We start from the raw sequence: 42685 nt of genomic DNA on the forward strand, positions 1-42685 counted from the left end.
GGTGATCTCGACCTTCATGTTCTTCGATTTCTTCTGGATCAGCGTCTGGGTGGCCAGCACGTGTTCGACCTCGGAGGTGCCGATGCCATGCGCCAGCGCGCCAAAGGCGCCGTGGGTCGCGGTGTGGCTGTCGCCGCAGACCACCGTCATGCCCGGCAGGGTCCAGCCGTTTTCCGGGCCGACGATGTGCACGATGCCCTGACGGACATCGGTGACCGGGTAATAGTTCACGCCGAAGTCGCGGGCGTTCTTGTCGAGCGCGTCGACCTGAATACGCGATTCCTCGTTTTCGATGTGAGTCTCGCGGCCTTCGGTGGTGGGCACGTTATGGTCGGGCACGGCGATGGTGCGCTCGGGCGCGCGTACCTTGCGGCCACTCAGGCGCAGACCTTCGAAGGCCTGCGGGCTGGTCACTTCGTGTACGAGGTGACGGTCGATATACAGAAGGCAGGTGCCGTTTTCGTCTTCGCTGACAACGTGGGCATCCCAGATCTTGTCGTAGAGCGTCTTGGGGGACATGGGTCCTCTCCCTGGATGAAGATTGAACAAAGTCTGAGGGGCGGATGGCCCGGCCTTATAGGCTGGCGCGCGCGGTGCGTCGGGCACCGTGGAAACGCCACGGCAGGCGGGCGCGGTCGTCCATGTCGAAGATGCGTTTCATGGTCGGATCAGATACAGCGCAAGCGCGTCTCGTGCAAGGGCCGGACAATCAACGGGCCGCCCTGCCCTGTTGTGGCGACGGCGCATCGGCCACGCAAGGCCGGGCGATTGCGCCCGATGCTCTGCTGCGGCCTCGCCCGCTCCGCTCTGCCCCCTTGCCCCGCGCCATGCAGGGTGCAAATCTGGCCTTCTTCAAGGAGGCCGCATGAACCAGCCCGAGGCGACGCAGCAAAGCCCCTTCCACGCCCTGCTCGCAACCTTGCAGGATCTGCTAACGCTGGCAGAAGGGTTTCTGGCCACCTTCCTGCGGCCTTGGAATTTCTACCAGCTTGGCATCGCGGTGGCGGTGTTCGTGCTGGCACATCTGCTGGCGCATTGGTTCACCCCGGCGCTGCGCGACTGGATGCGCAGCCGCGAAGGCTGGCCCACATGGCGGATGCGGCTGCTGATCATGGTGCAGCGGCGCCTGCGGATGATGCTGTTCGTGGTGCTGATCTGGATTGTGGTCAACGTGATGAAAGAGGTGACATGGCCGTCGCGCTCGTATCTTCTGGCGATCATCGCCGAGCTTGCCAGCGCCTGGCTGCTGATCGCCTTTGCCACCCGGCTGATTGTCAACCCGGGGGCGCGCTCGCTGATGCGCTACGCGGCCTGGACCTGGGTGACCATCTCGATTGTCGGGCTGGCCGACGAAACCCAGAACCTGCTGGAGAGCGTCGCCATCCAGATCGGCGACTCGCGCCTGTCGCTCTGGCTTGCGGTACAGGCGGTCGTGCTGCTGGTGGCGCTGGTGGCGCTGGCGCGATTCCTTGCGGGCACCGGGGCCGCGAGCATCCGGCGCAACGACAGCATCAGCCCGTCAATGCAGGTTCTGGCAGTGAAGTTCCTGCAGGTCTGCCTGTATGGCGCGGCGTTCTTCATGGCGCTGAAGCTGGTCGGCGTCGACCTGACCGGCCTTGCGGTGCTGTCGGGGGCGATCGGCGTCGGGCTCGGCTTCGGCCTGCAAAAGGTGGTGTCCAACCTCGTTTCGGGGGTGATCATCCTGCTCGACAAGTCGATCAAACCCGGCGACGTCATCAGCCTTGGCGAAACCTTCGGCTGGATCAACTCGCTGGGCGCGCGCTATGTCTCGATCACCACGCGCGACGGCAAGGAATACCTGATCCCGAACGAGGATCTGATCACCGGACAGGTGGTCAACTGGTCTCATTCAAACGATTTCGTGCGGCTCGATATCTTCTTCGGCACGTCCTATGGCGACGATCCGCATCTGGTGCGACAGGTCGCGATCGACGCGGCCGCTGGCGTGGGTCGGGTGCTGACAGATCGTCAACCGGTCTGCCATATCGTTGGCTTCGGGGACAGTTCCGTCGACTATATCCTGCGCTTCTGGATCTCGGACCCGTCCGCAGGGCTGACCAACATCAGGGGCAACGTCTATCTTGCGCTGTGGGATGCCTTCAAGGCGAACGACATCAGCATTCCCTTCCCGCAACGCGAGGTTCGCGTGGTGAACGAAACCTTGCCAGCGATCCGCGACTGAGCGGCGCAGTTCACCTCTCATCAACCCCAAACGTGCAGACTGCGGCAGATGACAGAGCATTCACGCTACCAGCCGCCGCCTGCCGCGCCTCAGCGATACAAGACCATCGGGCCGCATGTGCCCAGTCGCGGCGCGCCGCCCCGGGCGGTGCTGCCGCGCTGGTTGCGACGGCTACGCGTGCTGCTGCGCCGCAGGCCAAGAGTCCCGCCCGCGCGGCCAAGGTCTTTGCGCCAGTGACGGGACGTCGCGGCTGACATCCTTTCCGCGCGCGGTCATCCTCGGCGTGACAGCCGTGGACCGGCCATCCGGGAAGGAGACCTCATGACCCTCACCTCTGACGACATCGTCATTCTTGACGGTGCCCGCACTGCCATCGGGACCTTCGGGGGCAGCCTGTCGAGCGTCGCGCCAACCACCCTTGCAACCATCGCCGCCCGCGCCGCGCTCGCGCGCTCCGGGGTTGCGGGCGACCAGCTGGGGCACGTAGTGTTCGGCCATGTCATCAACACCGAACCGCGCGACATGTACCTGTCGCGCGTGGCCGCCATGGATGCGGGCGCGCCCGAGACCGTGCCCGCGATGAACGTCAACCGGCTTTGCGGATCGGGGGCGCAGGCGATCGTCTCGGCGACGCAATCGCTGATGCTGGGGGATGCGGATTTCGCCTTGGCCGGCGGGGCAGAGTGTATGTCGCGCGCGCCCCACATCGTTCAGGATCAGCGCTTTGGCCGCAAGATGGGCGACATCACCAGCGTCGACATGATGATCGGCGCGCTCAGCTGTCCGTTTGGCACCGGGCATATGGGCATCACGGCGGAAAACGTCGCGGATGCGGGCGGCATCAGCCGCGAGGATCAGGATGCCTTTGCGCTGGAAAGCCAGGAACGGGCGGCGGCGGCAATCCGGGCGGGGCGCTTTGCGTCGCAGATCGTGCCGGTCGAGGTGTCGTCGCGTCGCGGCGTGGCGTTGGTCGACACCGACGAGCATCCCAAGCCCACCACCGCCGAAGCGCTCGCGGCGCTGCGCCCGGCCTTTCGCAAGGGCGGCTCGGTGACGGCGGGCAATGCCAGCGGCATCAACGACGGGGCGGCGGCGCTGGTGCTGGCGCGGGCAGATGCGGCGAAGGCCGCCGGGCTGACTCCCCGCGCCCGCGTGCTGGGCTATGCCCATTCCGGGGTTCGCCCCGAGGTCATGGGCCTTGGGCCGATCCCGGCGGTCGAGTCGCTATGCGCCCGCACCGGGCTGGCCATCGGCGATTTCGACGTGATCGAATCGAACGAGGCCTTTGCCGCACAGGCGCTGGCGGTGAACCGCGCGCTGGATCTCGATCCAGATCTGGTGAACCCCAACGGCGGAGCCATCGCGCTGGGGCATCCGGTGGGGGCCACCGGTGCGATCCTGACGGTCAAGGCGCTGTATGAGCTTGAGCGCATCGACGGGCAGCGGGCGCTGATCACCATGTGCATCGGCGGCGGTCAGGGCATCGCGCTGGCGATCGAGCGGCTCTAGCGCAGTTCGATCGACACCCGGCCCGTCCGACCCGCCGCGTCGATCACCGACAAGGTGGTGAACCCCGGCCCGCGCGGCGGCACGGTCAGCAGCGGGCCGCGCTGCTGCGTGGCGACGACCTCGCCATCGGCCAGCACGGTAAAGGGCGGCTGTCCGCCGCGCAGCTTCAGCGCAATGCCCACGCCGTCTTGCAGCAGCCGGGCTCCGCTGGGCGGAAAGATCACCTCGAGCGGCGCGGCGCGGGTCTCGCCGCCAAAGCGGCGCAGGTTGACGGGCAGATCGGCGTTGCTCACCAGCAGCGTCTCGGGCGGCGGCGCGGGCAGCGGAACCGGCTTGGGGCGCACCCGGCCCAGCGCCTCGAACAGCAGCGGCGCGGCAAGATCGCCGCCAAAGGCCCCCGGCACCGGGGTGCCATCGGGCCGCCCGATCCACACCGCCACGACATAGCGCCCGTCCCAGCCCAGCGCCCATGCGTCGCGGTGGCCATAGGATGTGCCGGTCTTCCACGCCACCTGCCCCGGCGGCCCCGACGCGGCGGGCGGCGCCAGACCTGCAAGCACATGCCCGACCTGCCACGCCGCCCTGCGGCTGAGGATGCGCTGCGGCGCGGTTGCAGCGGCCTCCATATCCCAGCGCAGCGGGCGGGCCTCGCCGCCCTGCGCCAGCGCGGCGTAAAGCCTCAGCATCTCCAGCGACGTCACCCCAACCCCGCCAAGGCTGACAGCCAGCCCGGCACGCCCTCCCGGCAGCTGCGGGTCCATCCCGGCGGCGCGCATCGCCGCCATCAGATGCGCCGGGCCCATCGCCTCGGTCAGCCGCACCACGGGAATGTTCAGCGACAATTGCAGCGCGCGGGCGACGCGCAGCTCTCCGCGAAACACCCCGTCGAAATTCTGCGGTGCATAGCCGGCGAACATCACGGGCGTGTCGGCGATCAGCGTTTCGGGATGCGCCAGCCCCCGATCGAAGGCCAGCCCGTAGACCAGCGGCTTCAGCGTCGAGCCGGGCGAGCGCAGCGCATGGCTCATATCGACGAACCCCTGCCCGCGCCCTGACGCATAGCCGCCAGAGCCGACCGAGGCGAGCAGCTCGCCGCTTTGATGATCCGCCACCAGCAGCGCCACCGACAGGCGCGCATCGCGGCCGGTCATGTAGGCGCGCGCCAGCGTCTCGAGCCGTTGCTGAAGCTCGCCATCCAGCGTGACCCGCCGAACGCCTTGCGCCAGCGCCCGGTCGGCCAGATGCGGCGCAAGCATCGGCATGGCGCGCCGCGCCCCCGGCAGGGCAGCCCGCATTGCAACCTGCGCCGTATCGCTGTCGAGCACGCCCGCCCGCGCCATCCGGGCCAGCACCCGATTGCGGGCGGCGCGCGCCTGTTCGGGGTGGCGATCCGGGCGGCGGGTTTCGGGCGACTGCGGCAAGGCGACCAGCAGTGCCGCCTCGGCAGGGGTCAGGCGGCGCGGCTCTTTACCGAGCCATGTCAGCGACGCTGCGCGCAGGCCTTCGATATTGCCGCCATAGGGGGCCAGCTCCATGTATAGTTGCAGGATCTGCGCCTTGCTCAGCCGCCGTTCCAGCGCCAGCGCCACGCGGGCCTGCCGCAGCTTGCCCTGCCAGTTGCCGGTCGGCCCATCCTCGAGCAATCGCGCCACCTGCATCGTCAGCGTCGAGGCCCCCGACACCACACCGCCCGACACCACCACCTGCCAGCCCGCCCGCAGCGCCGCCCACGGATCGACGCCGCCATGCGACAGGAACCGTCGGTCCTCATAGGCGATCAGCATCTTTGTCAGCGCGGGATCGATGGCATCGGCGCTGATGGCCATGCGCCACAGACCGTTTTCCACGGTATAGGCCCGCAGCATCGCCCCGTCCCTGTCGCGGATCTCGGGCGAGGTGGCGTGCACCAGCACCGGCAGGTCGGTGCGCGCGATCCAGTCGTCGGCCCGGTCACGGGCAAACCCCGCCCCCCAAAGCAGGGCGACAAGAACGAATAGCCTAGCCATCCGCCTCCCACAGTCCCGGATAGGTCATGACGAAGCCGTCTGGCCCGACCACAAGCTGCTGGCAGGTGCCGGTTTCCTCGGCCTTGTAGGCGACAAGCTGGCCGCGCTCGCGCGTGTAGCTCTGGCTTAGCGTCACCACCATAGATCCGGGCGGTCCGGGGCAGCGCAGCCATGCGGCCTGCGTTGTCAATCGCCCGACATCGGGCAGACGGCGCAGCGGCATCAGGTTGGTCGCCGGGGTAAAGGCGAAATCCACATCCTCGCAGCCATAAAGCTGTGGCTGCGCAGTGCCATTCAGCGTCCAGTCCGCGCCGCTGCGCACCAGCTTTACCGCAACATCATCGCCGCCGTGGCGGCCGGTGACATCGGCGGACAGCGTCTTCCAGTCGGCCCCGATGCGCACCACGTAATCCAGCGCCGCCCAGCCCGCGCCGTCGCGAAACCGCGCATGGCCGATCAGCATGTAGCCATCGCCAAGCTGCGCAAGCCGGCACTTGTCCTCGCCGTCGCGGTCGAGCGCCCGCCAGCGGATGGTCGTAAGGGTCTCTGTCATCTGATCTCCAAGTCTCCCGACGCGGTGGTGGCGCGGTATTCGGGGTGGTACATATCCTGCACAAGCGCCGCCGGGTGGTGGAACATCCCCGGAGACACCGCCCGCACGACATAGGCGAGGCGCATGGGCTCGCCCCCCTCCTGCGTCAGGGCGGCAAGGAAGCGTTCGGCGCGAAACTCGGTGTGCTCTGGCTCGGCGGTGTCGAGCCAATCCAGCGCCCGGATGTCACCGGCCCGCAGGATCGCAGGGTTGTCGATTTCAAACCCGGCGGGCAGCGCGTCGTCGATCATCAGCCTTGCGCGGCGATCCTCGGCGGGGCGGATGGTCAGCACGGCAACAAGGCGCTCCCCCTGCTGCGCCGGGAAGGACGCCGGTGTGCCGTCGAGCCTGTAGAAATCCCGCTGCAGGCTGTAGCCATAGCCACTGGGCGCCGTGTCACCCTCCGGCACGCCAAGCGTGGTGAGGGTCAGCGGCACCGGGCCGGGGCCGGTGTTGGCGATCTCTGTCCGGTCAAGCGCATCGCCGGGGATACGCCGGATCAGCGGGCCATCAACCGCAAGACCGTCGATGGCCAGCCCCGCGCCCGCGTCCCCGGTCAGGGCATGGACCGCCAGAAGCGACCATGCCTGTTCCTGCGTCGACAGCGGGCGGTCCACTGCGGAAATGCGGGTGATCAGCGCCTCGCGGTCGATCACGTCAGAGCGGGCCGTCGCCGCCAGCGACAGCACCCCCGCCGCATCGCGCAGCTCCGATCCGTAATCGTCGCGCCAGCCGGTCCCGGCCTCGCGCGACAGCGCGGCGGCAGCGCGCAGGAACATCGCGTCGCTGCGCTGCTGGTCGCCGTAGCTGGCCAGCGCCGCGCCAAGCTGGGCGCGGGCAAGCGGCGTGGCGAAGGCCTCGCCGCGCGCGTCACTGTAATAGCGCAGATCGCCGACGGCGGCGCGCCCCTCGCGGGCAAGCACCATCAGCGCATAGGCGATATCCTCGCCGCCATCTTCGAAATCGGGCGCGTATGAAATCCGGTTGGCAAGGTTGTCGAGCGCCGCCTGCATCGCCTGCGCGGGCACATCCTGCCCCGCCGCCTGCGCCCGCGACAGGAAGTCGGTGACATAGGCGTCGAGCCAGAAATCCCCCGACCCGGCCTGCCACAGACCAAAGGCGCCGTTGGCGTTCTGCCGGGTCAGCACCACCGTCACCGCCTCGGCAATGCGCTGCGCGATGCGGGCATCATCGCCAAGGCCCAGCGCCTGTGCCGCATCCGACAGGTACAACAGCGGCAAGGCCTGCGAGGTCACCTGTTCGGTGCAGCCATAGGGATAGCGGCTGAGCGAGGCCAGCAGCCCCGGCACATCGAGCCGCGCCAGCGGCCCCGCCGACAGCAGCAGTTCAGAGCCCTCGCGGTGCAGCCCTTCCAGCAGGGTGCCATCGAGCACAAGGCTCTGCCCCGGTCCCAGCACCAACCGCCGGGTGCGCCCCACCGGCGGATCGGTGGCGCGTACGCCGACGCTCAGACGCTTTTCCAACCGCTTGCCGTCGGGCGTGGTCAGCGCCACCGTGATGCTGTGATCGCCCACCTCCCCCGCCAGCAGCGGCAAGGCGATGCGCTGCGTGCCGCCTTGCTCGAGCACCACCTGCGGAGCGTCGCCAAGCGTCAGCCCCTTGGCGCTGATCTGCAGCGGCATCTCGCCCGCCGGGCCAGAGGCATGGGTCAGCTCCAGCAGCAGCCGCGTCTGATCGCCCGGCGACAGGAAACGCGGCAGCGCGGCGCTTATCACCACCGGGTCGCGCACCAGCACATCTGCTTCGGCCTGCCCGACGCCCGCATCGGACCATGCGATCGCCATCAGCCGCAGGGTGCCGTTGAAATCGGGCAGATCGAAGCTGAACTCGGCCCGCCCGTCGACCACCGCCACCGGGCCCGAAAACCGCGCCACCAACTCTTCGGTCGGCGGCGGCGCTTGCATCCGCATCGACGCGCCAGCATCGCCGCCCGAGCGAATCTTCCCCATCGCGCCGTTCATCCCGTCGATCAGGCGACCGTAGATGTCGCGGATCTCGACCCCGAGCCGCTGCTGGCCGAAGTAATGCGCCGACGGAGCGGGGCTTTGATAGCCCGTCAGGTTAAGGATCCCGACATCCACAGCCGCGACGGTGACCCAATCGGCGCCCTCGGCGGTCAGGCTGACGTTCAACGGCGCGCGCGGGGCGCTTTGATCGGGCGCATCGAACGCGACCGTCAGCGCCTTGCCCTCGGGGTCAAGCGCCGCATGGGCCAGCCCAAGGCTACGCGCCGGGTTTTGCCCCGCCGCCACATCCATCGGGCGCACAAGCTGTACCGTGACATAGGCGCCGGAGCCCCAATCGTCGCTTACTTCAAGGGCGATGGTGTTCTCGCCCTCGGCCAGCGTCACCGACTGCATCGAGATCACCCGGTCGGCCAGCACCGTCACCAGCGCCTCGCCTGCCGCGCGCGGCACCACGCGCAGCTGCGCGGTATCCCCCGCGCGATAGCGTTCCCGATCCAGCGACAGCTCGAGCGTGTCAGGGCTGGCAAGCGCCCCGGCGGGCGCATACCAGCCCGCCTCGAACCCGACGGACGAGGCAAGATACTGGCCGCCCTCGCGCGCCACCACCAGCTCGTAATCGCCCCAGTCGATGTCTGCGGTGATCCGCAGCGGATCGTCGCCCAGCATCGCCGCGCCCGAGGCAACGGTTTCGCGCGTGGTGATCGGCTCCCAGTTCCAGTTGCCGTAAAGCTGGTACCATTGATAGCGCGTGCTCACCCGGTTGACCTGCCATGTCACTGGCATTTCCCCGCCCACCGCCTGCAACAGGAACGACGCTTCGGCACCTTCGGGCAGGGTGCCGTCGAACTCGGGGCGAATGCCGATCATCGGGCCGATGGGGGGAATCGCGGCGGTGATCTCGCGCTCGACCGGACGGCCCGAACCTTCGGAAGCCCGCAGCGTCACACGGAGGCTGGCAGGGCGGCCAGAAGGCGCCTCCGGCAGCGCCAGCGGGATGCGCACAAATCCCGACGCATCGGTGCGCAGATCGCCGGGCAGCGCCTGCGTCTGCGGCGCGGCGTCATCGTCGTGGCGGCCAAAGCGATAGCCCGGCCATGCCTCCAGCGTGGTTTGCGGCAGCACCGCGACCTCACCTTCCAGCGCCAGATCACCACCGGGCGCGCCGAACAGATAGCGCGCCGTAACCTCGAGCGCGCGCAGCGGCTGCGGCAGCGCCAAAGTGACGTCGATGCGCTCGGGGGTGAAATCCTCGACCAGCAGCGTCGAGGCGGCCAGCGCCGGGGCGGCAGGATCGGCGAACAGCTCCAGCCGCCATGTGCCGCGCGGCACGGCGCTGGACAGCGGCAGATCAAAGACATGGCCGCCCGCGCGCCCCTCGGCCGAGACGAGGCGCGCCTGTTCCACCCCATCGGGGCGGGTCAGCACGGCAGTCAGCGGCACGCCCGCCACCGCCTGCGCATTTGCATCGCGCAGCAGGGCGGTGGCATGGATCGTCTCACCCGCGCGATAGGCCCCCCGGTCGGTGGCAAGGAACGCATCGAGCGGCCCGGCAGGCGCACGCCCTTCGACGCCCCGATCCGACAGATCGAAGGCGGGATCGCTCAGCGACAGGAAGGCGATGTCATCCTCGCCCCGCGCCGCGGTGATCAGCGCCGGCGCCCCCGCCCCGGTGCCGCGTGTCAGCCCGGCGGCAAAGCGCGCCACGCCTTGCGCATCGCTCACCGCCCGGCCCAGCACCGCGTTGGCCCGCGACACCAGCGCCACGTCCAGCCCAGCCAGCGGCGCGGCATCCCTCAGCCCGCGCGCGATCACGGTCAGCCCATCGCTGCCGTCAAAGCTGGTCAGCCCGATATCCGACAGCACGAACCATTGCGTCGCCGCCGCGCTGTCCCATGGGTCTGCGCCGGGCACCGAGGCGGCCAGCGCGTAGATCCCGGCGGGTTGCCCCGCGATGGCCTCGGCCATCGGCAGCCGCGTCAGCATGTCGGCGTTGAGCTGATTGCCGGTCTCGCCGGTGCCGGTCCAGACCTGCTCGGCCAGCTGCTCGGAGAACTGCTGCAACTGCCAGTGCGACATCGGCGCGGCGAAAGACCCGTCCTGCATCGCCCGCACCAGATTTCGGTCGGACAGGCGGTACAGGGTCAGCGCCACCGAGCTGAGGTTCACAGTCTCGACCGGCAGCCCCGCATCGGCGCTGCGAGGCAGCACATAGGCGCGGCCCGGAAAGCGGACCGAGGGCGTTCGGTCGCGAACATAGGCGGTGATCTCGACATCGCGGGCCAGCGTTTCACCATCGGCGGCGGGCAGCCCGGCACGAAAGGTCAGCCGGTAACGCGCGCCGTGCTCGATGCCGGTGACACACAGGCGGCGGTCTTCGGCGACCACCGCCAGCTTTGCATCGGGCAGCCGGACATAGTGGGCATAGTCTTGCCCGGCACGGATCAGCGGATCGGAGAATTCGGCGCAGATGCGCGGCGCGGCGCTGTCGGCCTCGACCACGTGGTCGGTGATGCGAAAGCCGAACTGCGCCACGGCGCGATCCAGCGCGGCGGTAAAGCGATCGGACGGTGCCACCTGCGCCGCCAGCCGCAGCGCGGGCACTGACAGGCGCGGCGCGGCGGTGGCCTCGAGCGTTTCGGCCAGCAACAGCATCGCCTCGGCCTGCGCCGGGGCTTCGCCGAGCCGCAGCCAAGCGTTGATCGCCGCCAGCTTGGCGCGCTGTTGCAGGCTGTCGGCCGAGCTGTCGCGACGGGTGCTGGCAAGGCGCATCTCGAGTTGACCATAGGCCAGCCAATCGGCGCCGGAATCGCTTTGCGCCAGCGCGGCGCCGGTCCAGTTCATCGCCTCCGCAAGCTTGCCTTTCGCCTGCGCGGCGCGGGCGGCCTCTCGCAAGTCTGCCAATGTCGATGCGCCGCCGCCATGGCGCAGCCCGAGGGCGGCAGCCTCGCCGCGCGCCGCCTCCAGCGCCCCAAGAAACGCCAGATCCTGCGCCCGCATCGCGGCGCGGGCACGAACCGCCGGATCGGTCGCGATCACAACCGCAGATGTGGCCCCCTCATAAGGCACGCGCCGGGTCACGCCGACCTTGGGGAAACAGGCGTTCGAACGGGCATTGAAGGTGAAAGCCTGACAGGACGGGTTGCCAAGACAGGCCTGTTCGCAGCTCGCCAAGGTGCTGTCGAACAGCGGTTGCAGATCGCCACCATGGAAATCTGTATCGCGGCTGACCACGATGCGCCGCTCTAGCAGCGGCTCCTGCGCCATGGCGGCCCCTGCAAGGCACAACATCGCAAGGGCACCCAGCAAACGCAGCATGTTCAACTCCCCTCCCAAGGAACCTGCCACCATGGTGGGCCTGCCCTGCTTGAAACGCAACGATTCCCCGCCGTTTTGCCGCGGTGGGCTTAATCCGATCTTCACCAAGGCCGGTCAATCCTGCTCGCAGTTGCAGAGGACAGCAGGCACATGAATCTCACGGCACGGCTGGCAGAAGAGCGCCGCGCACGTCTGGCGGCGGAACGCCTGCTTGAGCTCAAGCAGGCCGAGCTGTTTGCCGCCAATCGCAAACTCGACAAACATGCCCGCGCCCTGTCGAGCCAGATCCACGAGACCCGCGCCGAGATCACGCAGACCCGCGCCCAGATCACCGAGGTGCGGACCGAAAACCAGCTGGTCAAATCGCAGCTCGGCCTTGCCAACGAAAAGATCGAACTGGTCGAGGGGCAGCTGTGGAAGGCGCTTCAGACCATGCGCGACGGCTTTGCGATGTTCAACGCCGACAGGGTGATGGAACTGGCGAACCCGGCCTATCTTGCGCCTTTCGAAAATCTAGACAGCGTCGGGGCGGGCGCAAGCTATGGCCACGTGCTGGGCATGATGATCGAGGAAGGCATCATCGACCTTCAGGGCGAGGCCCCGCGCGCCTGGTGGGACCGGATGATGGGGCGCTGGAGCCACGATCCCATTCCCCCGGTCACGCTGCGACTATGGGACGGGCGGTTTCTCAAGATTCAGGATCGGCACATGGCCGACGGCGGTGTGGTCTCGCTGTGCGTCGACATCACCGACCTGATGCGCATGTGGTCCGCGGTCGAGGAACTGCCCGACGGGTTTGCCATCTACGACGCCGAGGACCGGCTGCTGATGTGCAACGAGCCCTACCGCGACATCTATCGCAGCAGCGCCCCCGCCATCGAGCTGGGCAACAGCTTCGAAGAGATCCTGCGCTACGGGCTCGAGCATGGCCAGTACAGGGATGCCATCGGCCGCGAGGAAGACTGGCTCGAAGAACGTCTGTACGCCCATCGCACCGCAATCACCGAGACGGAACAGCAGCTTGACGACGATCGCTGGCTGCGCATTTACGAACGCCCGCTGCGCGACGGCGGGCGGGTCGGCCTGTGTTTCGACATCAGCGCGATCAAGCAGACCCAGCAGGAACTGCAAGAGGCCAAGCTGCGCGCCGAAATGGCCAGCCGGGCGAAATCAGCGTTCCTCGCCAACATGAGCCACGAGATCCGCACCCCGATGAACGGCGTTGTCGGCATGGCGGGCCTGCTGCGCACCTCCGATCTTTCGGATGAGCAGAAGCTGTATGTCGACACCATCCGCAGTTCCGGCGAGGCGCTGCTGGTGATCATCAACGACATTCTCGACTATTCCAAGATCGAGGCCGACAAGCTGCAACTCAAGCCCGAGCTGTTCGACCTTGAACGCACGGTCCATGACATTCTGCTGCTGCTGCAACCCGCGGCGCGGCAGAAGGGACTCGAGCTGCTGCTCGATTACGACATGTTGCTGCCGACCCACGTGGTGGCCGACCCCGGTCGCATCCGGCAGATCCTCACCAACCTCGTCGGCAACGCCGTCAAGTTCACCGCCGATGGTCATGTTCTGGTGCGGCTGAGCGGAGAGACCGGGCAGGACGGCAGCGCCGCGATCCACATCACGGTCGAGGATACCGGCATCGGCATCGCCTCGGACAAGCTTGAACATGTGTTCGGCGAATTCAATCAGGCCGACGACGAGCGCAACCGCCAGTTCGAGGGCACCGGGCTGGGCCTCGCCATCACCCGCAAGCTGGTCTTGATGATGGGAGGCGAGGTCTGGGTGGAATCCGAGCTTGGCAAGGGGTCGTGCTTTGGCCTTCGGATGCCGCTGAGCATCGACGCCGCGCCGGGCGATCCCGCACCGGTTCTGCCAACGGCCCTGCGCAACGTGCTGTTGGTCGACGATCACAAGATGACCCGCGCGATCCTCGGCGCCCAGCTTGAGCAGCTTGGGCTCCGGGTCACCAGCTGCAAGACCGGAGAAGACGCGCTCGACCGGATGAGCGAGCCGCCGGATCTGGTGATCGCAGAGCAGGATCTTGCCGAAATTCCCGGGGCAGAACTGGCGCAGCAGCTCGGGCGGCTGGTGCCGGGGCTGCCAGTGATCCTGCTGACCTCGGACGCGCAGGCGCTCTCCGAAGAGGCACGCCCCGCCGGGGTTCACGCAGTGCTGCCAAAGCCGGTGCAACGCCAGCTTCTGATCGCCGCCCTGTGCGGGCTGTATCCCGCGCAGCCCGAAGCCGCGCCGGAACCACTGCCCGCGCCAGCCCCGGTGCAGCCTTCCGCCGGCCTCCCGACGTTCCGGCATCGCGACATGAACGCAGGGTTTTCTTCGGTTCGCAACGCCCCGGAGCCGCCGCCCGAACCCGTCGCCGCGATGCCGCTCGACATCCTGCTGGCCGAGGACAACCCGACCAACCAGCTAGTGTTCCGCAAGATGATCCAGAAGCTTGATATTCCTCTGAAGCTGCGCTTGGCCGGCAATGGCATCGAGGCGGTTCAGGCCTATCGCGATCAGCGGCCCGACATCATCTTCATGGATATCTCGATGCCCAGAATGGACGGCAAGGAAGCCACGCGCGAGATCCGCAAGATCGAAGGGAATGGCCCCCGCGTGCCGATTGTCGCGGTGACCGCCCATGCCATGGCCGGCGACAAGGACGGCATTCTCGACGCCGGGCTGGACGATTACCTCACCAAGCCGCTGCGCCGCACCGAACTGGCGCATCTTGTCGACAAATGGACAGGGCCGGATGCGCCGGGCGCTCAGGCGGCGCGGATGAACACCGGCTTGTCAGGCTCTGACAGGCTGGCCGACCAAGCATAGCCGCCGCTGTCGAAGGCGGTCAGGCTGTCCGGATCGGTCAGGCGGCGCTGCACGATATACCGCGCCATCGCCCCCCGCGCGCGCTTGGCGTAAAAGCTGACGATCTTTGGCTCGCCGCCCTTGTCTTCCATGAATTGCGGCGTGATCACCCGCAGCCCCAGCGCCTGCGTATCCACCGCGCCGAAATATTCCTGACTGGCGCAGTTCACCAGAACCTGTGCGTTCACCGCCTTGGCATCGTCCTGCAAGGCCTTGGCAATCCGGTCGCCCCACCAGTCATACAGGTTCTTGCCGCGCGGCGTCTTCAGCCGCGAGCCCATTTCAAGCCGGTATTGCTGAAGGCCATCGAGCGGGCGCAGCACGCCATACAGCCCCGACAAAATGCGCAGATGCCCCTGCGCAAACGCCATCTCGTCAGCGTCAAGCGAGCTCGCTTCGAGCCCCTGATAGGTATCGCCCGCAAAGCCAAGCACCGCCGGGCGCAGCACCTCGGCCGAGGGCGTGGCGGAGAAATCGCGAAACCGCTCGTGGTTGAGCTTTGCCAGATCGTCCGACAGGTGCATCAGCGTCTTCAGCTCGGCCTGTGTCAGCTTGCGGGCAATCGCCGCAAGGCGCGCTGCCTCATCCGCAAAGCGCGGCTCTGTCATCGTCTCGTTTCGTTCGGACCAGTCCAGCTTCTTCGCCGGGGACACCACAACCAGCATCGTCTTCCTCTTGTCTCGTCGCATTCCCGGAACGGAATGCAAAGGCGGACCTAGTCCGGCTGGGCGAGCAGGTCCAGAAAAACCTGACCGAAACGATCAATCTTTTGTTCCCCCATACCGGCGATCCGCGCCAGTTCCGACAGGGTCGCGGGGCGGCGTTCGGCGATCTGGCGCAGCGTGGCATTGGAGCAGCTGAGCGGTTTGCCGGTGCCGTCCTCGCCGCGCGCCAGTTCCAGCTGCGCCTCTTGCAGCCGGTCGAACAGCGCGCCAGCGTCCTGCCCGGCCAGCTTGCGCCGTGCCGGGTGCATATCTTCCTGCGCGGCGCCGGTGATCACCGACAGGAATTGCGCGCCGTAGCTTTGCAGCTTCTTGGCACCGACGCCGTTGATATTCGCCATGTCGTCAAAGCTTTGCGGGCGCTTTTCGGCCATCTCGATCAGCGTGCGGTCGGGGAAGATCATGTAGGGCGGTAAGCTGGCCTCGCGCGCTAGCGACGTGCGCATCGCCTTGAGCGCAGACATCAGCGGCGCGTCCTCGTCGGACACCAGCGTCTTGACCTGCGGGCGCCGATCGGCGGCACGGTCCATCACGTCCTGCCGCAGCTGGATCGTTTCCTGCCCCTTGAGGATCGGCAGCGCCGCATCGGTCATCACCAGCGCGCCGTGCCGGTCGGCATCGGGGCGTACCAGATCAAAGCCCATCATCTGTCGGAACACCGCCTGCCACTGGCCCTTCTTCAGATCGCGCCCGACGCCAAAGGTCGGCAGGCTGTCATGCCCGCGCTGGCGCACCTTGTCGGTCTCGTTGCCCATCAGGATGTCGACCAGATGCCCCATGCCAAAGCTCTCGCCGGTGCGCAGCGCGGCGGACAGTGCCTTGCGCACCACCTCGGTGCCGTCGAACACCTTGGGCGGCGCATCGCACAGATCGCAATTGCAGCAAGGCTCGGAGCTTTCGCCGAAATATTTCAACAACTTCTGACGACGGCAGCCCAGCGCCTCGGCCAGACCCAGCAGCGCATTCAGTCGCCCATGATCGGCGGTGCGCCGGTCAGCCGGGGCGTTGCCCTCGTCGATCTGCGAGCGGCGCAGGCGAATGTCATCAGCGCCATAAAGCGTCATGGTTTCGGCCGGGGCACCATCGCGCCCGGCGCGGCCGATTTCCTGATAATAGGCTTCGATGCTCTTGGGCAGATCGGCATGTGCGACCCAGCGGATATCGGGCTTGTCGACCCCCATGCCGAAGGCAACGGTGGCAACCACGATCAGCCCATCCTCGACGGCAAAGCGTTCCTCGACCGCGCGGCGGTCTTCGGGGAACATGCCGCCGTGGTAGTGACAGGCGACATGCCCGTCGTCGCTCAGTGCCTTGGCGATGGCTTCGGTCTTGTTGCGGGTGCCACAATAGACGATGCCCGAACGCCCCTTGCGCGCGGCGGCAAAGCGCAGGATCTGGCTGCGCGGGTTGTCCTTGGGCAAGAAGGCAAGGTGGATGTTGGGACGGTCGAAGCCGCGCAGGAAGGTGCTGGGCGTCTCGCCATCGAACAGGCGGCGGACGATTTCCTCTTGGGTTTCCTGATCGGCGGTGGCGGTAAAGGCCGCCAGCGGCACGCCAAGCGCGCGGCGCAGCTCGCCGATGCGCAGGTAATCGGGGCGGAAATCATGGCCCCATTGGCTGACGCAATGCGCCTCGTCGACGGCGATCATGCTGACCCCCGCTTCGGCCAGCATCCGCTGGGTGCCGCCATTGGCCAGCCGTTCGGGCGCAAGATACAGCAGCTTCAGCCGCCCCTCGCGCAGCATGTCCCAGACCGCGTCGGTTTCCTCGGGGGTGTTGCCCGAGGTCAGCGCCCCGGCGCAGACCCCCGCCTCGCGCAGGCCGCGCACCTGATCGCGCATCAGGGCAATCAGCGGAGAGATCACCACCGTGACCCCGTTCCGCATCAGCGCGGGCAGCTGGAAACACAGCGATTTGCCGCCGCCCGTGGGCATGATCGCCAGCACATTGTCGCCGCGGGCGACAGAGTCGACGATCTCGCCCTGACCGGGGCGGAAGGCATCGAAGCCAAAGACCTGCTTGAGCAACGCCTCGCCCGAGGCGTCATGATCTGCGTCGCGGGGCATCACCGGTGATCCTGCCATTACTAGCTATATCTGCGTCAGTCGGCAGGGTCGCATACTAAGATTTGCGGAACAAGGCCGGGGCCGCGTCAGAACAGCAGGCTCGGCAGGATGTAATCGCGCAGCGAGATGATGATGATGAACACCACCAGCGGCGCAAGATCCAGCGGCCGCGTATCCGGCAGAATGCGGCGGATCGGGTTGTACAGCGGTTCCAGCAGGCGGTTCAGGCCGGTCCAGATCTGGCCGACGATCGGCTGGCGCAGGTTGAGGATGTTGAAATTGATCAGCCAGCTCATGATGATATGCACGATCATGATGAAGAAGACCGCATCAAGGATCAGTTTCAGCGGTCCGTAAATTGCCATCATGTGCCGGGTGTCCCTTTCGTTCCATTGTTTGCCGGGGTTATTTAGGCACCGGGGCGCTTAGGGACAAGAGTGCCGTGAGGTCGCGGTTGACGCGATGGCGCAGCGCGGCAGTCTCGCCACAAATCAAGGAGCGCCGCATGTATCCCTTCATCCGCATGGCCAAGGAAATCCGCAAGTTCCGCAAGGCCGATCCGCTTGGGCTCGATGGCATCCATGTGTCGCACCACACCTGCTGGCCGTGGGACATCGACCTGTGGAAGGAATTGAACAACGGCCGTACCCTGACGCTGTACGATCTGGGGCGCATTCCGCTGGCGCAGCGGGCCGGGCTGCTGGGCACGCTCAAGCGCGAAGGCTGGGGGCTGACGATCGCCGGGGCCTGCGTGCGCTATCGCCGCCGCATCCGGGTGTTCGAAACCATCGAGATGCGCTCGCGCATGGTCGGCTGGGATGCGCGGTTTCTCTACCTGGAACAATCCATGTGGAGAAAGGACGGCGAGTGCGCCAATCACGCGGTCTATCGCAGCGCGGTGACCGGGCCGGGCGGCATCGTGCCTCCCGCTCAGGTGCTAACCGCGATGGGGCATGAGCCGCACTCACCGCCCCTGCCCGCCTTCGTGCAAAAGTGGATCGAGGCCGAAGACCTGCGCCCATGGCCGCCGCAGTGCTGAAGTTTTCACACAGGCGGCACGGTTTGCCGCTTGCCTGACCTTGCGCCGGGCTGGTCTAACGCCCTCGCGGGCACGGAGGGCGGCATGGCACAGGTTTCAAAAAAGCGCATCTGGGGCTGGATGATGTTCGACTGGGCGCAGCAGCCCTACGCGACGCTTGGCCTGACCTTCATCTTCGCGCCCTATTTCGCCGCCGTCGCCGCCGATCACTTCGCGGCAGAGGGCATGGCCGTCGATGCCGCCAAGGCGCAGGCGCAGGGGCTGTGGTCGTCGGCGCAGACGGTATCGGGGCTGTTCATCGCGCTGTCGGCGCCGCTGCTCGGGGCGTGGGCCGATGCGTCGGGGCGCAAGATGCCGTGGCTGGCGGGCTTCACCGCGCTGGCGGTGATCTGCGCGGCAAGCCTGTGGGGGCTGTTGCCAGATGGCACCGGGCTGATGATGGCGCTTGTGGCGTTCTGGGCCGGGTACACCGCATCGGAATGCGCCTTCAACCTCAACAACGCCACGCTGCCGCAGCTGGGCACGCCGCAGCAGGTTGGGCGGATCTCGGGCAGCGCCTCGGCCTTTGGCTATTGGGGCGGGGTTGTCTCGCTCTTCGCCATGTTGCTGCTCTTCGCGGAAAACGAGACAGGCACCACCCTGATCGGCACCGCGCCTGTTCTGGGGCTGGACCCTGCCGCGCGCGAAGGCACCCGCTTTGTCGGCCCATTCATCGCGATCTGGTTCGCGCTGTTCATGGTGCCGTTCTTCCTGTGGAACCGCGACCCGGCGCCCAGCCCGCGCGGGCGCGCCCGGGCCGGGACGATCATCGCAGAGCTGCGCGCCGCGCTGCGCGATCTGGCAGAGCGCCCATCCTATCGCAGCTTTCTGCTGTCTTCGATGCTGTACCGCGATTCGCTGGCGGCGCTTTATGCCTATGGCGGCATCTATGCCCGGCTGGTGCTGGGATGGGAAATCACCCAGATCGGCGTTTTCGGCATCATCGCAGCGATTTCCGCCGCCATTCTCAGCTGGGCGGGCGGGCATGCCGACCAGCGCTTCGGGCCAAAGCCGGTCATCCTGTCCTGTGTCTGGCTGCTGATCGCGGTCAGCACCATCATCATCGGCATGTCACGCGACCATCTGTTTGCGCTGCCCCTGACCGAAGGTTCGCCCCTGCCCGATATCCTGTTCTACATCTGCGGCGCCATCATCGGCGGCGCGGGCGGGGCGCTGTATTCCGCCTCGCGCTCGATGATGGTGCGCCACACCGATCCGGCCCGCGCTGCCGAAGCCTTTGGCCTGTTCGCGCTGAGCGGCAAGGCCACTGCCTTTCTCGCCCCGGCGCTAATCACCTTCTTCACACTGTGGACCCAATCCAATCAACTCGGCTTTCTTCCGGTGATCTTCCTTTTCCTTGGCGGCCTCACTCTGCTACGTTGGGTACAACCTGACGGAGACCGAGCAGAATGATCCGCACCCTGACCGCCCTTCTTGCTGCCACGGCAATCCTGACCGGTTGCGGCGAAAAGCGCCCTGCCACGCAGGCCGACCTTCCGCGCGTGACAGGCGTGCTGTCGACGCAAAGCGCCAAGGCGGCGTTTGGCACGCTGTCTTTCGCCTCACAGCAATCGCCCGCCCCCTTCGGCAGCTACGCCAAGGGCTGCGCCGCGGGCAACGTGCAACTGCCCGAAACCGGCGCGACGTGGCAGGCAATGCGCCTGTCCCGCAACCGCAACTGGGGCCAGCCGGTGATGATCGACTACCTTCAGGATCTGTCGCGCAAGGCCGCGCAGCTGCCCGGCTGGAACGGTCTTTATATCGGCGATATCGCGCAGCCGCGCGGCGGCCCGATGCTGTCGGGCCATGCCAGCCACCAGCTCGGGCTCGATGCCGATATCTGGATGCTGTCCGCAACCGATCTGACCCTCAGCCGCGCCGCGCGTGAGAGTATCTCGTCGATCTCGACGCGCCGCGCCTCGGGAGCCTACACCAACGACAACTGGACCCGCGCCCATCACGAGTTGCTCAAAGCGGCGGCGAGCGATCCGCGCGTAGCACGGATCTTTGTGTTTCCCGGCGCCAAGGTGCAGATGTGCAACGATGAAACCGGCGATCGCAGCTGGCTGCGCAAGATCCGCCCGTGGTACGGGCACCACTATCATTTCCACGTGCGGCTGAGCTGCCCGCCGGGCGCTGTCGGCTGCATCAATCAGGATCCGCCCCCCGCCGGAGACGGCTGCGCCGATGCGCAGGCTTGGGTGAACAACATCCTCAACCCGCCGCCCCCCGATCCCAACGCGCCGGCCCCCAAACCCAAGCGTGAACTCACCCTCGGAGATTTGCCGGCACAATGCGCTTCAGTCCTCGCGGCGCAATGATTGCGCTCGCCGCGCTCTGCCTCGCCCTGTCAGCCGGCGCCGGCGACAGCACCGCAGGGTTTGTCGGCAGCTTCCGCTGGACGATGGACGATGACGCCTTCGGCGGTCTGTCGGCGATCGAAATGTCCGACGATGGCAGCCAGATCACCGTGATCGGCGATCGTTCCGCCTATCTGACCGCCCGGATCACCCGCAAGAACGGGCGTATCGTCGGGGTCGAGGCCACCCGCCCCGCCCTGCTGCGCGCCCCCAATGGCAAGCGCGCTGCTGGCGACAGCGAGGGCCTCGCCATCAGGGGCGACCGGCTTTACGTCTCGTTCGAAGGCCCGGCCCGCGTCATGTCCATTGACAGCGAACTGCGCGCGCATCCGCTGCCCAGCGTTCCGGCCTTTGCCACATATCCGGGCAACAGCGGCTTCGAGGCGCTTGCCATCGACGCCAAGGGCCGCCTGCTGACCCTGCCCGAGCGTTCCGGCGCGCTGCTGCGCGCGTTCCCGGTCTGGCGCTTCGATGGGCAGCGCTGGACGCAACCTTACGAGATCCCGCGCCGGGGCGGCTTTCTGGTTGTCGGGGCCGATGTCGGCCCGGACGGGCGGCTGTACCTGCTGGAACGTGAATTCACCGGCTTCGGCTTTCTGTCGCGGGTGCGCCGGTTCGACATGACCGACGATGCGCTCAGCAATGAAACCGAGCTGCTCAGCTCGTCGGTCTTCCAGTTCGACAACCTCGAAGGCATCGCCGTGTGGCGCGACGACACCGGCGAAATCCGACTGACCATGGTGTCGGATGACAATTTCAACCCGCTGCAAAAGACCGAGCTGGTGGAATTTCGCGTGCCCGAAACGCTTGCGTCACGGGGCGAAACGCCCTAACAGACCGCGTCCGGGCGCATTCCGGAACAAGTTCCCCGCAACCTTGTAAAAACGGGTCACCTCATGACACGCAAACATCTTCCCGGCATTCTTGCCATGGCCGCCATCGTGCTCGCCTCGAATATTCTGGTGCAATTCCTGTTCGGCCAGTGGCTGACCTGGGGCGCCTTTACCTACCCTCTGGCCTTTCTGGTCACCGATGTGATGAACCGCCTGTACGGTGCGCCCGCCGCGCGCCGGGTGGTTTTTGCCGGGTTTGTCGTGGGCGTGATCTGCTCGCTGATCGGCACACAGATCATGCTGACCGGCGACGGCTACACCTACCCCGCCGTGACGCTGCGCATCGCCATTGGCTCAGGCCTTGCCTTCCTGACAGCGCAACTGATGGATGTGGCGATCTTTGATCGCTTGCGCGATGGCGCATGGTGGCGCGCACCGCTTGCATCGACTTTGGTCGGATCGGCGCTCGACACCGCTCTTTTCTTCGGCATCGCGTTTTCCGGCGCCTTCGGCTTTGTCGAGCCGGGAAATGACGTCAGCTGGGCGCAAGAAACCCTGCCTTTGCTGGGGGTTGGCCCGATCGTGCCGCTTTGGGTGTCGCTGGGAACGGCGGACTGGCTGGTCAAACTGGCGCTGGCGGTGATTGCCCTCGTGCCCTTCCGGATGATCGTTTCGAAGGCACTTTCACGAAACGCTTACGTTTGATCTGCTAAAAACGCTTTGCGGGTTCGCTATTCCATGGCAACCTGAACTTGCGTTTTTCAACAGCTGAAAGGAGGTGATCCAGTGTCTAGAGTCACATTGGAGAGAGGTGTCGGAACAGCCCGGAGGATGACCTGCTAGGGCAGCCCCTGGCAGCGAGTCCCCTCAGGGTTGGCATAGCCTAACCGGCCCGCCTCCTTGACGTCTCGAATGGGTCACCCCACAGGCAGGGTGGCCCATTTCAGTTTTTCAGCGCTTGCCCGGATCGCCTTCCGGCAAGCATTCAGGGGCCGCTTCGGGAAACCGTGGCGGCCCTTGCGTTTCATGCTATGTGATGCCCCATGCTCAGGATCAACGACCGCATATCCATCGAAGACTGGGAGATCACCGAACAGTTCGTCCGGGCCTCGGGGCCGGGCGGGCAGAACGTGAACAAGGTCTCCAGCGCAGTCGAGCTGCGATTCGAAGCCGAGCGTTCGCCGAATCTGCCGCAGCCCGTGAAGACGCGGCTGCGCACGCTGGCCGGGCGGCGCTGGACCAAAGAGGGCGCGCTGGTGCTTCAGGTCGACGAGACCCGCAGCCAGGTGCGCAACCGAGAGATCGCCCGCGAACGTTTGATCGACCTGATCGTAAAGGCCTGCGAAAGGCCCAAGCGGCGCGTCGCCACCCGGCCGACGCTTGGCTCTAAACGGCGGCGGCTCGAGTCGAAAAAGCAACGCGGAGAGGTGAAATCCCTGCGCGGCAAGATCGATCCCTCCTCCTGAATCTTGCCATGCCCCGGTGGCAAACGAGCGCCGCCATATTTGTCGCCCGTCGGATGAGGCCACCTGCGCCTTCATCGCCGATGCGCGGCGCCGTTGTCAGGCGTGCTGGCCGCCATTCACATCGATCACCGCGCCGTTGACATAGCTCGCCTGCGCCGAACACAGGAACAGCACCACCCGCGCCACCTCGTCGGGTTTGCCGAGCCGACGCAGCGGAATCACCTGCGTCATGTTTTCGGTGCCCGGGGACAGGATCTCGGTCTCGATCTCGCCCGGCGTCACCATGTTGACGCGCACGCCGCGCGGCCCAAGCTCTGCCGCCGCCTCGCGGGTCAGCGCCTCGAGCGCCGCCTTGGAACAGGCATAGGCAACCCCGGCAAAGGGATGCACCCGCCGCCCGACGATCGAGCCGACATTGACCACCGCGCCCTTGGCCTCGCTCAGCTCGGGCAGCAGATCACGCATCAGCGCCGCCGGTCCGACCAGATTGACGTTGAGCACATGTTTCCACACCGCGTCAGAGCTGCCCTCGATGCCAAGCCGCGCGCCGCCCTCGCCCTTGGGCGAGATGCCGGCGTTGTTGACGATGGCGTGCAGACCGCTGCCGCCTAGCGCCTCGCGCACCCGCGCGGCCATCTCGGCCCGCGCCACCGGGTCGGCAAGATCGCCCTGAATATGGTCGGTGCCGCCAGCGTGCCACGGGCAGCGCGAATCGAACGCGGTGCGCGAGACGGTCAGCACCCGCCAACCCGCCGCCTGAAACACCTTGACGGTGGCGTGGCCGATGCCCCGGCTGGCGCCGGTCAGCAGCAATGTTTTCTGGTCCGTCATCGCGGCCTCCTGTGAGTGCGTCTAGATGTGGAACGCAACGCCGCGCGCCGCAAGCCCCCCGGCACGCGCCGACACGGATCCGTCAGCGCGCCAGCCGGCGCAACGCAAATGGCGTTCACAAAGCGCATTTTACGCGTGGCGGATGCGCCACGCCCTGCGACCCGGACGCAGCGGCCTTGCGGCAGGTAAACATCATTCCGGAAGGGCATCCACCGTAACCGTGCGATCCTTGAGCCCGACACCCGAAAGCCTCAGTTTGAACGCCTCGCGCACCAGCCACGCGGCGCGATGCGCCGCATCGGGCGCGGCCAGCCCGCCGGGGCGGATGTTCGAGATGCAGTTGCGGTCGGCATCGCTGCGCCCGAGCCGTGGCCCGAAGGTCAGATACAGCCCAAGGCTGTCGGCTGCCGACAGGCCGGGGCGCTCTCCGATCAGCACCACCACCATCCTTGCGCCAAGAATTGCGCCGATCTCGTCGCCGATCGCCACGCGCGCCTGCGTTGCGGCAACCAGCGGCGCAACGCTGAGCCCATCGAGCATTGGCAGGAAGGCCGCCAGAAATCCCGGCGCCTGATCCTGCGTCGCCAGAGACGACAGGCCATCGGCCAGCACGATGGCAATGTCGGCGCCTTTGGGCTGCGCTTCGAGCGCCTGCGCCGAGGCGTCATCCAGCCGCCGCCCCCAGTCGGGGCGCTGAAGATAGGCGGCGCGGTCCGGCGCGCGCGAGGCCGTGCGGATCAGCGGGCCGGTCTGTTGTTCCAGCAGGTCCAGATCCAGCACGGAATGCACCGCCGTGCGCGCCTGCGCATGGGCGATCTGAAATTCAAGGTTACGCGCAGTGCTGAGCGACACGCCGGTGCGCCCGAGCGCAATCCGCGCCGAGGTGTGGCGGCGCAGCCGCGCCCAGGGGTCTTGGTTGCGTTGATCGGGCAGGTCAGCCATTCACCCGGCCTCCAGCAGCGACAGGCGCTGCGAGAGCACCGCGGGGGGGCGCGCCGCCGGGGTGAAACCACCGTCCTTGGCCATCAGGCCGCTGCGGTCGAGCCAGTCCTCGAATTCCGGTGCGGGGCGCAGCCCGAGCACCCGGCGGGCATAAAGCGCGTCGTGAAAAGAGGTGGTCTGGTAGTTCAGCATCACGTCATCCGACCCCGGAATGCCCATGATGAAATTGATCCCTGCCGTGCCAAGCAGGGTCAGCAGCATGTCCATGTCGTTCTGATCGGCCTCGGCGTGGTTGGTGTAGCAGATGTCGCAGCCCATCGGCACGCCCAGCAGCTTGCCGCAGAAATGATCCTCGAGGCCCGCGCGGATGATCTGCTTGCCATCATACAGGTATTCCGGCCCGATGAACCCCACCACGGTGTTCACCAAGAGCGGGCGATAGCGCCGTGCCACGGCATAGGCGCGCGATTCCAGCGTTTGCTGATCGACGCCGTGATGCGCATCGGCCGACAGGCAAGACCCCTGCCCCGTCTCGAAATACATCACGTTGTCGCCCACCGTGCCGCGCCCTAGCGACAGCGTCGCCTCATGCGCCTCGGCCAGCAAAGCCAGCGAGATGCCGAAGCTCTCGTTGGCCTTTTGCGTGCCCGCGATGGATTGAAAGGTCAGATCGACCGGCGCGCCCTCTTCGATGGCGGCCATGGTGTTGGTGACATGACTGAGCACGCAGCTTTGCGTCGGGATGCCGTGCTCGTGGATGATCTCGTCCAGCAGATGCAGCAGTTGCACCGTGGCGTGCAGGTTGTCGGTGGCCGGGTTGATGCCGATCACCGCATCGCCCGAGCCATACATCAGCCCGTCAAGGATGCTGGCCGCGATGCCGCGCAGATCATCGGTCGGGTGGTTCGGCTGAAGCCGCGTCGACAGATGCCCCGGCAGGCCCACCGTATCGCGAAACCCTGTCACCACGTGGCATTTCTTGGCGATCAGGATCAGATCCTGTATCCGGCACAGCTTGGACACGGCGGCGGCCATCTCGGGCGTGAGCCCCGGCGCCAGCGCCGCCAGCGCCGCGCTGTCGGCGCTGTCCGACAGCAGCCAGTCGCGCAGATCGCCCACCGTCATCGACGACACCGGCGCAAAGGCCGTCGCATCATGCGTATCGATGATCAGCCGTGTGACCTCGTCGGTCTCATAGGGCACCACGGCCTCGGTCAGGAAGGTCTTTAGCGGCAGCTCCGCCAGTGCCACCTGCGCCGCCACCCGTTCGACATCGCTCAGGGCCGCGACTCCGGCAAGCTGGTCGCCAGAGCGCAGCGGCGTAGCCTTTGCCATCAGCGATTTCAGGTCCGCAAAGCGGTAGGTTTCCCCGCCAAGGCTGGTGCCATACATGGCGCGCTCTCCTGTATCGTCTTTGCGAAAACAGTTAAGGGGCCGCGCGAACGAGGTCCACGGCTGATGCTCCGGCAACCCGGATGAGCCCAATACGTGCCACTAAATCAGGCAGATCGCAGCGCGCTCAGCCCACGATCAGTTGCTTGAGTTGCAGCGCCTCGTATTCCAGTGCCGTCACGCGGTAGTTGACCACATCGCCGACCGAGATCATCCCGACAAGCTCGCCGTGATCCATCACCGGCATGTGGCGGAAGCGCCCGTCGGTCATCCGGCGCAGAACCCGCACCAGCGGTTCGGCGGGGGTGCAGGTCTCGACCGCCTTGGTCATCAACTCCTTGACGGTCTGCGGCAAGGTCTGGCCGGGGGTGTCCGCGAGGCGGCGCACGATGTCGCGCTCGGAAAGAATGCCAACGATCGCGCCGCTGTCATCCAGCACAAGGATCGCACCGATCTTGCGATCCCGCAGGACCTTCACAACCTCGCCGATCGTATTGTCCGGCCCGGTCGACACGACCTCCGCGCCCTTCTGTTCCAGAACATGGTGCACCGTGGCCTCGGCCACCTTGACGTTGCTGGAGAGCGACTGGCTCACGGTCTTGTCCGATTCATCATCGGCCTTGATATGCGGTTGGTACGACATGGGCATGGTTGTTCCTCCCTTGCTCCTCGAAAACCGTAGTGCGATCAGGGTAGAACCAAATCACCCGATCCGGGAAGGAAATAATCCGTGGAAGAGCTTGCGCTCACCCCGTTCAGCGCAACAACGCTGTTCATCGCCGCCTGTATCGCCGGAATGCAGTACCGCAGAGCGTGGAAAGCCGAAGGCCCGCGCTGGCAGCTCTGGCTTTACGGGCTGATCGCGGCGGGGGCTTTGCTGACGCTCGGGTTCCTGCCGATGTCGGCCTGAAACGCGAAACGCGAGACCTCAGGCCTCGCGCTCCATGTCATCCAGCATCTTCTTGGCGCGCGGGCAACTGCCCAGACGTTCCTTCAGCGGTGAGTCGGGGTCGATCTCGCGCTGACAGACGACGCAATGGTCGGCATCCGAAATCGCGTTCAGCCCGCCGCAGCTGCCCTTGATCGTGCGCCCGTTGAGGATGACGCCAAGCGCCATGCCCAGCATCACGATCATCAGCAGGCCAAAGGCCAGAAGAAAGGTCGTCATGGCGCGTGCTCCTTTCGGATCGGGGCCAGGCCCCGCAGGTTCAGGCGGTCAGCGCCGTGAACCGGTCGCTGGCCGTTGCCACCACATCGCCTGCCGCGTCGCCGCGTTCAAGGAACAGCACCGCCATGTCACGATCATTTGCGATCTTCAGGCCCTCTTCGCGGCCCAGCACCAGCAGCGCGGTCGCCCAAGCGTCGGCCAGCATGGCGTTGTCGGTCATCACGGTGACCGAGGCGGTCTTGTGGGTGACCGGGCGTCCGGTGGTGGCGTCGAGGATGTGCGAATAGCGCACCCCGTCCTGTTCGAAGAAGTTGCGGTAATCGCCCGAGGTCGCCATGCCCATGTCGGACACGCCAACCACCTTCATGACGCCACGATCATAGGCATCGGGGGTTTCGATGCCGATCTGCCAAGCCTTCCCTTCGGGGTTCAGACCGGCGGTATAGATATCGCCGCCCACCTCGACCATGTAATCGGTCAGGCCGAAGCCTGCGAGGGTCTGTGCCACGCGGTCGATGCCATAGCCCTTGCCGATGGCCGACACATAGATCTCGGCCTCGGGGCGCAGCTTGCGCAGGGCGTTGCCGTTAACCTCGATCGAGTCAGCCTGACCGCAGCAGGCCAGCGCTTCGGCGATTTCCGCATCCGACGGCGCATCGCTGCGCGTCTTGCCAGCGCCAAAGCCCCAGAGGTCGAGCAGCGGGCCGACGGTCACGTCAAAGCGCCCGTTCGATCCGTCATGCACCTGCTGCGCAGCCGCGATCACGCCCGCCAGTTCCGGCGACACTGCGAAAGCCTCGTCCGAGCGATGCGCATTGAAGCGCGACAGTTCGGATCCGGCCTCCCAGTTCGACATCTGCGCGATGACATCGCTCAGGCTGGCATCGACTGCCGCCTGAAGCTCGGCCTGATCGACATTCTTGGAATGATCGACGGCGATGACGTTATAGCCCGTGCCCATGGTCAGCCCGGACAGTTCCAGCACGTTCCAGCCTGTCTTGCAGGCGGCAAGAGCGAGGGGCATGACAAGAAAGCTGCGGCGGGAGAAGGTGAATTGCTCGGGCACGTTTTTGGTCTCCACGAAGGGGGTCTGTCGCATTCGGTGGCGTATGTTCGGGCTTCTGAGCCGTTTTCGACAAGGATTCAACATTAATCTAGGTTTTGCCCCGACTGGCCTCTTCAAAAACGCTGCGTTGCGGCGCATAAGACCGCAAAAATGGACAGGACGAGAGTGACGTGCAGCGATTTACGTTAAGAAAAGGACTCGACCTTCCGGTGCTCGGAGCGCCAGAAGGCGGGATCGAGGATGCCCCCGCGGTTCGCACGGTCGCGATCCTCGGGGCAGACTACATCGGCTTGAAACCGCGCCTCTCCGTTCAGGAAGGCGACTTGGTGCGCGCGGGATCGCCGGTGTTCGCCGACAAGGACATGCCGCAGGTTCAGGTGACCTCGCCGGTGGCCGGACGGATCAAGGCGATCAACCGCGGCCCGCGCCGGGTTCTGACCAGCATCGAGATAGAGGTCGACCCCGCCTCGGGCGAGTCGGTGGATTTCTCGAACACCGGCGACATCCACACCGCCGAAGGCCTGACCGAACGGCTTTGCGCGGCGGGCCTGTGGACCTCGTTCCGCACCCGGCCCTATTCCAAGGTGCCCGCGCCCGATAGCCGCCCCGCCGCGATCTTTGTCACCGCGATAGACAGCGAGCCGCTGAGCGCCGATGCCGCCGCGATCATCGCCGAAGACAGCCATGCCTTCACCCATGGCCTGACCGCGATCACCCGGCTGACCGCGGGCCACACCTACCTGTGCATGGATGCCGAAAGCACCGTGCCGGGCGCAGGCATTCCCGGCGTATACGTGGCCGGTTTCGAAGGGCCGCACCCGTCGGGCCTTGCCGGCACCCATATCCATTTCCTCGAAGCGTCCTCGGCCACGAAAACCGTCTGGACCATCGGCTATCACGACGTGATCGCCATTGGCCGGCTGATCGACAGCGGCGAGCTGGACATGAGCCGCACCATCGCCATCGCCGGGCCGCTGTGCAAGCGCCCGCGCACCGTGCGCACCATGGCCGGGGCCTCGATGCTGGAGCTGTGCCACGACGATCTGGCGACGCAGCTGCCAGTGCGGATGATCTCGGGCTCGATCCTGTCGGGGCGCATGGGGGCGGGCGAAACCGCCTTTCTGGGCCGCTACCACCGCATGATCACCCTGATCAAGGAAGACACCAAGCAGAACACGTTTGGCTGGATCCTGCCGATGAGCGACAAATACGCCTACCAGCCGGTGCTGGGATCGGCCTTCACCAAAAAGCTGCACGCGCTGACCAGCAACCTCAACGGCGGTCGCCGCGCCATGGTGCCGCTTGGCACCTTCGAAGAGCTGATGCCGCAGGATTACCTGCCCACCCAGCTTCTGCGCGCGCTGCTGGTGATGGACACCGACACCGCTCAGGCGCTTGGCGCGATGGAACTAGACGAGGAAGACCTCGCCCTCTGCGGTTTTGCCTGCCCCGCCAAATATGAATATGGCCTCGCATTGCGCGACAGCCTCACCAAGATCGAGAAGGAGGGCTGACCTTTGGGTCTTCGTCAGGTCTTTGACCGGATCGAACCGCACTTTCACAAAGGCGGCAAGCTCCACAAGTATTACTCCATCTACGAGATGGTGGAGAGCCTCGTCTACACGCCGAAAACCGTGACGACCGTTGCGCCGCACGCGCGCAGCTACGTCGACATGAAGCGGATCATGACCTACGTGGTCCTCGCGACGATCCCCTGCATTCTCTTCGGCCTGTGGAACGTCGGCTATCAGAGCAACCTTGCCATCGCCGAATATGGCGCATCGGGCTGGCGCGCGGCGATCATCGACGGGCTTGGCATCGGGTTCAACCCCGCCAACCCGCTCGCCAACATGCTGCACGGGCTGCTGTACTGGCTGCCGATCTACATCGTCACGCTTGTCGTGGGCGGCATCTTCGAGGTGATCTTTGCCGTGGTGCGCGGCCATGAGGTCAACGAGGGCTTTCTCGTCTCCTCGATGCTGTTCACGCTGATCCTGCCCGCCTCGACGCCGCTGTGGCAGGTCGCGCTGGGGATCGCCTTTGGCGTGGTCATCGGCAAGGAAGTCTTTGGCGGCACGGGGAAGAACTTTCTCAACCCCGCGCTGGTGGGCCGGGCCTTCCTGTATTTCGCCTATCCGGCGCAAATGTCGGGCGACAGCGTCTGGGTGCCGGTCGATGGCTATACGGGCGCGACCGCGCTGGCGGTCGGTGCGTCCGAAGGCCATGCCGCCCTGCCCCAGCATGGCATCACATGGTTCGACGCCTTCCTTGGCACAATTCAGGGCAGCATCGGGGAAACCTCGGCGCTGGCCTGCCTGATCGGCCTTGCCTTCCTGCTGGTGACCAAGATCGCCAACTGGCGGCTGGTCGCGGGCTGCCTTGTCGGCATGATCGCCTTTGCCTCGCTGCTGAACCTGATCGGATCGGACAGCAACCCGATGTTCGCCATGCCGTGGTACTGGCATCTGGTGATCGGCGGCTATGCTTTCGGCCTCGTGTTCATGGTGACCGAACCCGTGTCTGCCAGCCACACCAACACCGGGCGCTGGATCTACGGCGCGCTGATCGGCTTCATGGTCGTGATGATCCGCGTCATCAACCCTGCCTTCCCCGAAGGCATGATGCTCGCCATCCTGTTCGGCAACGTCTTCGCGCCGCTGATCGACTACTTCGTCGTGCAGGCCAACATCAAACGGAGGGCCAAGCGCAATGCCTGAGTCCACGCCTCGCAAGGGCCTTATCCGCCGCTTTCTCGACACCCCGCCCGACAATACCGCCAAGACCGTCAGCATTGCCGTCGCGCTGTGCCTTGTCGGCTCGATGGTGGTGTCCGCCGCCGCCGTGTCGCTGCGCCCGGTGCAGGACGCCAACCGCCTGCGCGACAAGCAGCTCAACGTGCTTGAAGTCGCCGGCGCCTACGATCCGGACGTGCCGGTGGCGCAAGCCTTTGCCGCCTTCGAGCCGCATGTGCTTGATCTCGACACCGGCGAATTCACCGACCAGTTCGACATCGAGACCTTCGACCAGCTCGCCACATCGTCCGATCCGGCGATCGTGCGGGCGCTTGACGAAGACCCCGCCGGGCTGGGCGGCAAGCAGCAATATTACCAGATGATCTATATCCTGCGCGACGAAGCGGGCGAGATCGACAAGGTGGTGCTGCCGGTTCAGGGCTATGGCCTGTGGTCGACGCTGTACGGTTTCATCGCGCTCGAGGCCAATGGCAACGATATCTTCGGTCTGCAATTCTATCAGCAGGGCGAGACCCCCGGCCTTGGCGCCGAGGTCGACAACCCCCGCTGGAAGGCGCTGTGGCGCGGCAAGAAGCTGCGCGACGACGATGGCGAACTGCAGATCACCGTCGCCAAGACAACGCCTCCCGCCGGTCCCGAATACCACGTCGATGCTCTGGCGGGCGCGACGCTGACGTCGAACGGTGTCGACAACCTCGTCCGCTTCTGGATGGGCGAGCAGGGCTACGAACCCTTCCTCGAACGGCTCAAGGCAGGAGAGATCTGATATGGCGCAGACCTACAAATCGCAACTTGTCGATCCGCTGATCGACAACAACCCGATCACGCTGCAGGTGCTTGGCATCTGTTCGGCGCTGGCCGTCACCTCGTCGTTGCAGGTGGCGCTGGTCATGAGCATCGCGGTGACGCTGGTGACGGGCTTCAGCTCGATGTTCATCTCGATGCTGCGCAACCAGATCCCCGGATCGATCCGCATCATCGTGCAGATGGTCATCATCGCGTCGCTGGTGATCGTGGTCGACCAGCTGCTCAAGGCCTATGCCTATGAAATCTCGAAAACGCTGTCGGTGTTTGTCGGCCTGATCATCACCAACTGCATCGTGATGGGCCGCGCCGAAGCCTTCGCCATGAAGAACCCGCCGGTGCAAAGCTTCATCGACGGCATCGGCAACGGGCTGGGCTACGGGCTGATCCTGATGACCGTGGGCGTGATCCGCGAACTGCTCGGCTCGGGCTCGCTGTTCGGCATCACCATCCTGCCGACGGTCAACAACGGCGGCTGGTACGTGCCCAACGGCCTGCTGCTGCTGCCGCCCTCGGCCTTCTTCGTCATCGGCCTGCTGATCTGGGCGGTCCGCACGTGGAAGCCCAAGCAGCAGGAAGACCGTGAATACAAGATCCAGACGGTGGAGGCACATTGATGGAAGGGCTCGTATCCCTTGCCGTAAAGGCGATTTTCGTCGAGAATCTGGCGCTGTCCTTCTTTCTCGGAATGTGTACCTTCATTGCCGTTTCGAAAAAGATCCAGACGGCCATGGGGCTTGGCATCTCGGTGATGATCGTTCAGGCGATCACCGTTCCCGCCAACAACCTGATCCTGACCCACCTGCTTGCCCCCGGCGCGCTGGCATGGGCCGGGTTTCCGGATGTCGACCTGACCTTCCTTGGTCTGATTTCCTATATCGGGGTGATCGCCGCGCTGGTGCAGATCCTCGAGATGGTGCTCGATAAGTATTTCCCGCCGCTCTACAACGCGCTGGGGGTCTTCCTGCCGCTGATCACGGTGAACTGCGCCATCCTTGGTGGCTCGCTGTTCATGGTGGAACGCGCCTATGATTTCCCCGAGGCGCTGACCTACGGCGTGTCGTCGGGCTTTGGCTGGGCACTGGCGATCACCGCCATGGCCGGGGTGCGCGAAAAGCTGAAATACTCCGACATCCCGGACGGGCTTCAGGGCATCGGCATCACCTTCATCACCGCTGGACTGATGGCCATGGCCTTCATGTCGTTCAGCGGCGTCAAACTGTAAGGGAGGTCTTTACGTGATCACCTTCTCCCTTGGCGTCTTCCTGTTCACCCTGATCGTGCTTGCGCTGGTGGCTCTCATCATCGCGGCGCGCTCCAGACTGGTGTCCACGGGCAACGTCAACATCACCATCAATGGTGAAAAGACCATCTCGGTTCCGGCGGGCGGCAAGCTGCTGCAGACGCTGGCGGCGGAAAAGCTGTTCGTGCCCTCTGCCTGCGGCGGTGGCGGCACCTGCGCGCAATGCCGGGTCAAAATCCACGAGGGCGGCGGGTCGATCCTGCCGACCGAGGAATCGCACATCACCAAGCGCGAAGCCGCCTGCGGCGACCGCCTGTCCTGTCAGGTCGCGGTCAAGCAGGATATGAAGATCGAGGTTCCCGAAGAGGTCTTCGGCGTCAAGAAGTGGGAATGCACCGTGCGTTCCAACGACAACGTCGCGACCTTCATCAAGAACCTCGTGCTGGAACTGCCCGAAGGCGAAGACGTCAACTTCCGCGCCGGTGGCTACATCCAGATCGAAGCGCCCGCGCACAAGCTGTCCTACAAAGACTTCGACATTCAGGAAGAATACCGCCCCGATTGGGACAAGTTCAACCTGTGGCAGTATGAATCGGTGGTCGACGAGCCGATCGAGCGCGCCTATTCCATGGCCAACTACCCCGATGAAAAGGGGCTGATCATGCTGAACGTGCGCGTGGCCTCGCCGCCTCCGGGCTCGCAGGGCATCCCGCCGGGGCAGATGTCGTCGTATATCTTCAACCTCAAGCCCGGCGACAAGGTCACCATTTCCGGCCCGTTCGGCGAATTCTTCGCCCGCGACACCAACAAGGAAATGGTTTTCATCGGCGGCGGCGCGGGCATGGCCCCGATGCGCAGCCACATCTTCGACCAGCTCAAGCGTCTGGAAAACCGCGAGCGCAAGATCACCTTCTGGTACGGTGCCCGGTCGAAGCGCGAGATGTTCTTTGTCGAAGATTTCGACCAGCTCGCGGCGGAATTCCCCAACTTCACATGGCACGTCGCCCTGTCCGATGCCCTCCCCGAGGACGACTGGACCGGCTACACCGGCTTCATCCACAACGTGCTGTATGAAGAATACCTCAAGAACCACCCGGCGCCCGAGGATTGCGAATTCTACATGTGCGGCCCACCGATCATGAACCAGTCGGTGATCAACATGCTGCTTGATCTGGGTGTCGACCGCGAAGACATCATGCTGGACGATTTCGGCGGCTGATCGTCCCGCAGATCTGAAACGTTGAAAGGGGAGGCTACGGCCTCCCCTTTTTCATGCCGGCTGGATGGTCAGCGAGATGCCCGGCTCTGGCCGCACGGTCATATGCATGACCGGCTCTGGCGGCGGCCCCTTGGGGGCAAAGACAAAGCGCGACAGCAGCGTGGCAAGGAGAATCTGCGCCTGCATCATCGCGAAATTCGCCCCGACGCAGATGCGCGGCCCCGCGCCGAACGGCAGGTGCAGGTAGCGCTCGCGCCCCGCCTTGGCCTCTGGCGCAAACCGATCCGGATCAAAGGCGTCGGGATTGGTCCAGTACTGCTCGTGACGCTGCATCGCCCAGATATTGAGGAACACCGTCTCTCCGGCACGAATGTCGCGATCATAGATCCTGTCTTTGTCGAGCACGTTGCGTGCCAGAAACCCGACAGGGGGATACAGCCGCATGGTCTCGTCGAGCACCTGTTCGATGAACGGCATCGCGGCAAGATCCCCTGCCCCGGCGGCCCGCCCGCCCAGCACCGATTGCGCCTCGCTTCGGGCGCGATCCTGCGAGTCGGGATCGTTGGCCAGAAGGTACAGCGCCCAGCTGATCGCCAGCGCCGTCGTCTCATGCCCGGCGACGATGAAGAACTGCATGTTGTGCAACAACTCCTGCGGCGACATGGTCCGGCCGCTTTGCGGGTCGATGGCGTTCAGCATGTGATCGAGCAGGTCATCCTGTGCCCCTGCGCCGGTCTTGCGACGTTCGGCGATGGCCGCGGCCACCATGCGATGCATGGTCTTCACCGCGCCGCGCCCAAAGAATTCCCCCGGACGCGGCACCCAGGGCGGCACTTCGAGGAAATCGAGCAGGGAGGCGCGCCCGACGGTCAGGAAATAGCGGGTGATCGCGGCGCCGTATTCCTCGGCATCGAAATACTCGCGCCCCGACAGGGCAACGTCGCAGATGACATCGAAGGTCGCCGATAGCATTTCCTTGACCAGTTCTGCCTCGCCCGCACTGGCCAGCCGCTGCGCCGCCCGCTCTGCCGTCGCCGTCATCACCGGGGCCAGCGCCTCGACATGGCGCGCCGCAAACACCGGCGCGATGGCGCGGCGCTGCCAACGCCACGCGGCGCCTTCCGATGTGAACAAGCTGTTGCCCACGGCGGGGCGCAACATGCGGATCATCACCTCGGATTTCGGGTAGTTGCCGACATTGGTCTGAAACACATGCTTCATGCCCTCGGGGCCCTGAACCATGTGCCAGCGCGCCGGTCCGGTGGTGCCGGTCACGATGGGCTGGGTATAGGCAATCGCCGGGATGATCCCCAGCACATTGCGCCGCGCCGCGCGCAGGCTTGGCAGAATGCCAAGCGGCTTCCCGGGCGGGGTGATCTTTGGGGGCAGGTAAGGTTGCATCGGGCGGTAACTTCCCTTGCGTTGCGGCCTCAAGACGTCGGATCGCTGCGACAACATCGGCATGGACCGGTGTTCGCCTGACAACCTAAGTCTGGCCGGCTGCAAATCCAGAGCTTTTGTCGAGATGGGGGCTTCGGCTGTGCGCTTGCCACGATGACCCGCTCGGAAGCGGGATCGGCGGCGGGCTGACAACCCCTGCGCATCGTCAACAGACGCGATCTCGACCGGCGCAACTGACACAGCCGGACAGGCTGGTCGCGAACGTGGTCCGGGTGTTCAGCACGATCAGGGAAACCAACGTCCGGGAAGGCAAGCTTCGCGGCATGCACCCTGACGGGCCCGCGCCGGTGCACGCGCCGATCAAGCAGCCACTGGGGCGCGGCAGGCTGGGCACCGTCGTAATCCGCCTATGACGACAGCACCGCTGCTTTAAAACGCGCGGGAAAGGCTGTCAGCATTTGTTCGACCCCATGCGATCTGCCAGTCTGCCCGGGCATAATAACGAAAAACGACTGGAACTGACATGTATGATACCCAGACCGGTGCGCCGGTCCTGTCGGTGCGCGACCTGACCGTCGCGCTGCCCGGCGACCATGATCGCGTCTTCGCCGTCAAGGACGTCAGCTTTGACCTGCGCCCCGGCGAGATCCTCTGCATCATTGGCGAAAGCGGGTCCGGCAAATCCGTGACCGCAAGCGCGGTGATGGGGCTGCTGCCGCCGGTGATGACCGTGCGCAACGGCGAGATCATCTTTCGCGACAAGAACCTGCTGACCCAGAGCGAAGCCGAAAAGCGCAAGATGCGCGGGCGCGCCGTGTCGATCATCTTTCAGGACCCGCTGTCGGCGCTCAACCCGCTGATGACCATCGGCGCGCAGATCCGCGAAGTGCTCGATTACCACGACGAGGGCACCCCGGCGTCGCGCCCTGCCCGCGTCGTCGAAATGCTGACCGAGGTTGGCCTGCCGGACCCCGAGCTGTTGCAGCACCAGTACCCGTTCCGCCTGTCGGGTGGTCAGCGCCAGCGGGTGATGATCGCCATGGCCATGGCGCTGAACCCCGACATCCTGATCGCCGACGAGCCAACCACCGCGCTTGACGTCACCACGCAGGCGCAGATCCTCGAACTGATCCGCAAGGTGCAGCGCGCCAAGGGCATGTCGGTGATGTTCATCACCCATGATTTCGGCGTGGTGGCGGAAATCGCCGACCGCGTCATCGTCATGGAAAAGGGCGACATCGTCGAACAGGGCATCGCTGGCGACGTGCTGACCGCGCCGCAGCATCCCTATACCCAAAAGCTGATCGCCGCCGTGCCGACCCTGCGCGAACAGGACCGCAGCCGTGCCAAGGAGCCGCCGGTGGTGATGCAGGTGAGCGGGCTGCAAAAGACCTATCGCACCCGCAGCGGCTTTCTTGGCAAGATGCGCGAGGTCCACGCGGTGAACGGCATTTCCTTCACCCTGCGCAAGGGCGAGACGCTGGGCGTGGTGGGCGAATCCGGCTCGGGGAAATCCTCGCTCGGCAAGGTGCTGATGAAGCTGACCGATGCCGATGGCGGCGAGATCCGCTTTCAGGGTGAAAACCTCGTGACGCTGGATGAGCAGGCCTTCCGCCCGCTGCGCCCGCGCATCCAGATGATCTTTCAGGACCCGTATGCCTCGCTCAACCCGCGCTTCACCATCGGGCAGGCGTTGACCGTGGGGCCGGTGGCGCATCGCCTGATGAGCCAGACCGCCGCCCGCAAGCGCGCCGAGGACACACTGGAACTGGTCGGGCTCGATGCGTCGGCCTATGAGCGCTATCCGCATGAATTCTCGGGCGGGCAGCGGCAGCGGGTCGGCATCGCCCGGGCATTGATGTTCGACCCCGAAGTGATCGTTGCCGACGAGGCGGTCTCGGCGCTCGATGTGTCGATTCAGGCGCAGGTGCTGGAATTGCTCGACCGCATCCGGCGCGAACGGCACCTTGCGATGATCTTCATCACCCATGATCTGCGCGTCGCCAGCCAGATCTGCGACGACATCCTTGTCATGCACAAGGGCAAGGTGGTCGAGGCTGGCCCGCCCTCGCGCATCTTCCGCGACCCGCAGGATGCCTATACCCGCTCGCTCGTGGCGGCCATTCCCGGCGGCTGAATAGCCCGCAAAGGGGCGGCAATCGCCCCTTTGCCTGCATTTTGCACCGGATCAGGGCGTTTTCGGGGCTGATTCAACGAAATTTCCCCTCGCCCGCGCAAAGTAGTTGTAAACAACAACTACTCTTGCCACGCTACCGTCATCAGGCATTTTCCTGACAAGGCCCCACTCACGGACCCCACACCATCCGCCCCGGCGGGACAGGACAGGCATGACCGCAGCCCACGATCATACCCCGGACGACGAGCAGCCCTTTGAAATCGCCGGGCTGCGCATCGACATTCTGGAAGGCGCGTTCAGCTGGTACATCCGCTCGATCGATTCCGCGGTCTCCAAGGATCTCGACGCGCGGATGCGCCATCTCGAGGTGGCAAAGGGCAAGGGCAAGATCACCGCGCTGTTCCTGATCGACGACTATCCCGGCATCCGGCCCTCGGCCATTGCCAAGGTGCTGATGCGCGACCGCCCTGCCACCGGGCGGGTGATCGACAAGCTGGTGACAGCCGGGCTTGCGACCCGCGAGACCCATGTCGGCGATGCCCGCGCCCAGGCGCTGCACATCACGCCCAAGGGCCACGCGCTCGCCGAGGAGGTCCGCGAGATCATCCGCCAGCAGGAACGCGAGTTCTTCGATGTCATCCCCGACGAGGATCGGGACCAGTTCATGCGCTTGCTCAAGCGCGCTTACATGGGAATACGAGACAAATGGCAGTAGACAAGGTTGCCCTGATCTCTGGCGCCAGCCGCGGCATCGGCGCGTCGGTGGCGAAAACGTTGTATGAGGCGGGCTGGAAGGTGTCGCTGGGAATGCGCACGCCGAAACTGCCCGATTGGGCCAACCCCGCGCGCGTTCATGTCATGGAATATGACGCCGCCGACCCCGAAGCCGCCACAGCTTGGGCCGAACAGGCCCGCGCGGCGCTTGGCCCGATCACCGCCATCGTCGCCAATGCCGGCATCATGATCCCGAAAAACGTCATCGAGGCCGAGGATTCCGATTTCGACGACATGTTCGAGGTCAACGTCAAGGCGCCCCGCCGCCTTGCCAAGGCCGCGTGGGACGATCTGATCGCCTGCGGGGCCGGGCGGATCATCGTGCTGGCCTCGCTGTCGGGAAAGCGGGTGAAATCCGCCGGATCTTCATCTTACAGCGTCAGCAAGTTCGCCGCCGTGGCGCTGACCCATGGCTTCCGGCAGGTCGGCTTTGACCATGGCATCCGCGCCACCGCGGTCTGCCCCGGCTTTGTCGCCACCGACATGGCCGTCAGCCTGACCGGCAAGCCCACCACCGAAATGACCCAGCCCGAAGATCTCGCCGCCGCAATCGCCATGCTGCTCGCGCTGCCCAACACCGCCTCGGTCACCGAATTTCACGTCAACTGTCAGGCCGAGGAGTTTTTCTGATGCCCGGACCTTATGTCGTTCCCGTTCATGGGGATGCGGATCTTCCTGAAAAAGTCGACGTCGTCGTCATTGGTGGCGGCATCATCGGCAGCTCGACCGCGCTTGAGCTGGCCGAACGCGGCCTCAAGGTGGCGCTGTGCGAAAAGGGCGGCATCGGGCACGAGCAATCGAGCCGCAACTGGGGCTGGGTGCGCATCACCCGGCGCGATCCGCGCGAAGTGCCGCTGATGGCCGAATCGCTGCGGATCTGGGACGGCATGGCGACCCGCACGGGCCGCGATCTGGGCTACAAACGCTCGGGCGTGATGTTCTCCTGCGCCACCGACAAGGAATACGAACAGCACGAACGCTGGCTGAAGAACCTTCAGGATTACCAGTTCGAAAGCCGCATGGTGTCAAAAGCCGAAATGGCCGAACTGGCCCCCGGCATGGGCAACATGGATGTGAAGGGCGCGCTTTTCAACGCTGTCGATGGCCGGGCCGAGCCGCAAAAAGCCGCCCCCGCCATCGCCGAGGCCGCCCGTGATCGCGGTGCGCATGTGCTGACCGAATGCGCTGTGCGCGGCATCGAGACATCGGGGGGCAAGGTTTCCGGCGTGGTAACCGAACGCGGCAGCATCGCCTGCGAACAGGTGGTGCTGGCGGGCGGCGCGTGGTCGTCGCTGTTCGCGCGCAACACCGGGCTGCGGCTGCCGCAGCTCAAGGTCAAGAATTCGGTGATCCGCACCAAGCCGCTCGAAGGTGGCCCGGAAACCGCGATCTGGTCCGAAGGCTTTTCGATCCGCAAGCGGCAGGACGGCGGCTATACCATCGCCGACGGCTTCCGCAATATTGTCGACATCGTGCCCGACAGCTTCCGCTACATGAAAGATTTCCTGCCCGCGCTTGGCGCCGAATGGAAATCGCTGATGCTGCGTTTCGGCGGGCGCTTCTATGACGAGGCACGCATTCCCAACAAATGGTCGCTCGACGAGGCCAGCCCGTTTGAATACTGCCGCGTGCTCGACCCCAAACCGGCGTTCAAATTGCAGGACGAGGCGCTGGCCAACCTGCGCCGCGCCTTCCCCGTGTTCGAAAAGGCCGAGATCGCCCAACGCTGGGCCGGGGCCATCGATGTCACGCCCGATGCGGTGCCGGTGATCTCGGCCATCGACAGCACGCCCGGTTTTTTCATCGCCACCGGCTTTTCCGGCCATGGCTTTGGCATCGGCCCGGCAGCGGGCAAGCTTGCCGCCGATCTGGTGACCGGCAAGACGCCCGTCGTCGATCCGACCCCGTTCCGTTTCAACCGCTTTTCCGATGGCTCGAAGATCGAGATCATCAGCGGTTTCTGATCCTACCCGGCCTGATTCAGGGCCGGGCCAACCCGCGACACAGAATCCGGCAAACGGGTCGTCGCCTTCAACCAACCAACTGGGAGACGCTATCATGACCAAAGACCTGCCCGGCAAGGGCTTTACCCGGCGCGGCGCGCTGCAACTTTTCGGGGCTGCGGGCCTGATGTCCGCCACCGCCCTGTCCGGCACCCGCGCGCTTGCGGCCAATGCCGACCCCAAGGGCCAGATCGTGCTGTCTTTCAGCCAGGAGCCCACCGTCTTCAACCCGCTGATGCCGCATATCGAGGTGGATGAAGGCGTCTATTACGCGATTTTCGACACGCTGATCGATTTTGACGAGAATGGCGAATTCTTCCCGCTGCTCGCCGCCGAGGTGCCCACCGTGGAAAACGGCGGCATCTCCGAGGATGGCCTGACGTGGAAGGTTACGCTCAAGGACGGCGTGACATGGCATGACGGCACGCCGTTCACCGCCGAGGACGTCAAGTTCAGCCTCGAGCTGCCGATGAACCCCGATTTCATCAGCTTCCGGTCCACCGGCTATGAGCTGATGAGAAACATCACCGTGCTGTCCCCGACCGAGATCACATGGGAAATGACGGCCCCCTTCGCCCCGATGGGCGCGATCCTTGCATCGACCTTCATCATCCCCAAGCACGCCTTCGACGGTGTCGAAGACCCCAACACCGCCCCGTTCAACAATGCCCCGATCGGCACCGGTGCCTTCAAGTGGAAGGAACGCATGGCCGGGGATCACATCGAGCTGGTCGCCAACCCCGATTACCACGGTGATGGCCCCTATATCGAAACGCTGATCATCAAGTACATCCCCGATCTCAACGTGATGTACACCCAGTTCAAATCGGGCGATGTCGATGTGATCGGCCTTCAGTACATCTCGCCGGACCATCTGGAAGAGGCGCAGACCCTGGACGGCAAGACCGTGCAGGTCATGGGCCGTGCCACGTTCGAATCCATCGGCTTCAACAACATGCGCCCGGTGTTTCAGGACCCGGCGGTGCGTCAGGCGCTCTACCTTGCGGTCGACAAGACCTCGATCATCGACGCGCTGTATTACGGCGTGCCGACCCCGACCGAAACCTACATGCCGCAGCAGTCGTTCTACTATAACCCCGACCTGCCCAAGCACGAGTTCAACATCGAAAAGGCCAACGCCCTGCTGGATGAGGCCGGCTGGGTCATGGGCGGCGATGGCGTGCGCGAAAAAGACGGCGTGCGGCTGGAATTCACCAACTCGACCACCGCGGGCAACCACCTGCGTGAACAGGCGCAGCAGTTCATTCAGCAGACCTTTGCCGAAATCGGCGCCAAGATGGAAATCAAGAACCTGCCCCCCGCCGTCATGTGGGGCGATTACTGGATGAACTCGGAATTCGACTCGGTCGTGGTGGGTCTTTCCACGCTGTCGGGCGCCGACCCGGATTCCTCGGACTACTGGATGTCGACGAAGATTCCGGCAAAAGGCGGCTCGGGCCAGAACACCATGGCCTATGCCAATCCCAAGGTCGACGAGCTGTTGACCGAGGCGGCGAACCTGTTTGTCCCCGAGGACCGCAAGCCGCTGTACATGGAACAGCAAAAGATCATGCGTGAGGATCTGCCCTTCCTGCCGCTGTTCCAATACGCCGTGGTGGCCGGCTGGAAAGAGGGCGTCGAAGGCCCGACCCAGAACGTCAACAACCGCATCGGCACGTGGAACGTGCGGTCGTGGAAATGGACGTCCTGATCTGAGACCTGCGCGCGCCGGGGTTTTCCCCCTTTGCCCGGCACGCGCAACCGCCCCGGGGGGCCCCCGCCCCCCCGGGGGGCGCGGGGGGCGCCCCCCCCCCCCCCCCGCGCCCCCCCCCCGCCGCCCCCCCCCCCCCCCGCCGGCCGCCCCCCCCCCCCCCCCCCCCCCCCCCCCCCCCCCCCCCCCCCCCCCCCCCCCCCCCCCCCCCCCCCCCCCCCCC

35 protein-coding genes (1 of these 35 running past the window's edge) are annotated in these 42685 nt (G+C 65.6%); 21 read left to right on the forward strand and 14 right to left on the reverse strand.

Translation table 11 applies throughout. From position 1 onward, the window contains the following. Nucleotides 1-519: the 5' portion of a 3-isopropylmalate dehydratase large subunit gene (gene leuC / locus Q4543_RS01105; RefSeq protein WP_303435855.1), read on the reverse strand. 903 nt of this gene lie to the left of the window's left edge; only the first 519 of its 1422 coding nucleotides appear in the window; it begins with the start codon at nt 517-519; the stop codon falls past the left edge of the window. A 346-nt stretch (nt 520-865) separates the two neighbouring features. On the opposite strand from leuC, the gene Q4543_RS01110 reads away from it, so the two are divergent. Continuing rightward, on the forward strand, nt 866-2203 hold the full coding sequence (locus Q4543_RS01110) for a mechanosensitive ion channel family protein (RefSeq protein ID WP_303435856.1): 1338 nt from the start codon (nt 866-868) through the stop codon (nt 2201-2203). A 321-nt stretch (nt 2204-2524) separates the two neighbouring features. Beyond that, a complete protein-coding gene (bktB, locus tag Q4543_RS01115; protein WP_303435857.1) occupies nt 2525-3712 on the forward strand; it encodes a beta-ketothiolase BktB in 1188 nt (395 codons plus the stop codon). Here the strand turns inward: bktB and pbpC are convergent. The 3 genes from pbpC to Q4543_RS01130 are packed head-to-tail and all read right to left on the reverse strand — an operon-like array spanning nt 3709 to nt 11613. Next, a complete protein-coding gene (gene pbpC, locus Q4543_RS01120) occupies nt 3709-5718 on the reverse strand; it encodes a penicillin-binding protein 1C (RefSeq protein WP_303435858.1) in 2010 nt (669 codons plus the stop codon). The genes bktB and pbpC overlap by 4 nt on opposite strands. Next, nucleotides 5711-6271, reverse strand: coding sequence for a putative glycolipid-binding domain-containing protein (locus tag Q4543_RS01125; RefSeq protein WP_216006089.1), 561 nt, complete (start codon nt 6269-6271; stop codon nt 5711-5713). Before Q4543_RS01125 ends, pbpC begins: the two co-directional genes overlap by 8 nt. Then, nucleotides 6268-11613 (reverse strand): alpha-2-macroglobulin family protein, encoded by a 5346-nt coding sequence (locus Q4543_RS01130; RefSeq protein ID WP_303435859.1) that lies wholly within the window; start codon nt 11611-11613, stop codon nt 6268-6270. Before Q4543_RS01130 ends, Q4543_RS01125 begins: the two co-directional genes overlap by 4 nt. Nucleotides 11614-11763: 150 nt before the next feature. Here Q4543_RS01130 and Q4543_RS01135 point away from each other — a divergent pair, with 150 nt between their 5' ends. Beyond that, nucleotides 11764-14454, forward strand: a complete 2691-nt coding sequence (locus Q4543_RS01135) for a response regulator (RefSeq protein WP_303435860.1) — start codon at nt 11764-11766, stop codon at nt 14452-14454. Here Q4543_RS01135 and yaaA read toward each other — a convergent pair. From yaaA to Q4543_RS01150, 3 genes are all read right to left on the reverse strand, one after another. Then, nucleotides 14394-15158, reverse strand: a complete 765-nt coding sequence (gene yaaA, locus Q4543_RS01140) for a peroxide stress protein YaaA (protein WP_303435861.1) — start codon at nt 15156-15158, stop codon at nt 14394-14396. The genes Q4543_RS01135 and yaaA overlap by 61 nt on opposite strands. 50 nt (nt 15159-15208) lie before the next feature. Beyond that, on the reverse strand, nt 15209-17281 hold the full coding sequence (gene recQ / locus Q4543_RS01145) for a DNA helicase RecQ (RefSeq protein ID WP_303435862.1): 2073 nt from the start codon (nt 17279-17281) through the stop codon (nt 15209-15211). Nucleotides 17282-17367: 86 nt separating this feature from the next. Next, nucleotides 17368-17649 carry a YggT family protein gene (locus Q4543_RS01150; RefSeq protein ID WP_216006094.1) on the reverse strand — a complete coding sequence of 94 codons (282 nt, stop codon included), beginning with the start codon at nt 17647-17649 and terminating at the stop codon, nt 17368-17370. 137 nt (nt 17650-17786) lie between these two features. Between Q4543_RS01150 and Q4543_RS01155 the strand changes: the two genes are divergently transcribed. The 6 genes from Q4543_RS01155 to arfB all read left to right on the forward strand — a co-directional run bounded on the left by Q4543_RS01155 (nt 17787) and on the right by arfB (nt 23018). Continuing rightward, on the forward strand, nt 17787-18320 hold the full coding sequence (locus tag Q4543_RS01155; protein ID WP_303435863.1) for an acyl-CoA thioesterase: 534 nt from the start codon (nt 17787-17789) through the stop codon (nt 18318-18320). Nucleotides 18321-18404: 84 nt separating this feature from the next. After that, a complete protein-coding gene (locus tag Q4543_RS01160; RefSeq protein ID WP_303435864.1) occupies nt 18405-19772 on the forward strand; it encodes an MFS transporter in 1368 nt (455 codons plus the stop codon). Further along, complete coding sequence (gene mepA, locus Q4543_RS01165; RefSeq protein WP_303435865.1) at nt 19769-20680, forward strand: penicillin-insensitive murein endopeptidase; 912 nt, start codon at nt 19769-19771, stop codon at nt 20678-20680. Before Q4543_RS01160 ends, mepA begins: the two co-directional genes overlap by 4 nt. Beyond that, nucleotides 20653-21552, forward strand: coding sequence for an esterase-like activity of phytase family protein (locus Q4543_RS01170; RefSeq protein WP_303435866.1), 900 nt, complete (start codon nt 20653-20655; stop codon nt 21550-21552). The genes mepA and Q4543_RS01170 overlap by 28 nt, the downstream gene beginning before the upstream one ends. Before the next feature lie 63 nt (nt 21553-21615). After that, nucleotides 21616-22257: a queuosine precursor transporter gene (locus Q4543_RS01175; protein WP_303435867.1), complete on the forward strand. Its 642-nt coding sequence runs from the start codon at nt 21616-21618 to the stop codon at nt 22255-22257. A gap of 338 nt (nt 22258-22595) precedes the next feature. Next, nucleotides 22596-23018, forward strand: a complete 423-nt coding sequence (gene arfB / locus Q4543_RS01180; protein WP_303435868.1) for an alternative ribosome rescue aminoacyl-tRNA hydrolase ArfB — start codon at nt 22596-22598, stop codon at nt 23016-23018. Nucleotides 23019-23114: 96 nt separating this feature from the next. Here the strand turns inward: arfB and Q4543_RS01185 are convergent, their stop codons facing one another. The 4 genes from Q4543_RS01185 to Q4543_RS01200 form a co-directional block, all read right to left on the reverse strand. Beyond that, on the reverse strand, nt 23115-23849 hold the full coding sequence (locus Q4543_RS01185) for an SDR family NAD(P)-dependent oxidoreductase (protein ID WP_216006101.1): 735 nt from the start codon (nt 23847-23849) through the stop codon (nt 23115-23117). A gap of 192 nt (nt 23850-24041) precedes the next feature. Then, nucleotides 24042-24791 carry an ethanolamine ammonia-lyase subunit EutC gene (gene eutC / locus Q4543_RS01190; RefSeq protein WP_303435869.1) on the reverse strand — a complete coding sequence of 250 codons (750 nt, stop codon included), beginning with the start codon at nt 24789-24791 and terminating at the stop codon, nt 24042-24044. After that, a complete protein-coding gene (locus Q4543_RS01195; RefSeq protein ID WP_303435870.1) occupies nt 24792-26183 on the reverse strand; it encodes an ethanolamine ammonia-lyase subunit EutB in 1392 nt (463 codons plus the stop codon). A gap of 127 nt (nt 26184-26310) precedes the next feature. Beyond that, nucleotides 26311-26832, reverse strand: coding sequence for a CBS domain-containing protein (locus tag Q4543_RS01200; protein ID WP_303435871.1), 522 nt, complete (start codon nt 26830-26832; stop codon nt 26311-26313). Nucleotides 26833-26913: 81 nt separating this feature from the next. On the opposite strand from Q4543_RS01200, the gene Q4543_RS01205 reads away from it, so the two are divergent. Further along, nucleotides 26914-27093, forward strand: a complete 180-nt coding sequence (locus tag Q4543_RS01205; protein WP_216006105.1) for a hypothetical protein — start codon at nt 26914-26916, stop codon at nt 27091-27093. Between the two features lie 18 nt (nt 27094-27111). Here Q4543_RS01205 and nqrM read toward each other — a convergent pair whose 3' ends face one another. Both nqrM and Q4543_RS01215 read right to left on the reverse strand, forming a co-directional pair. Beyond that, nucleotides 27112-27351 (reverse strand): (Na+)-NQR maturation NqrM, encoded by a 240-nt coding sequence (nqrM, locus tag Q4543_RS01210; RefSeq protein ID WP_216006106.1) that lies wholly within the window; start codon nt 27349-27351, stop codon nt 27112-27114. Between the two features lie 40 nt (nt 27352-27391). Then, a complete protein-coding gene (locus Q4543_RS01215) occupies nt 27392-28375 on the reverse strand; it encodes an FAD:protein FMN transferase (protein ID WP_303435889.1) in 984 nt (327 codons plus the stop codon). 212 nt (nt 28376-28587) lie between these two features. On the opposite strand from Q4543_RS01215, the gene Q4543_RS01220 reads away from it, so the two are divergent. Genes Q4543_RS01220 through nqrF form a run of 6 tightly spaced genes read left to right on the forward strand, consistent with a single transcriptional unit; the run spans nt 28588 to nt 34436 of the window. Further along, complete coding sequence (locus Q4543_RS01220; protein ID WP_303435872.1) at nt 28588-29931, forward strand: Na(+)-translocating NADH-quinone reductase subunit A; 1344 nt, start codon at nt 28588-28590, stop codon at nt 29929-29931. A gap of 3 nt (nt 29932-29934) precedes the next feature. Then, entirely contained in the window at nt 29935-31134 is a 1200-nt protein-coding gene (locus Q4543_RS01225; RefSeq protein ID WP_216006109.1) for an NADH:ubiquinone reductase (Na(+)-transporting) subunit B, read from the forward strand. Next, a complete protein-coding gene (locus Q4543_RS01230) occupies nt 31127-31936 on the forward strand; it encodes a Na(+)-translocating NADH-quinone reductase subunit C (protein ID WP_303435873.1) in 810 nt (269 codons plus the stop codon). Before Q4543_RS01225 ends, Q4543_RS01230 begins: the two co-directional genes overlap by 8 nt. A 1-nt stretch (nt 31937) precedes the next feature. After that, the gene (locus Q4543_RS01235) at nt 31938-32591 is read left to right on the forward strand and encodes an NADH:ubiquinone reductase (Na(+)-transporting) subunit D (RefSeq protein WP_216006111.1); all 654 of its coding nucleotides are present in this window, start codon (nt 31938-31940) and stop codon (nt 32589-32591) included. Continuing rightward, nucleotides 32591-33199, forward strand: coding sequence for an NADH:ubiquinone reductase (Na(+)-transporting) subunit E (nqrE, locus tag Q4543_RS01240; RefSeq protein WP_216006112.1), 609 nt, complete (start codon nt 32591-32593; stop codon nt 33197-33199). Before Q4543_RS01235 ends, nqrE begins: the two co-directional genes overlap by 1 nt. A 13-nt stretch (nt 33200-33212) precedes the next feature. Further along, the gene (gene nqrF / locus Q4543_RS01245) at nt 33213-34436 is read left to right on the forward strand and encodes an NADH:ubiquinone reductase (Na(+)-transporting) subunit F (protein WP_303435874.1); all 1224 of its coding nucleotides are present in this window, start codon (nt 33213-33215) and stop codon (nt 34434-34436) included. Nucleotides 34437-34487: 51 nt separating this feature from the next. Here nqrF and Q4543_RS01250 read toward each other — a convergent pair whose 3' ends face one another. Next, nucleotides 34488-35837, reverse strand: a complete 1350-nt coding sequence (locus Q4543_RS01250; RefSeq protein ID WP_303435875.1) for a cytochrome P450 — start codon at nt 35835-35837, stop codon at nt 34488-34490. A 523-nt stretch (nt 35838-36360) separates the two neighbouring features. Here Q4543_RS01250 and Q4543_RS01255 point away from each other — a divergent pair. The 5 genes from Q4543_RS01255 (at nt 36361) to Q4543_RS01275 (ending at nt 42462) form a co-directional block, all read left to right on the forward strand. Beyond that, nucleotides 36361-37974 carry an ABC transporter ATP-binding protein gene (locus Q4543_RS01255; protein WP_303435876.1) on the forward strand — a complete coding sequence of 538 codons (1614 nt, stop codon included), beginning with the start codon at nt 36361-36363 and terminating at the stop codon, nt 37972-37974. Between the two features lie 211 nt (nt 37975-38185). Next, nucleotides 38186-38689, forward strand: coding sequence for a MarR family winged helix-turn-helix transcriptional regulator (locus Q4543_RS01260; protein WP_303435877.1), 504 nt, complete (start codon nt 38186-38188; stop codon nt 38687-38689). Next, a complete protein-coding gene (locus Q4543_RS01265) occupies nt 38680-39378 on the forward strand; it encodes an SDR family NAD(P)-dependent oxidoreductase (protein WP_303435878.1) in 699 nt (232 codons plus the stop codon). Before Q4543_RS01260 ends, Q4543_RS01265 begins: the two co-directional genes overlap by 10 nt. Further along, entirely contained in the window at nt 39378-40712 is a 1335-nt protein-coding gene (locus tag Q4543_RS01270; protein ID WP_303435879.1) for an FAD-binding oxidoreductase, read from the forward strand. The genes Q4543_RS01265 and Q4543_RS01270 overlap by 1 nt, the downstream gene beginning before the upstream one ends. A gap of 94 nt (nt 40713-40806) precedes the next feature. After that, complete coding sequence (locus Q4543_RS01275; RefSeq protein WP_216006119.1) at nt 40807-42462, forward strand: peptide ABC transporter substrate-binding protein; 1656 nt, start codon at nt 40807-40809, stop codon at nt 42460-42462. Nucleotides 42463-42685: the final 223 nt, after the last annotated feature.

This window comes from Salipiger sp. 1_MG-2023, assembly GCF_030547555.1.
Lineage (GTDB): Bacteria > Pseudomonadota > Alphaproteobacteria > Rhodobacterales > Rhodobacteraceae > Salipiger.

Excerpts from the sequence above, each read along its gene's own strand:
- Q4543_RS01110 (WP_303435856.1), top strand. The coding sequence starts at position 866 with ATGAACCAGCCCGAGGCGACGCAGCAAAGCCCCTTCCACGCCCTGCTC.
- bktB (WP_303435857.1), top strand. The coding sequence starts at position 2,525 with ATGACCCTCACCTCTGACGACATCGTCATTCTTGACGGTGCCCGCACT.
- pbpC (WP_303435858.1), bottom strand. The coding sequence starts at position 5,718 with ATGGCTAGGCTATTCGTTCTTGTCGCCCTGCTTTGGGGGGCGGGGTTT.
- Q4543_RS01125 (WP_216006089.1), bottom strand. The coding sequence starts at position 6,271 with ATGACAGAGACCCTTACGACCATCCGCTGGCGGGCGCTCGACCGCGAC.
- Q4543_RS01130 (WP_303435859.1), bottom strand. The coding sequence starts at position 11,613 with ATGCTGCGTTTGCTGGGTGCCCTTGCGATGTTGTGCCTTGCAGGGGCC.
- Q4543_RS01135 (WP_303435860.1), top strand. The coding sequence starts at position 11,764 with ATGAATCTCACGGCACGGCTGGCAGAAGAGCGCCGCGCACGTCTGGCG.
- yaaA (WP_303435861.1), bottom strand. The coding sequence starts at position 15,158 with ATGCTGGTTGTGGTGTCCCCGGCGAAGAAGCTGGACTGGTCCGAACGA.
- recQ (WP_303435862.1), bottom strand. The coding sequence starts at position 17,281 with ATGCCCCGCGACGCAGATCATGACGCCTCGGGCGAGGCGTTGCTCAAG.
- Q4543_RS01150 (WP_216006094.1), bottom strand. The coding sequence starts at position 17,649 with ATGATGGCAATTTACGGACCGCTGAAACTGATCCTTGATGCGGTCTTC.
- Q4543_RS01155 (WP_303435863.1), top strand. The coding sequence starts at position 17,787 with ATGTATCCCTTCATCCGCATGGCCAAGGAAATCCGCAAGTTCCGCAAG.
- Q4543_RS01160 (WP_303435864.1), top strand. The coding sequence starts at position 18,405 with ATGGCACAGGTTTCAAAAAAGCGCATCTGGGGCTGGATGATGTTCGAC.
- mepA (WP_303435865.1), top strand. The coding sequence starts at position 19,769 with ATGATCCGCACCCTGACCGCCCTTCTTGCTGCCACGGCAATCCTGACC.
- Q4543_RS01170 (WP_303435866.1), top strand. The coding sequence starts at position 20,653 with ATGCGCTTCAGTCCTCGCGGCGCAATGATTGCGCTCGCCGCGCTCTGC.
- Q4543_RS01175 (WP_303435867.1), top strand. The coding sequence starts at position 21,616 with ATGACACGCAAACATCTTCCCGGCATTCTTGCCATGGCCGCCATCGTG.
- arfB (WP_303435868.1), top strand. The coding sequence starts at position 22,596 with ATGCTCAGGATCAACGACCGCATATCCATCGAAGACTGGGAGATCACC.
- Q4543_RS01185 (WP_216006101.1), bottom strand. The coding sequence starts at position 23,849 with ATGACGGACCAGAAAACATTGCTGCTGACCGGCGCCAGCCGGGGCATC.
- eutC (WP_303435869.1), bottom strand. The coding sequence starts at position 24,791 with ATGGCTGACCTGCCCGATCAACGCAACCAAGACCCCTGGGCGCGGCTG.
- Q4543_RS01195 (WP_303435870.1), bottom strand. The coding sequence starts at position 26,183 with ATGTATGGCACCAGCCTTGGCGGGGAAACCTACCGCTTTGCGGACCTG.
- Q4543_RS01200 (WP_303435871.1), bottom strand. The coding sequence starts at position 26,832 with ATGCCCATGTCGTACCAACCGCATATCAAGGCCGATGATGAATCGGAC.
- nqrM (WP_216006106.1), bottom strand. The coding sequence starts at position 27,351 with ATGACGACCTTTCTTCTGGCCTTTGGCCTGCTGATGATCGTGATGCTG.
- Q4543_RS01215 (WP_303435889.1), bottom strand. The coding sequence starts at position 28,375 with ATGCCCCTCGCTCTTGCCGCCTGCAAGACAGGCTGGAACGTGCTGGAA.
- Q4543_RS01230 (WP_303435873.1), top strand. The coding sequence starts at position 31,127 with ATGCCTGAGTCCACGCCTCGCAAGGGCCTTATCCGCCGCTTTCTCGAC.
- Q4543_RS01235 (WP_216006111.1), top strand. The coding sequence starts at position 31,938 with ATGGCGCAGACCTACAAATCGCAACTTGTCGATCCGCTGATCGACAAC.
- nqrE (WP_216006112.1), top strand. The coding sequence starts at position 32,591 with ATGGAAGGGCTCGTATCCCTTGCCGTAAAGGCGATTTTCGTCGAGAAT.
- Q4543_RS01250 (WP_303435875.1), bottom strand. The coding sequence starts at position 35,837 with ATGCAACCTTACCTGCCCCCAAAGATCACCCCGCCCGGGAAGCCGCTT.
- Q4543_RS01255 (WP_303435876.1), top strand. The coding sequence starts at position 36,361 with ATGTATGATACCCAGACCGGTGCGCCGGTCCTGTCGGTGCGCGACCTG.
- Q4543_RS01260 (WP_303435877.1), top strand. The coding sequence starts at position 38,186 with ATGACCGCAGCCCACGATCATACCCCGGACGACGAGCAGCCCTTTGAA.
- Q4543_RS01265 (WP_303435878.1), top strand. The coding sequence starts at position 38,680 with ATGGCAGTAGACAAGGTTGCCCTGATCTCTGGCGCCAGCCGCGGCATC.
- Q4543_RS01270 (WP_303435879.1), top strand. The coding sequence starts at position 39,378 with ATGCCCGGACCTTATGTCGTTCCCGTTCATGGGGATGCGGATCTTCCT.
- Q4543_RS01275 (WP_216006119.1), top strand. The coding sequence starts at position 40,807 with ATGACCAAAGACCTGCCCGGCAAGGGCTTTACCCGGCGCGGCGCGCTG.